This is a genomic window from Streptomyces sp. NPDC006711, assembly GCF_042869775.1.
GTDB lineage: Bacteria > Actinomycetota > Actinomycetes > Streptomycetales > Streptomycetaceae > Streptomyces.
The window spans coordinates 57,672-112,554 of sequence record NZ_JBIAGO010000017.1 but is presented as its reverse complement, the minus strand read 5'-3'; the positions used below and the strand labels follow the sequence as shown (position 1 = coordinate 112,554).

Sequence of the window (54,883 nt, the reverse complement as noted above, 5' to 3'; positions counted from 1 at the left end):
CGGTCGATGTCATCCACGTTTCCCATGGCCGAACCATATCTCGTTCTGGCATAGTCGTCCTCGATCGAATGTGGTTCGGCGTCACAGCACCTAGGGGAAATTGTGTCCGATCAGCTCCGCACTCCGTTGTACGAGATCCTTGACGAGCGGTTCCGCACCGGGCGGTGCGCCGCGGGGGACGACCGGCTGGAGACCCTGCACGACGGCTGCCGCTGGGCCGAGGGGCCGCTCTACCTGCCGGCCTGGCGGCAGTTCATCTGGAGCGACATCCCCAACGACCGGATGCTGCGCTGGGACGAGGCGACCGGCGCGGTCTCGCTGTTCCGCTCCCCGGCCGGGCACCCCAACGGCAACACCCTCGACCGCGAGGGCCGGCTCATCACCTGCGAGCAGGGCAACCGCCGGGTCACCCGCACCGAGCCCGACGGGCGCGTCACCGTGATCGCCGACCACTTCGGGGGCAAGCGGTTCAACTCCCCCAACGACGCGGTCGTCCACTCCGACGGGTCCGTCTGGTTCTCCGACCCCGACTTCGGCATCACCAGCGACTACGAGGGCATCCGCGCCGAGCCCGAGCTCGACGGATGCCACATCTACCGGGCCGACCCCGCGAGCGGCGAGGTACGGCTCGTCGCGGACGGGTTCGAGGCGCCCAACGGGCTGGTGTTCTCGCCCGACGAGTCCCAGTTGTACGTGTCCGACACCCGGGGCGGCGTGATCCGCGTCTTCGACGTGCGGGCGGACGGCACGCTCGGCGACGGCAAGGTCTTCGCCGAGACCGCCGACGACGTCAGCCGGTTCGACAACATCCGCTTCGACGACGGCGGGCGGCTCTGGGCGGCCGCCATGGCGGGCGGCGTGCACTGCTACGACCCCGACGGCACCCTCATCGGACGGCTGCGCGTCCCCGAGCCCGTCTCCAACATCACCTTCGGCGGCCCCAAGAACAACCGCCTGTTCATCACCGCCAACACCTCCCTCTACTCCCTGGTCATGAGCGTGACCGGGCTGCCGCGCGTGCGCGTCTGAACCCTCGCCGCCGGGCCGGCCCGGGTCCGATTAGGCTCGTGCCGTGCCAGCACAGAACGCGCCCGACGAGAGCGCACGCGACGGGGACGGGCCGCGCCCCGCCAAGGGCGAGCAGACCCGCACCCTGATCCTGGAGACCGCGATGCGGCTCTTCCAGGAGCGGGGGTACGACAAGACCACCATGCGGGCCATCGCCCAGGAGGCCGGGGTCTCGGTCGGCAACGCGTACTACTACTTCGCCGGCAAGGAACACCTGATCCAGGGCTTCTACGACCGGATCGCCGCCCAGCACCAGGCCGCCGTGCGCCAGGTCCTCGACACCGAGACCGGCCTGGAGGCACGGCTGGCCGGGGTGCTGCGGGCCTGGCTCGACATCGCGTCGCCGTACCACGAATTCGCGGCGCAGTTCTTCAAGAACGCGGCGGACCCGGACAGTCCGCTCAGCCCGTTCTCCACCGAGTCCGAGCACGCGCGCCAGGCCGCGATCTCCGTGCACCGCGAGGTGCTGGCCGGCACGAAGACCAAGGTGCCGGCCGAACTCGCCGACATCCTGCCCGAGTTGATGTGGCTGTCCCAGATGGGACTCGTCCTGTACTGGGTCTTCGACCGCTCGCCCGGGCGCGAGCGCAGCTACCGCCTCGCGGCACGCGGCGCGGGGCTCACCACCCGGGGCGTCGCGCTGGCCCGGTTCCGAGTGCTGCGCCCCCTCGTGCGCGAGGTGCACGAGCTGTTCACCGACTTCCTCCCCGGCATGTCCCAGGCGGCCGCCGCCCGCAAGACGCGCGAGAACCGCGAGAACCGCGAGGCGGGCCGCTCCCAGCAGCCCCAGGACACCTCGGCCGCTCCGTAGGAGCGCTATAGTTCCGCTATGACGACCACGACGATTCAGGTGCGTCGGGAGACTCGGGACCACCTCGCCGAGCTGGCACGGGAGCGCGGGATGACCCTGGGCCAGCTGGTCGAGGCGTTGGCGGCCGATCAGCCGACGGCCGCCCAGCGCGCGGAGCGCCTGGCCGCGGACCGCGAGGCGGTACGACAGCTGCTGGGCGTGGGACTGAGTGACGACGAGTTCGACCGAGCCCCCGATGTTCTCGGCAACATCTACAAGATCGCTGCGGAGAAGGCGCGTGCGGCCCGGGCCGGCGCCGCGTGATCATCCTCGACACCAGCGCCGTCAAGGCGCTCGCCGACGGCCACAGAGCCCTGAGCCTGCTCGCCGGGAACATGGCCGGCACCCCCGGTGACCGCCTCAACGTTCCGGCCCTGTGTCTCATGCGGGCCGAAGCCGAGGACGCCGGCCTCTCCCGTAAGGTCTTGGCCTTCTCATCCGTGAGCGTGGACACACTCGACACCATCGCCTCTGTCAGCGTCGGCACCATGCTCCGCGACGGATACGGCGGCCCCGACACCTGTCACGCGCTCTACTGCGCGCTCCCGCGTGCCGAGTTCACCGGCATGTCGATCCTGTTGACCGGCGACGAGGACGCCTACCCGCCGGGCGTGGTGACGGTCGACATCGACTCACCCGGCATGCTCGGCTTCCACTGAGCCGGTGGCCGGACGCGAGGTGCCGCGCGCGTCCGGGCCCCATGGGCGCCGCCTCACAGGCCGAGTGCCCGGCTCACCTCGACCGCCACCTTCACGATGTCGCCCCGGGGCTCGGTCGCGAACGGGGGGTGGGTGCGCAGCCACTGGTCCTCCAGGGCGTACCAGTCCACCGGGACCGGGGCGCCGCCGGTGCTCAGGGCGGCGGACAGGGTGGTGAAGTACGTGCGCCAGCGCAGTGTGTAGAGGCCGCCGACCAGACCCGACCACTCCCGGTTGGCGTAGTCCCGCAGATGGCCCTCCTCGGCGGACCGGCGAGGACCCCACACCGTGAGCAGCGACAACGCGTCGTACTCCAGGCGGTCCTTGTCCTGCGCGGTGTCGCCCCACGACCGCGCGTCCGCGATCCAGCGGCCCACGAGGTGGCCCCGGTCGGTCGCCACGACGCGCTCCAGCAGACCGAGGTCGCGCAGCCACTCCCCCGTCAGACGTGCGAACTCCTTCTCGTCCTTGGCCTCGTAGGCGGCGCGGAGGGCGGGCAGCAGCAGCCGGGAGCGGTTGGAGAGGACCTGGCGGGCCACGTCCATCAGGTCGTAGCGGTAGGCGGACGAGGTCCGCAGGGCCGGGGTCACGGCCAGGAGGGCGGGCAGCGCCCGCGCGAACTCTGCTGCGTCGTAACGCAGTTGGGTCGGCGACCAGTAGGAGGCGGTCAGGGCGTGCAGGTCGGGGCGGGCGCCGAACAGGCCGTCCGCGCCCTCGCTCCAGGAGTCGGCGCGGGTGGTGCCGTAGGCGGTGCGGCGCAGCACGTCCCACGCCTGTGCCGCGTGCGCGTCGTCGCCGCCGTACCGGTAGCGCGGCCACTGGCGGAACCAGTCGCCGAGGTCCAGGGGACCCTCGGTCCAGGGCAGGTCGGAGAAGAGGGCGAACGCGGCGGGGTTGTTGTCGGCGCCCTCCGGCATGAGCGCGATGCCGTCAAGCGCGCTGCCCTCCTTGGTGCGCCACTTCTCGTACAGCGTGGCCCAGTCGGGGGTGTTGGCGCCCATCACCGTGTGCCCGCCGAAGTTCCAGATGGAGCCGAAGGCGTACGGCGTGTCCAGCCACGTCTTCTCGCGGTCGGTGACGGAGGGGTAGTGGTCGGAGAGCCCGTCGACGATGAACAGTTTCGACCGGTCGACGGCCTCGATGATGGCGCGCTGCGGGTTGTTCTGCCAGCCCAGGATGCTCCACAGCGCTTCGGGGTGCGCCGCGCGCAGCGCCGCCTCGACGGCCCGGGCGGCCTCCCCGACGGGGACGTCGCCGGGGGTGCCGCCCTCGTGCAGCAGGTCCATCTTGTACATCGGGGCGGCGCCCAGCAGCTCGTCCTGTACGCGGTAGAAGGTCTCGGCGACGCGGTCGAAGGCGTCGGTGCGCGGGTCGAGCCAGTCGGGCCGGGCGAAGCCGCCCCAGGTGCCCTGGGGCACCACGCGCGCGCCGGGTTCGCGGTCGGCGAAGCCGGGCGGGACGGTCCCGAAGTAGCCGGGCAGCACCGGGTTCATGCCGAGCTCGCGCAGCCTGGCCACCACGCGCCGCGCCAACTCGGCGCGCTCCTCCAGGAGTTGGGACGAGACAGGGCCGCCGAAGCCGGACATGTTCTGGAGCAGCCACCAGGGCTGGTGCGCGGGCCCGGGGATCCAGGCGCGCAGCTCCGCGTCGTCGTAGCCGTGCTCCAGGAAGGTGCGGTGGTAGACGGTGTCCGCGCCGAGGTAGACCAGCACGTCGTTGTAGCCGTGCAGGGCCAGGACGTCGAGCTCGCGCTCCCAGTAAGCCCAGTCGTGGAAGGGGCCGGTGTAGCCGTCGTTGGTGTCGTTGAAGGCGAAGCGGTGGGTGACGTCGGCCGTTCTGGCCAGCGGCGCGGGCACCGGCGGCAGAGTGGCGGGCAGCGCGGTCTGTTCGCCCGCCCAGGAGATGTGGGCGCGGGCGACACGGCGCGCGTACCAGTGGAATCCGGTGAGCTGGACGGCCGGGGTGCTGCCCTCCACCAGGATGCGCCCGGCCCCGCCCGAGACGCGGAAGCGGTCGCGGCCGGCGGCGGGGGCCAGGGCGCGGAAGGTGACCTGGTCCGCGTGGCGGGGCAGCAGCCGGGCCAGCGCCCGCGCGGCGGGGCCGGGCGCGGCCTCGGCGGTCGCGGCATCGGCTGGCGCGGCGAGGGCCTGGGCTGCGGGCCCGGTCCCGGCGGCCGCCCCGACGGCGAGGGCCGATCCGGCGAGCGAACTCAGGAGCGTACGGCGGGAAAGGCGCATCCTTCGACGGAAGCAGCGCGTCCGGGCGCGGTCAATGGAGCAGAACCGGTGGCCCCTTGGACAGAAGCCCTTTGGGTCAACCCCGGGGGTTCACCACCGTCCCAGGGGCCGCACCGGTTCCATCGCCAGGGCCGCACCCGGGCCGCCCACCGGGCTGGGGGGCACTCGGGCTCAGATCCAGCCCAGCTCCCACAGCCGCCACACGCCCGTGCCGTCCGACAGGTACTGCGAACCGCTGACGTCCTTGTTGCCGAGGACGTAGTTCTTGCCCTGCCACAGCGGGATCAGCGGCACGTCATCGGCGACCTTCTCCTGAAGTGCCTTGAAATCGTCGGCGGTCCGGCCGCGGTCGGTGTACTCCTGGGTCTGGCGGATGAGTTCGTCGGCCGTCTTGTCGGAGTAGTTGTTGTGGAGGCTGTTGCCGGTGCCGACGAGCGGCTGGCTGAAGTTGTCGGGGTCGGGGAAGTCGGCGAGCCAGCCCGCCGTGTACGCGTCGTACCTGCCCTCGGCGTAATTCTGCTGCATCTTCGGCCAGTCGGCCTCGGCGATCAGATCGACCTTGAACAGGCCGTCCTTCTCCAGTTGCCGCTTGATCTCCTCGGCCTCCGCGCCGTCCGCGCCGAGTTTGCGGTAGGCCAGATCGAAGCGGACCGGCAGCTGCTCGCCCTTGAGCAGGGTCCTGGCCCTGGCCGGGTCGGGCTGCGGGTAGGCGTCGAAGAACGCGGTGCTGTGGCCGGTGAAGCCCTGCGGGATCATCGAGTAGAGCGGTTCGACGGTGCCGCTGTAGACGGACTTGGCCAGCGCCCCCCGGTCGATGAGGGCGGCGGCGGCCTGACGCACCTTGGTCTTGGCGACCGGGCTCGACGACTTCAGATTGAAGTTGATCTCCCGGATGTCGTACCCGGGCGAGGTGGTGATCCGCAGATCGGGCCCCGGCGAGAGCTTGGCGAGGACCGCGGGGGGCATCTCGCGGTGGGTGACGTCGACCTGCTTGGCCTGCCAGGCGTCGTTGAGCTGGTCGGCCTCGGCGAAGTAGCGGACCGTGATGGGCAGGCCCTTCCTGGTCACCGCACCCCTGTACTGGGGGTTGGGTTCAAGGCGCGCGCTGACCGGGTGCCCCGAGGAGTCCTTCGTGTACGCCTTGAGCAGATAGGGACCCGAACCGGTCACCGAGTCGCCCTTGCGCAGCGCGTCCGCCGGGTACTGGCCGCTGTCGACGATGGAGCCGGCGCCCGTGGCGAGCTTGGAGGGGAAGGTCGCGTCCTTCGTCTTCAGGTTGAAGGTCACCGTGTTCCCCTCGGCCTGGACCGAGCCGAGCACGGAGAACAGCGGCCCGGGCCCGAGGTTCGAGCCGATCTTGACGATCCGGTCGAAGGAGAACTTCACGTCCTCGGCAGTGATCTTGTGCCCACTGGAGAAGGTGAGGTCGTCACGGAGCACGCACTGGTACGTCTGGAGCTTCTGCCCGACGAAGGCGCAGCTCTGCGCGGCGTCCGGGACCGGCGTCGAGCTGCCCTCCCGGAAGGTGAGCAGCGACTGGTAGACGTTGTTGTAGATCGCCCAGGAACCGGCGTCGTAGGCGCCCGCCGGGTCGAGGGAGGTGATCACGTCGGTGGTGCCGACGACGATGGGGTCCTTCTTCTCCTGGCCGGAGGGCAGCAGCTGCCAGCCGCCCACGCCCGCGACCACCACGGCCGCGCCCATTGCCACCCATCGCATACGGATCGACCGCATCGCCGTGCTCTCCTCGGAACGCCCCACCCTGGCCGGGCGCGCGGAGTCCTCACACGGCGCCCGTGATGAGCCTCACCCAATCACACGGCCTTCACATTGTGGAAGAGACAACCATTTCCTCACAGGGACTCGTTAGCCGAGCGTGACGGAACTCTCCGTGACCATCCGCTCACGCCGGAGGCGGCGCAGCGAGACGAGGCCGATCGCGCCGACGGCCGTGCCAAGGAGGAACGAGGAGATGGCGAGCAGCAGGTGGACCCAGAAGTAGGCGGTCGGATCACCGGCGGCGTCGAACGCGAGGCCACTGGCGTCCGCCCACAGGTTCTTCACAAACGTGGTCCAGATGACCCAGCTCCACGCGCCGAAGGCGAGCAGGAACCAGGAGAGGGGGCGGCTGAGTTTCATGGCTCCAGTATCGACGCCGGCCGCCCGGCACCTCCGGGTGGGTGGGAGTCGTCGGCGGGTCATCCGTACGATGATCGGATCGGTGGTCGAGGGCCTGTACGTTCTCGGACGTGCCTCCCGTGAACGTGAACCAGAGCGCCCCGCGTCCATACGTCCCGGCCGCGCCTCCCCGCGTGCCGAAGCGGGCCGCCGGGCTCGTCCTGTCCGCCGCCCTGTGCGCCGCCGTGCTGCCGTCGGTTCCCGCCGCCGCGCTGCCCGGGGACGACAAGCCGGCCCCGTCGGCGGGCCCCGGCCGGCGCGAGGACGCGCCCCCGGCCGGCATGTCGAAGGTCGGCGGGGACCTGCTGGGCGAGCCGGGGACCCAGGTGCGGCTCGGCGCGGGCGCGCCGGTGCTGCCCAAGGACGTGACCGGACGGTCCTGGATCGTCGCGGACGCCGAGAGCGGCCAGGTGCTCGCCGCGCACAACGCGCACTGGCGCCTGCCGCCCGCCTCCACCCTGAAGATGCTCTTCGCCGACACCGTGCTGCCCAGGTTCCCCCGGGACCAGGAACACCTGGTCGTGCCGAAGGACCTCGACGGGCTCGGCGCGGGCAGCAGCCTGGTCGGCGTCAAGGCCAACCTGTCGTACTCGGTGCGTGATCTGTGGCTCGGCGTGTTCCTGCGCTCGGGCAACGACGCCGTGCACGTGCTGTCCTCGATGAACGGCGGCGTGGCCAAGACCGTCCAGGACATGCAGGCCGAGGCCGACAAGCTCCAGGCCCTGGACACCCAGGTCGTCTCGCCGGACGGCTACGACATGCCGGGCCAGGTCTCCAGCGCCTACGATCTGACGCTGTTCGCCCGGGCGGGGTTGCAGAACAAGGACTTCCGCGAGTACTGCGCGACCGCGACCGCGAAGTTCCCCGGCCCCGAGAACAAGGACAAGAAGCGCGAGATGGTGGACATCCAGAACACCAACCGGCTGCTCACCGGCGACTTCGGGCTCAACCCGTACAAGGGCATCGCGGGCGTCAAGAACGGCAACACCACCAACGCGGGCGCCACGTTCACCGGCGTGGCCGAGCGGGACGGCAAGGTGCTGCTCGTCACCGTCATGAACCCCGGGGCCCGGGAGAGCCAGGCCGTCTACAAGGAGGCGGCGCGCCTGCTGGACTGGGGATTCGCGGCGCACGGCAGGGTCACTCCGGTCGGTGAGCTGATCGCGCCGAAGAACGCGACGGCCAAGACCGTCAAGGACACCGCGAGCGCCGGCGCGCAGGGCGGCGCCAGGAGCAGGCCCGGGCAGGCGGCCGCCGCCAAGGGCGAGAGCGGCGGCGCGGGCATCGCGCTCGGGATCGCGGGCGGGGCGCTCGTCGTCGTCGCGGGCGCGCTCTTCCTGATCAACCGTCGCCGGCCGCTCCGGCGGCGCTGATTCCGGGGTCCGCCGAGAGCGCCGGGTCGTCCTCCTTGGAAGGGGTGGCCGTCCACGCCGCGCAGAACAGGAGCAACTTCGCCGTGAAGTTGATCCACAGGAGCAGCGCGATGGGCACCCCGAACGCCCCGTACATGCTCTTGGCGGCGACGCCCTTCATATAGCCGCCGAGCAGCATCTTGAGGAGTTCGAAGCCGACCGCGCCGAGCAGCGCGGCCACCATCAGGCGCCGGCGCGGCGGGCTCACTCCGGGCAGCAGGGTCAGGACGTACAGCAGGAGCAGGAAGTCGGCGAGGACGGCGACGGCGATCGCGGCGACGCGCAGGAACACCCCGCCCACGCCGCCCTCGTCGATGCCGAGCCGTGCGGCGGTCCAGCCGACCGCGGTGGAGCCGACGGAGGACGCGGCCCAGGAGGCGAGGCCCGCGCCGCCGAGGCCGAGCAGCACACCGCCGTCCTTGAGCTTGCGCAGGACGGGGTTCTCGCCCTCCTCGTTCTCCGGGACCTCCCACACCACGCGCAGACAGCCGCGCATCTGGGAGACCCAGCCGATGCCGGTGAACAGCAGCAGGGCGCCCGCGACGACGCCGACGGTGCCCGCGTTGTCGATGAGCGCCTTCAGGTCCAGCTGGTCGGAGATGCCCGGGACCTGTTCGGCGATGGTGTTCTGGAGCTTGTCCACCTGGCCGGTGGACAGCAGCGCGGCCGCGACGGCGGCGCCGACGGTGAGCAGCGGGAACAGGGCGAGGAAGCTGATGAACGTGATGGCGGCGGCCAGCCTCGCCCAGGAGACCCGGTCGAGCCGTTCGTAGGAGCGCCAGACGTGCGTCCGCGTGAGACGGGTGATCCAGGGCCCGACGACGGGGAGTTTCTTCAGCCAGTCCATGACGTACGACTACCCTCTCCGGCCCCGCCGTGTCCCCGAGCCCGGGGCGTGTCGTCGGGCGTCCTGGCGCCGCGCCCGGCGTCGGGGGCCGCGCCGAAGACCAGGGTTCTCGTCCCCCAGAAGCGCAGGCAGGTGGCGAGCGCCATGCCGAGGACGGCGCCCGAGAGGGTGTCGGCGCGCGCGGAGGTGAGGCCGAGGCCGTAGTGCGTCACGGCGATGCACAGCAGCTGGACGAGGGCGCCCGCGAGGTTCACGGCGAGGAACACGGCGTAGGCACGCCGCCCGGCGCGGCGGCCCCGGTAGGTGCCGAACGCGTTGCCGAGGTAGGCGAGGGTGCAACCGGCCACGAACGAGAGGGACTTGGCGGTGACCGGGTCCCAGCCGAGCCCGGAGCGCAGCCACACGAAGAGCCCGAGGTCCACGGCGTACGCGCAGATCCCGGCCAGCGCGAACCCGATCACCTCGGACCTGGTGACGCTCACAGGCCCGCCACCGCGAGCGCGTACAGGGCGATCCAGGACAGGCCGATGACCGCGAGCGCGCGGTCGTGCAGGACGACGTCCTCGGGCGCGCCCGCGCTGCCCCGGTCGGCGAAGACGGCGTAGCGCAGGATCGCCCCGGTGAAGGGGACCATCGACAGCTGGCGCCAGGGCAGCAGCGACCCCTTGACCACCCCGCCCGCCTCCAGCGCCCACATGCAGTAGGCGAGGACGGCGACGCCGGCGGCGAGCTGCCACACGAAGCGCAGATAGCCGGTGGTGTAGGCGTCGAGCAGCGCGCGGGTCGCCGCGCCCTTGCCCTCCATCCTCAGGGCTTCGGAGTAGCGCTTGGCGGAGACCATGAACAGCGCGCCGAACCCGGCGGTGATCAGGAACCAGCGCGAGAGCGGGATGCCGAGCGCGACGCCGCCGGTCATCGCCCGCATCAGGAAGCCGCTGGTGACCACGACCAGATCGACGACGAGGACGTGTTTGAGCTTGACGCAGTACGCGAACTGCATGACCAGGTACGCGGACAGGAGCGCGGCCGTCATCGCGTTGCAGGTCAGCGCGGCGCACAGCGGCGCGAGCACGGCGAGGACGGCGCCGGTGGCGTAGGCGGCGCCCACCGGTACCAGGCCCGCCGCGACCGGGCGGTGGCGCTTGTCGGGGTGGGCGCGGTCGGCCTCGGCGTCGCGGGCGTCGTTGATGAGGTAGACGGCGGCGGCCGCAGCGGTGAACAGGCAGAAGACCAGGGCGAGTTGGGCCAGGACGTGCGGGTCGCGCAGCCGTCCGGCGGCGGCGGGCGCGGCCACCACGAGCAGGTTCTTGATCCACTGGCGGGGGCGCGCGGTGCGCACGAGGGCGCCCGGTAGCGCGAGCAGGCGCCGAGGGGCCGTCGCCGCGCCCGCGCCCGCGCCGGATTCGTCGAGGATGACCACGCCTGGCTCGGTCATCGGCGGCTCCCTTCGAGCGGCCCGCGCATCCAGGCCGCGCCGGCCCGCGCGGTGACACCGCCGAGCAGGGCGCCCGCCGCGATGTCGCTCGGATAGTGGACCCCGGCGACCAGACGGGACACGCACACGGCGGCGGCGAGCGGCGGCACGAGACGCGCGCCCACCGGGCGCAGGGCCCCGTAGGCGACGGCGGCGGCCGCCGCCGAGCTGGCGTGCGAGCTGGGAAAGGAGTGCCGCCCCTCGGTACGCACCAGGGGCTCGGCCCCCGCCAGGAGCGGCCGGGGCCTGCGCACCACGCGTTTGACGCCCATGCTGGCGAGGTGGGCCCCCGCGACCAGGGCGGTCGCCCGCAGCCAGGCGGCTCGCCGGTGCCGGTCGGCCACGGCCCCGGCGAGCCCGGCCGCCAGCCAGAGCGCGCCGTGCTCCCCGGCGAAGGACAGCGCGCGGGCGCCGGCGGCCACCCGTGGGTCCCTGGCGCAGTCGCGCAGCGCGGCCAGGAGCCGCCGCTCGGCGTCGGCGTACGACGGCTTGTGCATCTGCCACCCCTCTTCCCTGACGTCGGCCCGCCAACTGGCCCAGGCCACCGGCGACTCTCCTGCGCCCGAGGGGACGAATACGGGACAAATGGGGCTGACACCCGGGCAATCACCCGTTTCGCTGAGTGATTATCGGGGTGAGTGACTTACGCACCCCGAACGCAGGCACGCGCGCGTACGGCAGGCCGGGCGGGCGCCGCCAAGACAACCGCGCGTAACTAAGACAAAGGGGACGAGAGAGGCGATACGGTCACATTCATGTCCCCCGACACGTCACCCGACACGGCGCCCGTGCCCGCGCCCCCCGGCCCGCCGACGTCCGTGAGCGGCTGGGGCCGCACCGCCCCCACCGCCGCCCGCCTGCTGCGCCCGCGCACCTACGAGGAGGCGGCGGACGCCGTGCGGGCGTGCGGGGCGCGCGGCACGATCGCCCGGGGCCTCGGCCGGGCGTACGGGGACGCCGCGCAGAACGCGGGCGGCGCGGTCCTCGACATGACCGGACTCGACCGCATCCGCACCCTGGACGTCGAGGCGGGCGTCGTCGTCTGCGACGCGGGCGTGAGCCTGCACCGCCTGATGGAGGTGCTGCTGCCGCTCGGCTGGTTCGTCCCCGTCACCCCCGGCACCCGCTACGTCACGGTCGGCGGCGCGATCGGCGCCGACATCCACGGCAAGAACCACCATGTCTCCGGCTCCTTCACCCGCCATGTCCGCGCCCTGGAACTGCTCCTGGCGGACGGCACGGTACGCACCGTCACCGCGGACAGCGAGCTCTTCGAGGCGACGGCCGGCGGCATGGGCCTGACGGGCGTGATCCTGCGCGCCACCCTCCAACTGCACCCCGTCCAGACGTCGTTGATGGCCGTGGACACCGAACGCGCGGTCGACCTGGACGACTTGATGACGCGGCTCGAAGCGGGGGACCATCGCTACCGCTACTCGGTGGCGTGGATCGACCTGCTCGCGCGGGGTGCCGCGATGGGGCGCTCGGTACTGACCCGGGGCGAGCACGCGCCGCTCGACATGCTGCCGCCCCGCGCCGCCCGCACCCCGCTCGCCTTCCGGCCCCGCCGGCTGCCGGCCGCGCCGTCCTTCCTGCCCGAAGGGCTGCTCGGCCGCTCCAGTGTGGCGGCGTTCAACGAGTACTGGTACCGCAGGGCGCCCAGGCACCGCACGGGCGAGCTCCAGCCCATTCCGGCGTTCTTCCACCCGCTCGACGGGGTGCCGCACTGGAACCGCGTCTACGGGCGCGGCGGCTTCGTGCAGTACCAGTTCGTCGTCGGGTACGGACAGGAGGACGCCCTGCGGGCCATCGTGCGGCGCATCTCCCGGCACGGCTGCCCCTCCTTCCTCGCCGTCCTGAAACGCTTCGGCGAGGCCGACCCCGGCTGGCTGTCCTTCCCCCTCCCCGGCTGGACGCTGGCCCTGGACATCCCCGCCAACCTGCCGGGCCTCGGCGCCCTCCTGGACGAACTCGACGAGGACGTGGCGGGCGCGGGCGGGCGCGTCTACCTGGCCAAGGACGCGCGGCTGCGCCCGGAGCTGGTGGCACGCATGTATCCGCTGCTGCCCCAATTCCGGGCACTGCGGGCAGAGTTGGACCCGCGCGGCGTCTTCACGTCCGACCTGAGCCGGCGCCTGGGCCTGTGACGCGCACCCCTCTCCCCCGACCCCATCCCCCCAAGGAGCCCTGATGAAGGACGCGTTCGGCACCCCGCAGTCGCTGCTCGTGCTCGGCGGCACATCCGAGATCGCCCTCGCCACCGCCCGCCGGCTGGTGGCCCGGCGCACCCGCACGGTCTGGCTCGCGGGGCGCTCCTCACCCGCGCTGGACTCGGCGGCGGCCGGTCTGCGCCGCCTCGGCGCGGACGTGCGCACGCTCGACTTCGACGCGCTGGACTGCGCCGCGCACGAGGTCGCGCTCGGGAAGGTCTTCGCCGAGGGCGACATCGACATGGTGCTGCTCGCGTTCGGGGTGCTCGGCGACCAGACCCGCGACGAGAGCGAGCCGATGGCGGCGGTGCGGGTCGCGGGCACCAACTACACCGGCGCGGTATCGGCCGGGCTCATCTGCGCCAAGGCCCTCCAGGCCCAGGGCCACGGCTCGCTGGTCGTGCTGTCGTCGGTGGCCGGCGAACGCGCCCGGCGCGGCAACTTCATCTACGGGTCGAGCAAGGCCGGCCTCGACGCGTTCGCGCAGGGCCTCGGCGACGCGCTGCACGGCAGCGGGGTGCACGTCATGGTCGTACGCCCCGGATTCGTCCGTACGAAGATGACGGCGGGCCTGGCCGAGGCGCCGCTCGCCACCACGCCGGAGGCGGTGGCCCTGGCCATCGAGACGGGGCTGCGCAGGCGCTCGGAGCTGGTGTGGGTGCCGGGGGCGCTGCGGGTGGTGATGTCGGCGCTGCGGCACGTGCCGCGCGGGGTGTTCCGGCGGCTGCCGGTGTAGGCCGCGCTAACGCAGCGAGGGGTGGTCCAGGCAGACGCCCTGGGCCGGGACGCCGAGCGCCCCGATGCCGAAGGGGAAGTCGCGCAGCTTGCGCCACACCCCGTCGGCGCCCTGCTCGTAGAGGGCGAACCCGCCGCACGTCCAGGACGCGGAGAACCGGGCGAGGGACGCGTACGCCAGGTCCATCGCCTCCTCCGAGATGCCGTGCGCCACCGTGACGTGGGGGTGGTAGGGGAACTGGAGCTCGCGCACCAGCGGGCCCGCCTCGTCCCGCACCCGCTGCTGGAGCCACGCGCACTCGCCCGCGCCCTCGCTGACCTTGACGAAGACGACCGGCGAGAGCGGGCGGAAGGTGCCCGTGCCGGCGAGGCGCATCGTGAACGCGCGGCCCGCGGCCGCGACCGAGGCCAGATGCGCCTCGATCTCCGGCAGGCACTCCGGCTCGACCTCGTGCGGCGGCAGCAGCGTGATGTGCGTGGGGATGCCGTGCGCGGCGGGGTCACCGAAGCCCGCGCGCCGCTCCTGGAGCAGGCTGCCGTAAGGCTCCGGGACCGCGATCGAAACGCCGAGCGTTACGGTCCCCACGTCGTTCTCCTCCGTGCTGTGGTGGTTGCTGGTGTGCAGTGTGACGGCCCCGGCGCCCCCTGACCAGAGGCCGGGGCCGGGCCCCGGCCACACCGGCGTGGCGGTGGCCGGAGCGTGGCCGGTCAGGGGCGCGCCCGGGGCGGTGTCAGTGCTTGGCGGGCAGCATGCCGACCTTGTCGTACGCCGTCGCCAGCGTCTCGGCGGCGACCGCGCGGGCCTTCTCCGCGCCCTTGGCGAGCAGCGCGTCCAGCGACTCGGGGTCGTCCAGATACTGCTGCGTACGGGTGCGGAAGGGGGTGACGAACTCCACCATCACCTCGGCGAGGTCGGTCTTGAGCGCGCCGTACATCTTGCCCTCGTAGTCCGCTTCGAGCTCGGCGATCGTGCGGCCGGTCAGCGTCGAGTAGATGGTCAGCAGGTTGGAGACACCCGGCTTGTTCTCGGTGTCGTACTTGATCACCGTGTCCGTGTCGGTGACCGCGCTCTTGACCTTCTTGGCCGTCGTCTTCGGCTCGTCGAGCAGGTTGATGAGCCCCTTCGGCGTCGAGGCCGACTTGCTCATCTTGATCGACGGCTCCTGGAGGTCGTAGATCTTCGCCGTCTCCTTGAGGATGTACGGCTCCGGGACGGTGAACGTGTCGCCGAAGCGGCCGTTGAAGCGCTCGGCGAGGTCACGGGTGAGCTCGATGTGCTGGCGCTGGTCCTCGCCGACCGGGACCTGGTGGGCCTGGTACAGGAGGATGTCCGCGACCTGGAGGATCGGGTACGTGAACAGGCCCACGGTCGCGTTGCCCGCGCCCTGCTTGGCCGACTTGTCCTTGAACTGGGTCATCCGGCTGGCCTCGCCGAAACCGGCCAGGCAGTTCATGATCCAGGCGAGCTGGGCGTGCTCGGGCACGTGGCTCTGGATGAACAGCGTGCAGCGCTCCGGGTCGAGACCGGCGGCGAGCAGCTGCGCGGCGGCGAGCCGGGTGTTGGCGCGGAGCTCGGCCGGGTCCTGCGGGACGGTGATCGCGTGGAGGTCCACGACCATGTAGAACGCGTCGTGCGACTCCTGCAACGACACCCACTGGCGGACCGCGCCGAGGTAGTTGCCGAGGTGGAACGAGCCCGCGGTGGGCTGGATTCCGGAGAGCACGCGTGGGCGCTGCGGCGTGGCGGAGCCGTTTCCCTGCGGGTGGCTGGGGGTGACGGGCGGGCGAGTGGAGGCCATGCCCATCATTCTCTCAGGTGCGCGCGCTCCCCCGGAAACCCCACACTTGTGACCGCCCCCACAGGTCCCCTGGTGCTGGCCCCTGTGCGCATACCTAGCCCGTCATGGGGGTCCCCCCTGGCCCTTAAGGCCTTGGGGGAATTTGAGGACGAGCGCCCTTAAGGCGCGAACGGGGTCTGGGGCGGAGCCCCAGGGGCCCCGGCTGCGGACCGTGGGTGGCTGGCCGCGCAGTTCCCCGCGCCCCTGACTACTCGACGCTGGCCCGTATGCACATCCCTAGCCCGTCCGGCGATTGAGGACGAGCGCCCTTCAGGCGCGAACGGGGTCTGGGGCGGAGCCCCAGGGGCCTCGGCTGCCGACCGTGCGTGGCTGAGCGCGCAGTTCCCCGCGCCCCTGGCGGGGCTGGTGCGGGCCCGCATGGGCAACCTCAGCCCATGCCGCTGAGCATTTGGTGCGGGCCCGCATGGGCATACCCAGCCCGTCCGGCGATTGAGGACGAGCGCCCTTCAGGCGCGAACGGGGTCTGGGGCGGAGCCCCAAGGGCCTCGGCTGCCGACCGTGCGTGGCTGAGCGCGCAGTTCCCCGCGCCCCTGACTACTCGGCCCTGGCGCATATGCACACACCTAGCCCGTCCGGCGATTGAGGACGAGCACCCTTCAGGCGTGGACGAGGGCTGGGGCTGGGTGGGGGGTCAGGAGGGTCGTGACCTCGGCCCGGATCGCCGCGAGGGCCGGCTCGTCGGCGGCCCGGGCCGCCGTGACGCCCCGGTCGATCCACTCCGCCACCAGCGGCATGTGCTCGACCCCCAGCCCCCGCGACGTCAGGGCCGGCGTCCCGATCCGGATCCCGGACGGATCGAAAGGCTTCCGGGGGTCGTAGGGGACGGTGTTGTAGTTGACGACGATCCCCGCCCGGTCGAGCCCCTTCGCCGCGATCTTGCCGGAGACGTCACGCGAGGTGAGGTCCATCAGGATCAGATGGTTGTCCGTGCCGCCGGACACCAGATCGAAGCCCCGCGCGAGGAGCGCGTCCGCGAGCGCCTTCGCGTTGGCCACCACCTGATGGGCGTACGCGCAGAAGGCCGGCTGCGCCGCCTCGTGCAGCGCGACGGCGATCGCCGCGGTCGTCTGGTTGTGCGGCCCGCCCTGGAGCCCGGGGAAGACCGCCTTGTCGATGGCCTTCGCGTGCTCCTCGCGGCACATCAGCATCGCCCCGCGCGGACCCCGCAGGGTCTTGTGCGTGGTGGTCGAGACGACATCGGCGTACGGCACCGGGGACGGGTGCGCCCCGCCCGCGATCAGCCCCGCGATGTGCGCGATGTCCGCGACGAGCACCGCGCCCGCCTCCCGCGCGATCTCGGCGAACGCGGCGAAGTCGATCGTGCGGGGCAGCGCCGTACCCCCGCAGAAGATCACCTTGGGCCGCTCCTTGAGCGCGAGGTCGCGCACCTCGTCCAGGTCGACACGGCCCGTGTCGGCCCGCACGCCGTACCGCACGCCGCGGAACCACCGGCCGGTCGCCGAGACGTCCCAGCCGTGCGTGAGGTGGCCGCCCATCGGCAGGGCCATGCCCATCACGGTGTCGCCCGGCTCGGCGAAGGCGAGGTACACCGCGAGGTTGGCCGGCGAGCCGGAGTACGGCTGCACATTGGCGTGCTCGACGCCGAACAGGGCCTTCGCCCGCAGCACCGCGAGCCGCTCGATCTCGTCGATGTTCTGCTGGCCCTCGTAGTAGCGCCGCCCCGGATAGCCCTCGCTGTACTTGTTCTGGAGCACCGTGCCCGACGCCTCAAGAACCGCCGTCGAGACGTAGTTCTCGCTGGGTATCAGGCGCAGGGTGTCCGACTGGAGCTGTTCCTCGGCGGCGACGAGCGAGGCGAGCTCGGGGTCGGCGCTCAGCAGGGCGGGGTGGGAAAGGGGAAGGCTCATGGCGTCCTCCGGGTCCGTTGACAGGTTCCCGGGGTGCCCAGGCGGGCGGCACCTCTGCGGCAGGCCGCGCACGGCTCCCCCGGGGTCGCTTCCCCGCTCGCCAGTCGCCGCGCGTACCGGACACCCTACCGGCGACCCCTGCGGCAAGGTTTCCGCGTCCGGCATCCGAGCGACGATAGAAAAGGGCACCACCAACGCCCCATGCCGCATGACGATCGGAGAACCCGTGTCGACACACGCATCGACCGAAGACGCCATCCGTTCCGCCGAGGCACACAGTGCGCACACCTACCATCCGCTGCCCGTCGTGGTCGCATCCGCCGAGGGCGCCTGGATGACGGACGTCGAGGGCCGGCGCTACCTGGACATGCTGGCCGGCTACTCGGCGCTCAACTTCGGCCACGGCAACCGCCGTCTCATCGACGCCGCCAAGGCCCAGCTGGAGCGCGTCACCCTCACGTCGAGAGCCTTCCACCACGACCGGTTCGCCCAATTCTGCTCGGAGCTTGCCGAGTTGTGCGGCAAGGAGATGGTGCTGCCCATGAACACGGGGGCAGAGGCGGTGGAGACCGCGGTGAAGACCGCCCGCAAGTGGGGGTACAAGGTCAAGGGCGTACCGGACGGCCAGGCGAAGATCGTCGTCGCCCGGAACAACTTCCACGGCCGTACGACCACGATCGTCAGCTTCTCCACCGACCCGGAGGCCCGCGCGGACTACGGCCCCTACACGCCGGGCTTCGAGATCGTCCCGTACGGCGACCTGACCGCCATGCGGGCCGCCGTCACCGACACCACCGTGGCCGTCCTGATCGAACCCATCCAGGGCGAGGCCGGGGTGCTGGTTCCGGCGCCCGGATACCTGGCGGGCGTACGGGAGTTGACGCGCGAGCGGAACGTGCTGTTCATGGCCGACGAGATCCAGTCCGGGCTCGGCCGCACCGGCAGGACGTTCGCGTGCGAGCACGAGGGCGTGGTCCCCGACGTGTACATCCTGGGCAAGGCGCTGGGCGGCGGCGTGGTCCCGGTCTCCGCCGTCGCCGCCTCCCGCGACGTGCTCGGCGTGTTCCGGCCGGGCGAGCACGGCTCGACGTTCGGCGGGAACCCGCTGGCCTGCGCGGTCGCCCTTGAGGTCATCGCGATGCTGCGCACCGGCGAGTACCAGCAGCGCGCCACCGAGCTCGGCGACCATCTGCACCACGAGCTCGGCCTGCTGACCGGCACCGGCGCCGTCGAGGCGGTCCGGGGGCGCGGCCTGTGGGCGGGCGTGGACATTCATCCCTCGTACGGGACGGGGCGCGTCATCTCGGAGAAGCTGATGGACCGCGGGGTCCTGGTCAAGGACACCCACGGTTCGACGATCCGGATCGCCCCGCCGCTGGTCATCAGCAAGGAGGACCTGGACTGGGGGCTCGACCAGCTGCGCGCGGTGCTCGCCGAGCACTGACGGCCACGCGTCAACCCGGCGGCATCGAGGGGCAGTTGGAGTCGGCGCAGAACACGCTGAGCGCCGTCTTCAAGGTGGTCTCCTGTTCCGGCCAGGCGTCGTCGGGGGCCGCGGACAGAATGGCGTAGTGCGTGCCGCCCGGCGTCAGGAAGGCGTAGTCCACCACCTGGCGCCGGTGGCCGAGCTCCTGGTTGTTGTAGGCGTACACCAGGCGCGCCACCGGCCCCGCGATCCCGGGCACGGTGGCGTCGTCGGCCAGGCTGATCTCCTGGTAGTCGGGGTGCTGGCGCGCGAGCTCGCCGGAGGTCTGCTTGAGCGCGTCATAGGGCCGAAGGTCCGCCCCGCCGACCCGGTACACCTGGATCAGGCGCTTGTGGTCGGCGGAGTTGTAGAAGACGCCCTTGGTGCCCTGGTCGTCGCGGGTCCAGTCCTGCGGCACATAGAGCCTGAAGCCCTGGGGGTCCTGGGCGAGCCGGTATCCGGCGGGGGTGGTCGCGCTCGGGGACGGGGAGGGAGAGGGGGAGGCCGAAGCGGACGGGCCGCCCTTCACGCCGCCGTCCCGGCCGGGGATGTCTGAGGTGGAACCGCTCGCGGACGTGGTGGGCGTGACCTTCGGGCCGCCGTGCCCGCCACGGGCAAGGAGGTAGCCGCCGCCCGCGCCGGCCACCGCGACGACGACCATCGCGATGACGACGGCGAGGGGCACCCGCCGCGGGCGCCCCGGCTCCACGCGCCCCGGCCCCGGGGGCGGCAGCGGCTCGGTGAGGGGCCCGGGGGCGTATCCGTCCGGCGCGAACGCGTCGCCCGGCGGCCGGGGCGGAAGGGGCGGGGGCGCGACCGGTGGCGGTGTGGCCGATGGTGGCGTGGACGAGGGTGGCGCGGCCGGTGGCGGCGCCGCTTCGGGCGCGGCCGTCACGGGCTCCCACTTCTGCGTCGCCGCGTTCCAGCGGACCTCTCCTCTGCCGCCGCTCACCTCGCTCTCACCGCCCGATCAGGTCGTGGACGCGCTGGACCAGCGTCTCGCCCGAGGCGAGCAGGCCGGTGAGGGAGGTCGCGCCCGCCAGGATGTCGCCGAGCCGGGCCAGGCGGCCCGGCGTGGCCCGGCCCTCGGTACGGATCTCGCCCTCGGCGTCCGCGAGTTCGGCGTCCAGGACGCGGGTGCGGTCGTTGACCACGAGCTGGGCGAGGCCCGCCCTGAACTGCACGATGGCTTCCATGAGTTGGCGGTGCGCCTCGTCGTCGGCGCCGCCCGCGTGGTAGGCGCTGTGCACCGTGTTGTGGTCGCCGACCGAGACGGAGCCGGTCACCCCGCTGATGTGCACGGACCGCTGGGGGTCGCGGTGTGCGTGGTCGCGCTGCGCGCTGTCGTCACCCGGCATGCTCATCTCAGCCCTCGTTCTTGACGGTGTTGTGGTCGCCGACACTGATCGCTCCCCGGGCGTTCTCGATCATGACTCCGCCCTGGGTGACGTTGATGATCTTCTGCTCGAACTGCCCGGTGTCGTAGCCGGCTTCGTACAGGGCGCTGCGTACGCCGCTGGTCACCCGGTCCTCGATGGACTTCACATAGCGGCGGCAGTCCATCGCCTGGAAGAGCGAGGTGTCGGGCGCGGCGGCCAGCTCGCGCACGGAGCACGCGGGGCCGTCGGGCAGCGCACGTCCGTACCCGCCGGACAACCGGACCCAGCCGGAACGGGCCGCCCGGCCCACGACGAGCAAGGAGGCCATCAGCGAGCCCGGCGTGCGCCACAGCGCCCAGGCCGCCTTCCCCAGCGGGGTGCGGCAGCGGAACGCGTGGGCCACGCGGTCGGCGCGGATGAAGTCCTCGCGCAGCGGGGCCAGGACGTGCGGCGCGATCTCCAGGACCAGCATGCCGCCCTGGGTGTGGACGCGGACGTACACGGTGGTGACGAGGTGTTCCTCCCAGCCGCCGACCCGGATCCGCAGGAAGTGGCGGCGGGCCTCGCCGCCCTCTTCCAGCGCGGCCGCGCGGTGCTGCTCGAACTGACCCTCGCCATAGGGGGCTCGGGCCCGTGAGGGCAGCCCGTCGACCGGCAGGAAGACGTACTCGGCCACTTCGAGCTGGCGCAGCCGGTCGCGTACGGCGAGGGCCTGGGCGGGCGCCGTGGGCGCGGGGACGCGCAGCCGCGTGATGAGGGGTTCGACGATGCGCAGGATCTCGGCGTTGCTGATCGGTTCCGGTGCGCGCTCGTCCAGGGACGTGCGCGGGCGCAGCTGGATGGAGACCGACCACGGGTCGAGCGGGTCGCCCGCGCCCCGGAAGGGGGCATCGGCGCGGTAGACCGCGAGCGGGGCGTGCTGCTCGGCGCGGATCAGGGCGCTGAGCCGCTGGAGCCGCGCGTTGTCGTTGTTCTGGGCGGGGTCACCGGCGAAGTCCTGGAAGCCTTCGGGGGACAGTTCGCCCGCCATGACGCGGGTGAACTGGACGTGGCGCAGGGCGACGCAGAGCGCGAGAACCGCGAAGCAGGCCAGTATCCCCCAGCCGTATCCGGGGCTGAAGCCGCGGTCTGCCACGTCGAAGGCGCCGGGGCCGACCGCTTCGGCGGAGCCGGTGAGGTACGACGGGACGGCGCCGCTCGAATGCCCGAAGGCGCCGCCGTAGGAGCCCGGGGAGCCCTCGTAGCCGGGCACGTAGCCGTCCGATGAGTCGTATCCGCCGAAGAGGGAGATCACGACCGCGACGGCGAAGAAGGCGAGCACGGCGCGGGCCCACCACCGGGCCAGGAAGGCGGGCACGGTGCGGTACCAGGGGGCGACGCGGGCGGTGCCCCGGATCAGCCGGGCCAGGCCCAGGATGAGCGAGGGCACCACGAACAGCACGAGCATGACGAAGTGCGTGAGGACCACGCTGAGCAACCACAGCGCCAGGATGCCGAGCGCCCAGGCGAGTTCGAGGGTCCGGGCGCGCAGCGCGTGCGCGAGGACGCGGGCCGCGTCGAAGCCGAGCGAGGGCGCGACGATCCGCTCCTCGTGGACGTACAGCTCGTCGATGACGGCGTCGCGGTACTCGGCGTCGAGGTAGGTGCCCGCTGCCATCAGCCGGGTGGCCTCGCTGAGCGAGGGGTGCACCGGCGGCAGCCCACCGGCCTCCGGCTCCGCCGGCTGGGCCTGCTGCGGCACGTGGGCCTGCGTCATGTTCTTCTCCCCCGTGAACGAGGGCGTGCGCCGCGTTCCAATCCGCTTGAGCGAAGGGGGTGTTCGCGGGCGCCCGCCGGCTGGACATGGTAGCGGCGCGCCACCCCGCACAGCGCCCCGTCCACACCCTCCCCACAGCTTCTTGCGAGGCATGACACGGGGCAGCGGGCGCACGCGGGGGCGCAGGGTCCGCCCGGCGTCGTCGGACCGCATGCGCCACCGACCGGGCGCGCTACCCGACCGGAAGCGTCACCTGATCAGATGAGGCACGAACCGCGCGTACTCGTCCGTGACCGGGCCCGCGGACTCCCGGATGCCGAGCCCCGCCGCCTCGTCCTCCACGACCCAGGCCCCGAGCACGGTCCGGTTCCCTTCGAAGTCGGGCAGCGGAGCCAACTCCTGGTAGCAGCACGGCTCTTCGGGGCGGGGGGCCGGGCCGGAACCGGGCGGGTGCAGCGTGACGCCCGCGCCCTCGCGGCCGAGCAGGGGTTTCGCCACGTACCCCCGCCCCGTGGCGAGCTCGCGCGGCCCGTCCAGATAGGCGGGGAGCAGATGGGGGTGGCCGGGGTAGAGCTCCCACAGCACCGCCAGGAGCGCCTTGTTGGAGAGCAGCATCTTCCACGCCGGTTCTATCCAGCACGTCGTTCCCGTGCCGCCACCGTTGTCGAGGGTGTCGAGGACCTGCGGTCCGAACGCGTCCGAGGCCAGCCACTCCCACGGGTACAGCTTGAAGCAGGCGCGGATGAAGCGGAGCCGGTCGTCGACGAAGCGGCCGGTGACGCTGTCCCAGCCGATGGTCTCCATCGACAGCGCCTCCGTGTCCAGGCCCGCCTGCTCGGCGGTCTCGCGCAGATAGGCGACGGTCATCAGGTCCTCGCCGAGCTCGTCGCCGTCGGAGTGGGCGAAGTGCACCGGTCCCGGCGGCAGCAGCCGCGCCTGTCGCCGCCAGGCGTCGACGAGGCGTTCGTGCAGCGAGTTCCACTGGTCGGCGCCGGGGAAGCGGTCCTCCATCCAGAACCACTGCGCGCTCGCCGCCTCGACGAGCGAGGTCGGGGTGTCGGCGTTGTACTCCAGCATCTTGGCCGGGCCCGTGCCGTCGTACCGCAGGTCGAACCGGCCGTACAGGGAGGGGAGTTCGGACCGTCTGCGCCAGGATTCGGCGACCAGGTCCGCGAGGCGGCCGTCCATGATGCCGAGGTCGGCGAAGCGCCCCTTCTCGACGATGTGGGCCGCCGCGGCCAGGCACATGCCGTGCAGCTCCTCGACGGTCTCCTCCAGCGCCTCGATCTCGGGCCCGGTGAAGGAGTAGTACGCGCTCTCGTCCCAGTAGGGGTGCAGGGAGTCGTCGGGATGCCGTGTCAGAGGGTAGATGACGCCCTGCTCCTCGACGGTGCGCTGCCAGTCGGGGCGCGGCTGTATGCGATGGCGTTCCATGTCCCTGGTCCCTCGATCCCTCCGTACGGTGTTCCCGCGCTCACCCCGCCCGCGGCGTCACCGCGTCACGGCATCGCGGCGCTCACCCGCCGCTGGACCCGCCGTGGCCGAATCCGCCGCGCGAGACGCCGGACTTGTCGAAGGAACCGCCGGAGAGCTTGCCGTTGCGGCTGGTCCCGCCGTAGTAGTACTGGCCCGAGCCGCCGCTCTTGCACTGGTACTTCGGGAGTTCCTTGTAGGTGACCGGGTCGGCGCACCGCCGGTCCGGCTCGTTGCCGCACGCCGTGAGCGTCGCGGCGAGCACGCCCATGCCGCCGAGCACCACCGTGGTGGACCTGAACCTGCGCATCGCGCGACCTCCCCCGCTGTCGGTTCGTTGCCCTGCTTCGTTGCCCTGCTGTGTTGTCCTGTCCCCGCCAGGTCTCTCTGGTGGGACGCGTTCCGGCCACACCCTAGTTCCCGGCCCGCGCCGCCCCCACCCCCGGGCTTTCGCAGGGCCGCCGGGCCTGCGACTACAGTCCCCCTGTGTTCGGGATGATCTGCGCGCTCGCGTCCGCGCTCTGCTTCGGTACGGCCACCGTCCTCCAGGCCGCCGCGACGCGTGCGGCCGAACCCGGTACGGGGTCGGGGGCGGGCTCGGGCTTGGACGCGGCGCTGCTGCTGCGCGCCGTGCGCCAGTGGCGCTACGTCGTGGGGCTCGCGCTGGACGGTCTCGGGTTCGTCTTCCAGGTCATCGCGCTGCGGTCGGTGCCGATCTACGCGGTGGGCGCGGCGCTCGCCGCCTCGCTCGCGGTGACGGCGGTGGTCGCGGCCAGGATCCTGCGGGTCAGGCTCTCCGGTACGGAGTGGGCGGCGGTCGGCGTCGTCTGCGCGGGGCTCGCCATGCTGGGCCTGTCCTCCGGCGCGGAGGGCGACGAGGCGGGCCCCGTGTCCCTGCGCTGGTGGCTGCTCGGGGTGGCCGCCGCGGTCCTCGTCGCAGGCGCGGCCGGCGGCAGGCTGCCGGGACGCGCCAGGGCGCTGGTGCTCGGGCTCGGCGCGGGCTGCGGGTTCGGCGTGGTGGAGGTGGCCGTGCGCCTCATCGACGACCCCTTCGACCTGACGAACCCGGCGTTGTACGCGCTGCTGGCCGGCGGCGGCGCCGCATTCCTGCTGCTGACCTCGGCCCTGTCGCGCGGCTCGGTCACCACGGCGACGGCGGGCATGGTCATCGGTGAGACCATCGGCCCGGCCCTGGTCGGCGTCGCCTGGCTGGGCGACCACACCCGCGCGGGGCTCGGCTGGCTGGCGGTCGCGGGTTTCGCGGTGGCGGTGGCGGGCGCCCTGGCCCTGGCCCGCTTCGGTGAGGCCCCGGAGACGGCGCCCGCGCCGCCCGAGGCCTAGCTCTTCCCGCCACGGGGCTCACGGAAGCACCCTCATCAGCGCGTCCAGCGCCCCCGCCCACCCCGAATCCGGGGGTGTCCCGTACCCGACCACCAACGCGTCGCGGTCCGGCGGGAGTTGGGGGTGGCGGAAATGGGAAAGGCCCTCCAGGGCCAGGCTCTGCCAGGCGGCGCCCTGGACCACGGAGCGTTCGGTGCCGGGGGGCAGTTCGAGCAGGGCGTGCAGGCCGGCGGCGATGCCGCTGACCCGTACGTCGGGGGCGCGCTCGGCGAGGGCTGCCACCAGTTGGTCGCGGCGGCGCCGGTAGCGCAGCCGCATGGTGCGCACATGGCGGTCGTACGCGCCGGAACTGATGAACCGCGCCAGCGTGAGCTGGTCGAGCGCGCCGCACGCCCAGTCCCCGTTCGTGGCGGACTTGGCGCGCTCGACCTCCTCGACCAGACGCGCGGGCAGCACCATCCAGCCGAGCCGGAGCCCGGGCGCGAGGGCCTTGCTCGCGGTGCCGAGGTAGACGACGTGCTCGGGGTCGAGTCCTTGCAGGGCGCCCACGGGCTGGCGGTCGTAGCGGAACTCGCCGTCGTAGTCGTCCTCCACGATCAGGCCGCCGGTGGCGCGCGCCCAGTCGACGGCCGCCGCACGCCGGTCGGGCGGCAGCGGAAGCCCGATCGGGAACTGGTGCGCCGGCGTCATGAGCACCGCCCCCGCGCCCTTCAGCTCCCCCAACTCCTCGGTGAGCGTGCCCCGTTCGTCCAGCGCGAGCGGCGGCGTGCGCAGGCCGGCGTCGGTCAGCGCCTTCCGGTGGAAGTCGAGCCCGTACGATTCGACCGCCACCTCCCGCACCCGGCGCGCCCGCAGCACCGAAGCCATCAGCATCAGGCCGTGCAGGAACCCCGAGCACACCACGATGCGGTCCGGCGACGCGTACACGCCGCGGGCCCGGGCCAGATAGTCCGCGAGCGCCGTACGCAGCTCGATGCGGCCGCGCGGGTCGCCGATGCCGAAGGCCTCGTGCGGGGCCTCGGTCAGCGCGTGGCGGGCCGCCTTCAGCCACTCGGCGCGCGGAAAGGAGGCGAGGTCGGGCGAGCCCGCCATCAGGTTGTACGCGGGCTTGCGCCGGGCGGTGGGACGCGGCGCGTGGCCTCGGTCCTGGCGCGCCCGCGAGCGCTGGGCGACCCGGGTGCCGGAGCCCTGGCGCGCGGTGAGCCAGCCCTCGGCGACCAGCTCGGCGTAGGCGTCGGCCACCGTGTTGCGGGCGATACCGAGGTCGGCGGCGAGGGTGCGCGAGGAGGGCAGCCGGGCGCCCGGCGCGAGCCGTCCGGTGCGTACGGCCTCGCGCAGCGCGTCCATGAGGCCCGAGCGCAGGCCCGCGCCGCCCACGTCGATGTGCAGATCGACACCGAGGGTTTCCGGAGAAGTGGCCCAGGATTTCACCATGGGAGTGGACCATACCGGGGTGCCATCCGCGCCCTACGGTCGTAACCATGACGACGAACGAGAACACCGCGTACGCGCCCGAGCGTGCCCCGCGTCTGCGCTGGGCCAAGGCGGCGCCCGAGGTCTACCGGGCCATGATGAAGCTGAACGAGGCCGCCGAGCGGGGGCTCGACCCGGTCGTCGCCGAGCTGGTCAGGATCCGGGCCTCGCAGCTGAACCGCTGCGCCTTCTGCCTGGACATGCACACCAAGGACGCGCTGGCGGCGGGCGAGTCGGTGGAGCGGATCACGCAGCTCAGCGCGTGGGAGGAGTCCGCGCACTTCTACACGGCCAAGGAGCTGGCGGCGCTCGCGCTGACCGAGGCGGTCACCGTCCTGACCGAGGGATTCGTGCCGGACGAGGTGTACGAAAGGGCCGCCGAGCACTTCGAGGAGGGCGAGCTGGCGCAGCTCGTCTCCACCATCGTCGTGATCAACGCCTGGAACCGCTTCGGTGTGACCACGCGGGCGACGGCGGGCCATTACAAGCCGGGGATGTACAAGTGAGCGGTGCGGTGCGGGAGTTCCGGGTGCCGGGCGCGGTCTACGATGGTCTCGCGAAGATCAGTGCCGCCGCCAAGCGGGGTCTCGGCGACGCGTCCCTTGCCGAACTGGTGATGATCCGGGCGTCCCAGCTCAACCGCTGCGCCTTCTGCCTGGACATGCATCTGACGGCCGCCCGCAAGGCCGGCGAGGCGGAGGAACGGCTCGCCCTGATCGCCGCCTGGGAGGAGAGCGGCCGGCTGTTCTCCGCGCGCGAGCGGGCCGCGCTCGCGCTGACCGAGGCGGTCACCGTCCTGGCCCGGGGCGCCTCCCGGACGAAGCCCGGGCAAGGAGCCGTCACCGACGCGGTGTACGACGCGGCCGCCGAGCACTTCACCGAGACCCAACTCGCCCACCTCATCGCGGTCATCACCGTCATCAACAGCTGGAACCGGCTGATGGTGACCCGCCGCACGACACCCGGAGACACGCAATGGCACAGCTGAACCCCGCCGCCGCCTTCCGCGCCCTGCACCAGGGCCGCGCCACGGGCGACCCGCTGATCCTGCCGGGCCCGTGGGACGCGGCCAGCGCCCGGGTCTTCGAAGAGGCCGGCTTCCCGGCCCTGGCTACGCCGAGCGCGGGGGTCTCGGCGTCCCTGGGGTACGAGGACGGCTCGACGCCGGCGCGCGAGATGTTCGCCGCCGTGACCCGGATCGTGCGGTCGGTGTCGGTCCCGGTGTCGGCGGACATCGAGGACGGGTACGGGCTCGCGCCCAAGGAGCTGGTGGACCGGCTCCTTGAGACGGGCGCGGTCGGCTGCAACCTGGAGGACTCCGCGGGCGGCGCCCTGAAGGAGCCGGCGCGGCACGCGGACTGGCTGGCCGAGGTGCGGGCCGAGGCGGGCGATCGGATCTTCATCAACGCCCGCGTCGACACCTACATCCGGGGCCTGCCCGACCTGGACGCGACCATCGCGCGGGTCCGGGCGTACGTCGCGGCGGGCGCCGACGGCGTCTACCCGTTCGCCGCGCCGGCCGACCACCTGCCCAAGATCGCCGCGGCCGTGCCCGCGCCGGTCAACATGGCGGCCCTGCCCGACGGCCCGACCCCGCGCCGCCTGTCCGAACTGGGCGCGACCCGCATCACGTTCGGCCCCGGCCTCCAACACCGCGCGACCCAGGCCCTCCGCGACATCGCTCAGCAGGTACGCGCGCTGTAGCCGCGTTGGCGGCTGGAACAGTGCGGGGCGGCCGGGGCGTGCGGGAGGATGCCGAGAATGACGCGCATCCGCCACGCCGGGCCCCTGCTCTGCCTCCTGGCCGCCCTGACCGGCTGCTCCAGCGAACCTCCCGCCGCGCCCGGCGCCGCGTACGGCACCGCAGGACCGACCGCCACCACTTCCGCCGCTCCGGCTCAGGCGGCCCGCCTGGCGGAGCGGTACCGGACGTCAGGGGGGCTCGATGAGGTGTACGGCATCCAGCAGGCCACCGGGTCGCACGGCGCCCCCGTGGTCACCGTGTGGACGAAGAACCCGGACGGCGGGGACTTCGAGCGGCTGCGGCAGTCCGTCATGGGGTTCATCGGGCGGGAGGGTCAAGTCTCCCTGAAAAAGGGCTACTTCCTGGACGTGTTCGGGCCCGACGGCTCGCTGCGGAACAGGTACGACACGACCCGCTGACCGGGCGTCCCTGTCCGCTACTCGTCGTCCGGCTCGTCCTGGACGCGCAGGAGCGCCACCCATCTCGGCATCAGCCAGTGCGTGACCAGCGCGCCCACCAGTACCGGCAGCGTCACGGGTGCCAGGTCGCCGCCCGCGTTGCCGTACACGACGGCGGCCGCGGCGGTGGCCACCAGCAGGACGGTGGTGACGCGGTGGGCGCGGGCCATGACCTCGCTGCGTTCGGCGCGCTGGCGCTCGTCCAGGGCCCGGCGGCGCAGTTCGAGCAGGCCCCGGGTGGCGGTGTTGATGGCCCCCATGGCCACGCACCACGGCAGCAGCACGACGATCGTCACCCACAGCGCGGTCACGGAAGGGACCAGGACCGCGGCGAGCCCCGCCGTCACGTACGCGGCGGTCATCGCCAGGTGGGCCCCGAACAGCACCCTCCTGCGGGCCGCCGTCGCGTACAGACCCTCGTACTCGCGGCGGTTCATGGTCTTGTGCATCCACCGGTCATAACGCGTCAGCCGCGCGTCGCTCACTGGTTCCTCCCATAGGCCTCGTCGGTGAGCGGGCGGAACGGTTTCAGGGAGAACAGCGCCTCCACCGGGAGCCCGAAGTGCTCCGCGATCTTCAACGCCAGGTCGAGGCTCGGGTTGTACTGCCCCCGCTCGATGTAGCCGATGGTCTGGTAGTGGACCCCGACCGCCTCGGCCAGGCTCTGACGCGACACCTTGCGCTCGGCACGCACCATCGCCAGCCTGTTGTGCACCTGCTCGCTCATGTATAAGAAGTACTACATTGGTGAGTGGAACCACAACAAGCAACGCGACAGCGGGGAGTTCGTCATGTCCGACATGCGGGGCCTGTTCGGCCGCAAACAGCTCACGGTCCTGTGGCTGCGCGACGCGGACGACATCGCGTCCGAGCTGCGCGACGCGCTCGCGGACGCCGGGGAGGCCGAACGGCCGGGTCTTCAGGCGGCACTGGCGATCGCCGAGACGGCGGCGGCCGAGCCGGACCGGGAGCGCCGGGGCCGCTGGGTGCGCGAGCAGCGGGCGTCGGTCGGCTACACGGGCCCCGACGACGAGTCGGTCCACGCGGTCAAGGCACTGCGCGACGCCCGGCCCGAGCTCAGCCTGCTCGCCGCCGTCCAGCTGACCCGGGACGCGGCGCGCGGCTAGAGAACGGGCGAAGCCCCGGCAGTGGCTGCCGGGGCTTCGTCAGGCGTACGCCAACGGGCGTACCACCAGGCTCAGATGAGGCCGAGCTCGCGGACCGCGTCGCGCTCCTCGGTGAGCTCCTTGACGGAGGCGTCGATGCGCTTGCGGGAGAACTCGTTGATGTCCAGGCCCTGGACGATCGAGTACTTGCCGTCCTTGACGGTGACCGGGAAGGAGGAGATCAGGCCCTCCGGGACGCCGTAGGAGCCGTCCGAGGGGATGCCCATGGAGGTCCAGTCGCCATCGGCGGTGCCGTTGACCCAGGTGTGCACGTGGTCGATGGCGGCGTTGGCGGCCGAGGCGGCCGAGGACGCGCCACGGGCCTCGATGATCGCGGCGCCGCGCTTGGCGACGGTCGGGATGAACTCGTCGGCCAGCCACTGCTCGTCGTTGACGACCTCGGCGGCGTTCTTGCCGGCGATCTCCGCGTGGAAGATGTCCGGGTACTGGGTGGCCGAGTGGTTGCCCCAGATGGTCAGGCGCTTGATGTCGGAGACCGTCGTGCCGGTCTTCTTCGCCAGCTGCGAGATCGCCCGGTTGTGGTCGAGACGGGTCATCGCGGTGAAGCGCTCGGCCGGTACGTCCGGGGCGGAGGCCTGCGCGATGAGCGCGTTGGTGTTGGCCGGGTTGCCGACGACGAGGACCTTGATGTCGTCGGCGGCGTTGTCGTTGATGGCCTTGCCCTGCGGCTTGAAGATGCCGCCGTTGGCGGAGAGCAGGTCGCCGCGCTCCATGCCCTTGGTGCGCGGGCGGGCGCCGACGAGCAGGGCCACGTTGGCGCCGTCGAAGGCGACGTTGGCGTCGTCGGTGATCTCGATGCCGCGCAGCAGCGGGAAGGCGCAGTCGTCGAGCTCCATGGCGGTGCCCTCGGCGGCCTTCAGGGCCGGGGTGATCTCCAGGAGGCGCAGGTTGACCGGCACGTCCGGGCCGAGCAGGTGACCGGAGGCGATGCGGAAGAGCAGCGCGTAGCCGATCTGGCCGGCCGCGCCGGTGACGGTGACATTCACGGGAGTGCGGGTCATGGCGATCTCCGTAAGAAACAGCAGGTGGTGGGGGGTTGCCCCTGGCTTCCGGGCACCCCGTAAACGCCGGCAACCTGACGTGCGACCGTCTGAATCTTGACGTGAAGAGATGTCCAGCGGTCAGGCTATCCGACCCTGGGAGTTCTACACCCCCGCCGCCCTGTGGGACGGCTCACGCTGATCGATCATCGGCCGGTTGTGTCCGTTCCGGTGGCGCAGCCGCTCTTGTTGTCCGTCAGCGTGGCGCAGGCCCGCGCGGCGGCGGGACCCTGGACGGCGAGCATCCTCGTGTACGTGTCGCGGCCAGCCCCCTTCACCACCGCGTCCCGGGCCAGGGCGCCCGCGCTGATCCGCACCCGGTCGCCCGGGACGACCTGCCTCAGCCGCGCCCAGGCCGCCTCGCACGTCCGGCTGTAGCGCACCTCGACGACCGCGACGCCGACCCTGGCGCTGCCCACCGTACGGACCGACGTGTCGGCGCAGCGCGTCGTTTCGGGATCCTGGCCGGTGCACGAGGCGGCCAGGCACGACACGCCGGGAGGGAGCACGGCCGCCGGGGCGGCGGTGTGGCTGGGCGGCGCGGCGGTGCGGCTGGACGACGGCGCGGCGGCCGGGGGCCTGGCGGCGGCCGGCTTGTCGCCTGCGGGCCCGCCGAGGCCGGTGAGGAGCACGGCCGCCGTGATGACGAGCAGCGCGCCCACCACCCCGGCCAGGAACATGACGATCCGGCTCCGGCCGCCCGGCCCGGCGGGCGGGGCCTGACAAGCGGCGCGGGGCGCGGCGGGCCGTCGCGGCTCGGCCGTCACGGTTCTCGCCCGGTCGGCCCGCACGGCGTCCATGACGCGGTCGTGACGCTGCTCGGAGCGCGCCCAGGCCCGCTCGGCCGGCTCCCACAGGGTGGTCAGGTGGACCGGGTTCGCGCCGGTCACCTCGGCGAGCGCGACGACGGCCGCCCTGGGGGCGAAGAGCCGGCCGCCCAGATACCGCTCCCAGGACGTCCTGCTGTACCCGGTGCGCTCGGCGACCGCCGCGACGCTGAGTCCGCTGCGGTCCACGAGCCGGCGCAGCTGATCCGCGAACTCCCGTACCTGCGGATCGAGTTGGTCCGGCAGCGCCTTCCAGCGAGGCATCGCTTCCCCCAAGTTCTCGCTTGCCAGGGCGCGGGCGGCACGCGCGGGTCCAGGATGGCAGCTCCACAGGTGGCGCGCACCGGCTCGCGCGAGGACGGCCCTCGGGACGGCCGGCGCTCAGGGGCAGGCGCCGCCCGGGGTGACAAGGCCGGTCTCGTACGCCACCACCACCGCTTGGGCCCGGCTGGCCAGATCCAGTTTGCTCATGGCGCGGTTCAGATGGGTCTTGACCGTGGCCTCGCTGATGTAGAGGCGGCCGGCGATCTCCTGGTTCGCCAGGCCGCACGCGGTCAGGCGCAGCACCTGGGTCTCGCGGGCGGTGAGGACGTCGAGCTGGGGCGCCGGGCCGGTTTCGGGCCGCCGCGCGAACGCCTCGACCAGGCGGCGGGTGACACTCGGCGCGAAGAGCCCGTCGCCCCCGCCCACGGCGGCCACCGCGGCCAGCAGCCGCTCCGGCCCCGAGTCCTTGAGCAGGAACCCGCAGGCCCCGGCGCGCAGCGCGCCATAGACGTACTCGTCGAGGTCGAACGTGGTGAGGACGAGGATGCGCGGCGCCGGATCGGCGGCCTCGGCCAGGATGCGTTCGGTGGCCTCGATGCCGCTCATGCCGGGCATCCGGATGTCCATGAGGATCACGTCCGGGCGGGTCGCGGCGGCCTGGCGCACCGCTTCGGCGCCGTCGCCCGCCTCCCCGGCCACCTCCACGCCGGGGGCGGCCCTCAGCAGCCCGGTCAGGCCCGCCCGGATGAGGAACTGGTCGTCGACGACGAGCACCCTGATCATCCCGATGTGCCTTCCTCCCCCGGCGGCGCCCCTGCGGAGGTCGGCAGGGTCAGGGTCACCGCGAACCCGCCCTCGCTCCACGGGCCGGCGCTGACCGACCCGCCGTAGAGCTTGGCCCGCTCCCGCATGCCGAGCAAGCCGTGGCCGCCGCCGGTGGGCACTCCGTCCTGATGCGGCACCCCGCGTCCGCCGCCCTTGCCCCCATTGACGACGGACACCACCAACTGGTTCCGGCCGTACTGGAGTTGGACTTCGGTCTCGGCCCCTGGCGCGTGCTTGAGTACGTTCGTGAGCGCTTCCTGCACCACCCGGTAGGCGCACAGTTCGACGCCGGGCGGCAGCGGGCGCGGGGTGCCGAGGGTGCGCAGGGTCACCGGAACACCGGCGGCCCCGATCCGCTCCGCCAGCTCCGCGATCCGGCCGAGGCCCGGCATGGGGGCCCCGGGCGCCTCGTCGTCGGCGTCACGCAGCACTTCGAGCATCCGGCGCAGCTCCTCAAGGGCTTCGGCGCTGGTGCCGGAGATGGTGGAAAGGGCGGCGCGCGCGGTGGGCGGATCGGAGGCGAAGACGAACCCGGCGAGCCCGGCCTGCACGGAGATGACGGACATGTGGTGGGCCACCACGTCGTGCAACTCCCGCGCGATACGCCCGCGTTCGGCCGCCACCTCGCGGCGCGCGCGGTCGGCCTGCTCCTGCCGCAGGCGCCGGGCGAGTTCGGCGGTGCGGCGGGCCAGCGCTCCGAAGTGGAGCAGTAGCAGGGCGAAGACGAGGGCCTGGGCGACGACGGAGACCATGGCGCTGCGGGGGCTCGCCACTCCGGCGTACATCCAGGCCCCCACCATGAGGGCCGCGCAGGCCGCCGCCGTGGGCAGGGCGCGCAGGGAGGCCACCGTGTACAGCGAGAGCATCGGGCCGAAGCTCGTGACCACGGGCCAGTATCCGCAGGCCACGTACCCGACGAACACCAGGTGCGACCAGAGCAGCACCGCGACCGGCGCCCTGACGCGGAAGGCGAGCGGCAGTCCGGCCAGCGCGGCCAGGGCGTACCCCCGGGCGTCCAGCGCGTTCCAGCCCTGCCGCGCCGACTCCTGCCCGAGCGCCACCGAGGCACACGTCAGCGCCACGGCCAGGAGCGCGTCGGCGAACTGGGGGCGGATCCGCATCGTCGCAGCGTAACGACGAGGCGGGGCGCGTACGTCAACTCCGCGCCGTACAGCGTGAGTTGTAGCGGGGGCCCGGCGGGGAGACGGGAGCGGCCCGCGCCCACTGGGGGTGGGCGCGGGCCGCTCCGTCTCTCCGGCGGGCTGCCGGTACCGCTAGCGCACGGTGAAGTGGACCGCGTCCTCAAGGAAGGGGACGTTCAGCCACGGGCGGGGCTGGGCCATCAGGGCGAGCAGCACGATGGCCACGCCGAGCACTCCGTACGTGGAGATGTCGGTGAAGCGGGACCTGACGGCGAGCATGCCCACCGACGGCAGCGTCCAGCGCAGCGCGGCGCCCACCATCAGGGCCGCGCCGACGATGACGAGCCCGATCCGGAACGCCGCCCCGAACGGGTCGATCGCGACCATGAGCAGCCCGAGGCCGACGGCGAGCAGCACGCACAGCAGCGGCCACTGCCGGGCGGGCGCCGGCGCGTCGCCCGCCGCGGCCCGGCCGCCGCCCTCGGGGCGCGCGGTGTCCCGGGTCAGCGAAGGGGGCCGCCGCGAACCGGCCTTGGCGGACGCGGAGTTCTCCGTGTCCCCGGACGGCTCGTGACTCCTACCAGCACCCATGGGTCAGGCCCTTTCGTGTCAGCCCGCGGCGGCGAGCTCGGCCGCCTCGACGACGTTGACGAGCAGTTGGGCGCGGGTCATCGGGCCCACACCGCCCGGGTTGGGCGAGAGCCAGCCCGCGACCTCGGCGACGCCGGGGTGCACATCGCCGACGATCTTGCCGCTCTCGTCGCGGCTGACGCCGACGTCGAGCACGGCCGCACCCGGCTTCACGTCCTCGGGCTTGATCAGATGCGGGACGCCTGCGGCCGCGACGATGATGTCGGCCTGGCGCAGGTGCTTGGACAGGTCGCGGGTGCCGGTGTGGCACTGGGTGACCGTCGCGTTCTCCGAGCGCCGGGTGAGCAGCAGCGGCATGGAGCGCCCGATGGTGACGCCGCGTCCCACGACGACGACCTCGGCCCCGTTGATCTCCACGCCGTGCTTGCGGAGCAACTGGATGATGCCGTACGGGGTACAGGGCAGCGGGCCCGGCTCGTTGAGGACGAGGCGGCCCAGGCTCATCGGGTGCAGCCCGTCGGCGTCCTTGGCCGGGTCCATCAGCTCAAGGACGCGGTTCTCGTCGATGCCCTTGGGCAGCGGCAGCTGGACGATGTAGCCGGTGCACTCGGGGTTGTCGTTGAGCTCCCGCACCACCGCCTCGATCTCCTCCTGCGTCGCGGTCGCGGGCAGTTCGCGCTGGATGGACGCGATGCCGACCTGGGCGCAGTCGCGGTGCTTGCCCGCGACGTACTTCTGGCTGCCGGGGTCGTCCCCGACGAGCACGGTCCCCAGGCCGGGGGTGACGCCTCGCTCCTTCAGGGCCGCCACGCGGACGGCCAGTTCGGACTTGATCGCTGCGGCGGTGGCCTTGCCATCGAGAATCTGGGCGGTCATGTTTCCCATTCTTTCAGGGCGACACGTGATCGCCCAAGTTGCACTTGCACAACACATCCAGCATTCGGCTGGACAAACTTATGTCTTATTTAGAACGATGATCCCCGCAGTGCCGCGGGCAGTGCCGGGGGGCGATCCGCTCAGAACAGCTCTGCTCTCCGCTCGGGCCGCGTCGTCCCCGCACAACCAACGGAGGAAAGCCCGTCATGAGCTTCGGCGACCCGAACAACCCCTATGGGCAGCAGCCCCAGCAGGGCGCCAACCCCTATGGCCAGCAGCCGGGCCAGCCGGGCTACGGCTACCCGCAGGGCCAGCAGGCCCCCCAGGGGGTGCCGCCGCAGCAGGGCTACGGATACCCGCAACAGCCGTACGGCGGCGCCCCCATGGGCCCGCAGACGATGCCCGGAACCGTCTCCGCCGCCCGCGCGATGCTGTGGGTCATCGTCGGCCTCCAGGCCATCGGCGCTGTCATCATGGTGATCGGGGCGATCGGCATGAGCGCCGCGAAGAACCAGGCCGCGGCGAGGGACGATGTCCAGTTCCAGCAGCTCGCCGACTACCCGACCGGCGTGCTCTACGTCATGGCGGTCTTCGCGGTCGCCTGGCTGATCTTCGCCATCGTGCTCGCCGCGAAGTTCGGCACGGGTGGGAACGGACTGCGTGTCACCACGATGGTTTTCGCCATCGTGACGGCGGTGCTCGGCATCTATCCGTTCGTCGTCATCGGGCTCATCCACACGGTGCTGGCCATCCTGATCGCCGTGTTCGTCGGCAAGCAGAGCGGCGCCCAGTGGTTCAAGCGTCCGCAGTACTGAGCCGGTGAGCTCCGGGCCGCCAGGCTCCCCACGCTGAACAGGAGGGCCGCACCCCGCACGGGGTGCGGCCTTCGGCGTACCTGCCGGAGCCACCGGAGCTACCGGATTCAGTGGAAGAAGTGCCGCGTGCCGGTGAAGTACATCGTCACGCCCGCCTTCTTCGCCGCCTCGACCACCAGCTCGTCACGGACCGAACCGCCGGGCTGGACCACGGCCTTGACCCCGGCGGCCGCCAGGATCTCGAAGCCGTCGGGGAAGGGGAAGAACGCGTCGGACGCGGCGTAGGAGCCCCGCGCCCGCTCCTCGCCCGCCCGCTCCACCGCGAGCTTCGCGGAGTCGACCCGGTTGACCTGGCCCATGCCGACGCCGACGGACGCGCCGTCCTTGGCGAGCAGGATCGCGTTGGACTTGACGGCCCGGCAGGCGATCCAGGCGAAGGCGAGCTCCTTCAGCCCGGCCTCGCTCAGCGCCTCGCCGGCGGCCAGCGTCCAGTTGGCGGGGTCGTCGCCCTCGGCCTGGAAGACGTCGGTCTGCTGGAGCACCGCGCCGCCCGAGACCGCCTTGAGGTCGCCGGGCTGGTGCGGGGCGCCGTCCACCTTGAGCACCCGGATGTTCTTCTTGCGGGCCAACACTTCGAGCGCGCCGTCCTCGTAGCCCGGGGCCGCGATGACCTCGGTGAAGATCTCCGCCACCTGCTCGGCCATCGCCACCGTGACCGGCCGGTTGACGGCGATGACGCCGCCGTACGCGGACAGCGGGTCGCACGCGTGGGCCTTGCGGTGGGCGGCGGCGAGGTCGGCGTCCACCGCGATGCCGCACGGGTTGGCGTGCTTGATGATGGCGACGCAGGGCTCGTCGTGGTCGTAGGCGGCGCGGCGCGCGGCCTCGGTGTCCACGTAGTTGTTGAAGGACATCTCCTTGCCGTGCAGCTGCTCGGCGTTGGCGATGCCGCCCGGCTGGCCGTCGGTGTAGAGCGCGGCGGCCTGGTGCGGGTTCTCGCCGTAGCGCAGCGTGGACTTGCGCTCCCAGGTGCCGCCCAGGAACTCGGGCAGCGCGGCCGCGTTCCCGTCGGTCTCCTCGGGCGCGTACACGTTGGTCATCCAGGAGGCGACGGCCACGTCGTAGGAGGCCGTGTGCTGGAAGGCCTCGGCGGCCAGGCGCTTGCGGGCGGTCAGGTCGAAGCCGCCGTTCTTGACGGCGTCGAGCACGGCCGCGTACCGCGCCGGGCTGGTGACCACGGCGACCGAGGGGTGGTTCTTGGCGGCGGCGCGGACCATCGAGGGGCCGCCGATGTCGATCTGCTCCACGCACTCGTCGGGGCTCGCGCCCGAGGCGACGGTCTCCTTGAACGGGTAGAGGTTGACGACGACCAGCTCGAAGGGGCGCACACCGAGCTCGTCGAGCTGCGCGCGGTGGGCGTCGAGGCGCAGGTCGGCGAGGATGCCCGCGTGCACCTTGGGGTGCAGGGTCTTGACCCGCCCGTCCAGGCACTCGGGGAATCCGGTGAGCTCTTCGACCTTGGTGACGGGCACCCCGGCGGCGGCGATCTTCGCGGCGGTCGACCCGGTGGACACCAGCTCGACACCGGCGGCGTGGAGCCCTTGCGCCAGCTCCTCCAGGCCCGTCTTGTCGTAGACGCTGACCAGCGCCCGCCGGATGGGCTTGACGGTGTCCGTGTTAGCGGAGTTGACCGAGTTCACCGATCTGAACCTTTCGTCCCTCAATGCGGTAGCCGTTACGGGCCAGACGCCCCACGACATCGACGAGCAGCGCTCGCTCGACTTCCTTGATCCGCTCGTGCAGAGCGGCTTCATCGTCCTCGTCCCGGATCTCGACCACGCCCTGGGCGATGATCGGGCCGGTGTCGACGCCGTCGTCGACGAAGTGGACGGTGCACCCGGTGACCCTGGCGCCGTACGCGAGCGCGTCGCGTACGCCGTGGGCCCCGGGAAAACTGGGCAGCAGCGCGGGGTGGGTGTTGATCACCCGGCCGCCGAAGCGGGCGAGGAATTCCTTGCCCACGATCTTCATGAACCCGGCCGAGACCACCAGGTCCGGTGCGTACGCCTCGGTGGCGGCGGTCAGCGCCGCGTCCCACTGCGCGCGCGAGCCGTGGTCCTTGACCCGGCAGACGAACGTCTCGATCCCGGCCCGTTCGGCGCGCTCGAGGCCTGCGATGGCGTCCCGGTCGGCGCCCACGGCCACGATCTCGGCCCCGTACCCCTGCGGATCGGCGGCGATGGCGTCGAGCAGGGCCTGAAGATTCGTACCGGATCCCGAGACCAGCACCACGATCCGGGCGGGACGGGTGCGGGCGGGCGGGACACCGGGGGGAGAGGCGGACGCGGAGGGGGGCGGGGAGGCCACGGCGGGGCTCTTTCTCGCGGTCGTACGTCGTTGTGTGGTCGTACGAACGAATCGTGCCCCTCGATACGGGGAACTCTACGAAAGCGCCGACCGTCAGCAACGATACCGGCACACCGGACGGCCCCCACGGGACGGGGGCCGGACCGCCAGGTAGCGTCTGGGAGGACGCCGCGAGACGAGACACGTCTCACGTGAGGGAGACGGGACCGACACCGGAATCGATGACCGGGCTCCGCCACGGGGCCGACTTGCTTGACGTCCTTGACTTACTTGTTTCACTTACAGGCTTACTTGTTTCACTTACTTGCGAGATGCGACCCCTGGCCCGAACCGGCCGACCGGGTCCGAGGGGAAGACGTTCACCAGATGCCGGACCGACGCCACCAGCTGTTCGCAGCCCGCCAGTCCTCTTCTGCCGGTTCCTCAGGCTCCCCCGGCTCTTCCGGCCCCGGTTCTTCCGGTTCTTCCGGTTCTTCCGGCTCCTCCAAGGCGACGGACCCGCAGGACTCGGGGGCCGAGGGCACGGGGAACGGCACCGGCGCGGGCCCCGCCAACGGAACCGACGACAACCCCTTCGCGCCGCCGCCCGAGGGCCGGCCCGACCAGCCGTGGCGCCCGCGCCGGCCGGCGGGCCAGGACGGCGGCCCGCACGGCCAGGGCGGTGCAGGACACGGTTCGCCCTGGGGCAGCCAGTGGAGCAACCAGCAGCCCGGCCGCGCGCCCGGCGGGTTCGGGCAGCGCCCCCAGCGGCCCGAGGGCGGCCAGAACCAGAACCCGCAGCCCTCATCCGGCCTGCGCTGGGACCCCACGGACCCGGCCCAGCGCCGCGCCCGCTACGCGCTGCTCTCCGGAATGTGGGCCTTCTTCTTCGCCCTGTTCGACATGCCGGAGATCGCGCTGCTGCTCGGGGCGCTCGGCCTGTACTGGGCGATCAGCTCCCTGCGGGCCAAGCCGAAGCCGCAGGAGGCGTCCGCCGCGAACGCCGTCGGCGGTGCGCCCCGCGCCGCCGCTCCTCCCATGCCGTACGCCGCCCCGCAGGGCACCCAGGCCGGGCCGCCGCCCGCGCCCCGGCCCGCGCAGGGCAGGCCGCAGGTGACGGCGGCGGTGACGGGCCTGGTCACGGCGGTCCTCGCGCTGATGGTGGTGGCCTCCAGTTTCACGATGCAGATCGTGTACCGCGACTACTACAGCTGCGTGGACGACGCCCTGACCAAGACGGGTCAGCTGTCGTGCAACGACCACCTGCCGAAGAAGCTGGTCCCGCTGTTCGGCGTGAAGGAGTAGCGCGGGCTCGTCGCTCGTCGCTCGTCACTCGCCGCCGTCCCGGGGGCGGGTCCCGGCCGGGTCCTTGGGGTCCTGCGAGTCCTCCGGGTCCACCCGGTCCGCCTGGTCCGCCCGGTCGTCCGGAGTTTTCGCGGGAGGCGTTTCCTTCGGCTGGGCTGCTCCGGGCTCGGAGGGCCGTACGGGTTCCGGCGCGGGCTCACCGGGTTCGGGCGCCGGGGCTTGTTCGACGGCGGGCGCCGCTTCCGGTGCGGGCGCGGACGCGGGCGGGGGCGCGGACGCGGGCGGCGGGGCGTCCGTCGGCGGAATGTCCGCCATCAGACCGCCCGACGCCTCCTTGAGCGCCGCCCAGCGGGCCTCGCGCGCGCCGTCCTCGTGCCAGAGGTCACCGCCGCCCACCGGCAGGAAGTCGTACGGTTCGTAGTCGTCGCCTCTTTCGTCCACGGGGGCCGGGGCCGACCCCGGCAGGCTCTTGGGGCCCGCCCCGCGCCGAGGCCGCCACGCCAGCATGCCCATGAGCCGGGATCGCGCGGACACCCGGGGCGCCTTGGGCGCCGCCGCCGCGCCCCGGGCGAGCAACGCCCGCAGGGCCACCGCCCCCGGCACCCCCACCACCAGCGTCCACAGCAGCGCCGCTCCCCCGGTGCGCCACCAGACCGGGCCGAGCGCCGCCAGGGCCTCGCTGCCCAGCGGGCCGCCCGCGAGGGCCGCGAGCGCGGCCAGCGCGCAGCCGCACAGGACCGCGCCGAGCAGCGCGGCCCGCGCGGTCTCGCGCCGCCCCCACCCCTCGGCCACGGCGGCTCGCGCGGTGAACCTGGCCAGGACCGCCCCGGCCACGAGCGGCACCCCGGCCGATACCCAGTTCCACCACGCCCCGTGCACGCCTCCGGGCACCGCCGCGAGCAGCGGGAAGTGCGGCAGGGCGGGGGCGCCCGTCACCCCGAGCGGGCTCGCCACCGCGCCCGCGCCGACGGCGAACCCGGGTCCGAGCCCGTACGCGGCGCCCCACACGGCGGCGTTCGGCACCAGCGCGAGAGCGAGCAGCAGGATCGCGAACCGGCCCGACCAGTCCTCCGCCAGCCGCAGAAAAGCGTCTTCGGCCCCGCCGATGTGCCAGGTGAGCGCGGCGGCCGCGAGCAGCGCGCCGCCCCCGAGCAGCGTCGCGACGGCGGCCCCCGCGGCCCGCGCCGCCACGCTCGTACGAACACCCAAAAGGGCGGCGCGCACGCGGGCCGGGACGCGGGCGGGCAGCGGCCCGAGCGGGCGGCCGTGGGCGGTCCAGATCCCGGCGGCGGTCGCGAGCGCCACCGTGAGCGGCAGGTGCAGCGCGGCGCTGAGCGGTGCGGCGGGGAGCGGGCCCGCCGACGCGTACAGCGCGGTGGCGCTCGCGATCGCGAGGTAGCCGCAGGTCACGCCGCCGAACACGGCCCATCCCGAGGGCAGCGGCGCCTCCTCGGTCTCGTAGACGTCCTCCTGACCCGGCATCAGCGCGTCGCGTGCGGCGCGGTGGGCGAGCCAGACGGGCAGCGCCGTCACCAGGAGCGGGACGAGGCCGACCGGGGCCGGTGAGCCGGTCAGCGTCTCGGGTCTGACCAGCCGCGTTCCATGGGCGAGCAGCCAGAGCGAGGCGGCCGTGCGCAGGGCGCCGCCGGGCCCGCTGTCGGGGTAGGGGGAGCTGATCCACAGCACCATGACGAGCACGGCGAGGGCGCCGAGGCCGAGCCCCGCCGCGATCGCGCCGCGCAGCAGACAGGTGACGAGCACGGAGGAGCGCGCCTGGGCGGAAGGCAACGGCAGGCTGCGGTCGGTCACTTGGGTCACGCGGGCCATGCTGCCAACGACACGCGCTTTCTACGCGTAATAGGCGAATGCCCGATGTGTCGCCCAATATACGGTTATGTACTTTTCATCCGGGGTCCGTCGAGCAGCCCTCTCCCCGGGTGCACGAGCCGACACGGCCTTCGCGGGGAGTCCTGGGAGCCCTTGATGACACAGAGCACCGCCGGTACCGGTGAATCCGATGCCACGTCCCCCCTGCCCACCCCCAAGGAACGGCGCCGTCTGCGTGAGGCGAAGGCGCTGAGCGAGGCGCAGGTCGCGTCGGCCGTCGGCGTCACACGGGCGACCGTCCGCTCCTGGGAGACCGGCCGCACCGCGCCACGCGGACGTAGGCGCGCGATCTACGCCCGGCTGCTGGCCACGTTCGAAGCGGAGACGGCGCCTTCGCCCGCGTCGAAGGACGCGGCCGTCTCCAGAAACGATTCGCCCCCTCACGAGCGCCCCGGCACCCACCGCGCCCGACCCGCCGATCCGGGCGCCGGCCACCCCGGCCACCCGGGCCAGCCAGAACACACGGGCCAGCCAGACCACCAAGGCCACCCGGGCCAGCCAGACCAGTCGGACCAGTCGGACCAACCAGGTCACCCGGGTGGCACGGGCGCCGATCGTGATGAAGCCGACGGAGCCGGCGGCCGGCGGGGCGGCGCATCGGCCGGGCCCGACGAGGGCGACACCGTCCAGGACGGCGGCCCGGGGGGCGCGCAGGGCTCCGGGGAGCGCCATGCCGTCGCGGGGCGGGGCCAGGGGGCGAGCGCCGGCAAACCGCCGGCCAAGCCGCACGCGGTGAACACCCGGCCCAAGCCCGCCGCCGACGGGTCCGCCGGCAAGTCGTCCAGACCCGGGGGCAGGACCGCCAAGCCCTCCCCCGCGCCCCAGCCGGCCCCCGCCGGCGCCGTGTCCGTGCCGGAACCCGCCAAGGAGGCGTCGCAGTCCGCCGCGCTGACCGGCGCGGGAGCGCTGTCCACGGGTGGCGTCCGCACCCTTCCCGAGCGGCCGCCGGACGCGGAACACGATCCCGGCCCCGCCGTGCCGGACGAAGCCGAGCCCGGCGCCACGCCCGAGGCGCGCCCCGCACCCGCCGTCCCGCGTCCCGAGCCGTCGCCCATCACGGGACTCACCCCCGCCGAAGCGTTCGACGCGCTGTACGCGGCCACCGCGCCCGCGCTCGCCCAGCAGACCTATCTGCTCACCGGCCGGATCCGGCTCGCGCGCGAGTCCGTGCAGCGCGCCTTCCATCTGGCCTGGGAGAACTGGCCCGAGGTCGCCACCGACCGGGACCCGGCGGGGTGGGTGCGGACGGCGGCGTACGAGTACGCGATGTCCCCCTGGCACCGCTTCCGGCGCACCCACAAACACCCCGACCGGCCCCCCGTGGAGCCCGAACGCCGCGCCCTGCTCGACGCGCTGCTCGCGCTGCCGCCCGCCTACCGGCGCACGGTGCTGCTCTACGACGGGCTCGGACTCGACCTGCCGGAGACGGCGGCCGAGATCCAGGCCAGCACGCCGGCCACCGCGAACCGGGTGCTGAACGCGCGCGCCGCCATCGTCGAGCGGGTGCCGGCCGTGCACCACGCCAAGACTCCGGGGGCCTTGTCGGCGGTGCTGCGCGACCGCATCACCGATCTCGCGCTCGCCGGGCCCCCCGCCCTGACCGTGCTGCCGGCCGCCCGGGGCGTACGCGTCGGGGGCGAGCGGCGCCGCCGGTTCTGGACCCGGGCCGCGATCGCGTTCACCGCGATGATCGTGGGCGCGACGGCGTTCACCGTGGTGACCGTGCCGCACTACCACGTGCGGCCGGTCCCCTTCGGCCAGCGGGTCGGCGGCGTGCCCGTCTACGCCGGTCCCCCGCGACTGAGCAGCGAGGACGTCGAGCTGCGGGACAAGCTGCGCGCGGAACCCGCCCGTGGCCCCTACCGCCTGGTCCTCGACATCCGCTGACGCGGCGCCGGTACGCATGAGGGCCCGCACCCCTGGAAACCACCAGTGGGGTGCGGGCCCTTCACGCGTACGTCCGGAGCCGGGCTCCGTCAGGCGCGGTTCAGCTGCCGAGGATGGCGCGCGCGAGCTTGGCGGTCTCGGTCGGCGTCTTGCCGACCTTGACGCCGGCGGCCTCCAGGGCCTCCTTCTTCGCCTGGGCGGTGCCGGAGGAGCCGGAGACGATGGCGCCGGCGTGGCCCATGGTCTTGCCCTCGGGCGCGGTGAAGCCCGCGACGTAGCCGACGACCGGCTTGGTGACGTTGGCCTTGATGTAGTCGGCCGCACGCTCCTCGGCGTCGCCGCCGATCTCGCCGATCATCACGATCAGGTCGGTCTCGGGGTCGGCCTCGAACGCGGCGAGCGCGTCGATGTGCGTGGTGCCGATGACCGGGTCGCCACCGATGCCGACGGCGGACGAGAAGCCGATGTCGCGCAGCTCGTACATCATCTGGTACGTCAGCGTGCCGGACTTCGACACCAAGCCGATACGGCCCGGCTTGGTGATGTCGCCCGGGATGATGCCGGCGTTGGACTGGCCCGGCGTGATCAGACCGGGGCAGTTCGGGCCGATGATGCGGGTCTTGTTGCCCTTGGAGTTCGCGTACGCCCAGAAGGCGGCCGAGTCGTGCACGGCGATGCCCTCGGTGATGACGACGGCGAGGGGGATCTCCGCGTCGATCGCCTCGACGACGGCGGCCTTGGCGTGGGCCGGCGGCACGAAGAGGACGGAGACGTCGGCGCCCGTCTTCTCCATCGCTTCCTTGACGGAGCCGAAGACGGGTACTTCAGTGCCGTCGAAGTCGACGGACTGGCCGGCCTTGCGCGGGTTCACGCCGCCGACGATGTTGGTGCCGTCGGCCAGCATGAGCTTGGTGTGCTTCATGCCCGTGGCGCCGGTCATGCCCTGGACGATGACCTTGCTGTCCTTGGTGAGGAAGATAGCCATGGTGGTGTCTTAACCTCTTCCCTTACTTCGCAGCCGCGAGCTCGGCGGCCTTGTCGGCCGCGCCGTCCATGGTGTCCACGCGCTGCACCAGCGGGTGGTTGGCGTCGCTGAGGATCTTGCGACCCAGCTCCGCGTTGTTGCCGTCGAGACGGACGACGAGCGGCTTGGTGACCTCTTCGCCCTTGTCGGCGAGCAGGGCCAGCGCCTGGATGATGCCGTTGGCGACCTCGTCACAGGCGGTGATGCCGCCGAAGACGTTGACGAACACGGACTTGACGTCCGCGTCGCCGAGGATGATCTCCAGGCCGTTCGCCATCACCTGGGCGGACGCGCCGCCGCCGATGTCGAGGAAGTTGGCCGGCTTCACGCCGCCGTGGGCCTCACCGGCGTACGCGACGACGTCCAGGGTGCTCATGACGAGACCCGCGCCGTTGCCGATGATGCCGACCTCGCCGTCGAGCTTCACGTAGTTGAGGTTCTTGGCCTTGGCGGCCGCCTCAAGAGGGTTGGCCGCGGCCTTGTCCTCAAGCGCCTCGTGGTCGGGCTGACGGAACTCGGCGTTCTCGTCGAGCGACACCTTGCCGTCGAGGGCGAGGATGCGGCCGTCCTTGGTCTTCACCAGCGGGTTGACCTCGACGAGGAGCGCGTCCTCGGCGACGAAGGTCTTCCACAGGGTCACCATGGCCTCGGCGACGCCCTCGGCCACGTCGGCCGGGAACTTCGCCAGGGCCACGATCTCGCGGGCCTTCTCGATGTCGACGCCCTCGACGGCGTTGACCGGGACCTTCGCCAGGGCCTCGGGGGTCTTCTCCGCGACCTCCTCGATGTCCATGCCGCCCTGCACCGACGCCATGGCGAGGAAGGTGCGGTTGGTGCGGTCGAGGAGGTACGAGACGTAGTACTCCGCCTCGATCTCGGGCGACAGCTCGGCGATCATCACCTTGTGGACCGTGTGGCCCTTGATGTCCATGCCGAGGATGTCCGTGGCGCGGGCGACGGCCTCGTCCGCGTCGGCGGCCAGCTTCACGCCGCCGGCCTTGCCGCGGCCACCGACCTTCACCTGCGCCTTGACGACCGACTTGCCGCCGAGACGCTCAGTGGCCTCGCGCGCCGCCTCAGGCGTGTCGATCACTTCACCGGCCAGCACCGGTACACCGTGCTTGGCGAAGAGGTCCCTCGCCTGGTACTCGAACAGGTCCACGCGCGTCCGTCCCTTTTCAGTGGTATCGCGGTTGCGTTGTCTGCTGGGCGTGCCGCGAAGGGCAACGTGACGGCGCTGTCACTGAGGGAGGCGTACACGGTGTCCGAGTACGCGGCATGTCCGTCTCGCAGGTTATCTCCGTGGGCCGCGCCTCCCTAAATCAAGGATCACACCTGAGCGGTGATACCTGTCACAGATCCCCTGCTCAGGGCGCGCCCAGGTATGACTTCCCTCACCCCTCGGGTATCGGCAGCGGCCTCTGCTCGATCGCCGCGGCCATCACCTCGGGGAACAGGTCGGGGGTGCAGGCGAAGGCGGGGGCGCCCAGGGCCGCGAGGGCCGCGGCGTGATCGCGGTCGTAGGCCGGGGCGCCCTCGTCGGAGAGCGCCAGCAGGGCCACGAACTGCACCCCGGACGCCCGCATCGCCGCGACCCGCTTCAGCATCTCGTCCCGTATGCCGCCCTCGTAAAGATCACTGATGAGAACGACCACGGTGTCGGCAGGACGGGTGATCTTCGACTGGCAGTACGCGAGCGCCCGGTTGATGTCGGTGCCGCCGCCCAGCTGGGCGGCGAACAGGACGTCGACGGGGTCGTCGAGCTGGTCGGTGAGGTCGACGACGGCGGTGTCGAAGACCACGAGACGCGTGGCGATGGAGCGCATCGAGGCCAGCACGGCGCCGAAGACGGCGGCGTGGACGACGGACGCGGCCATCGAACCGGACTGGTCGACACAGAGCACGACCTCCTTCCTCACCCCCCGCGCCGCGCGCCCGTACCCGATCAGGCGCTCGGGCACGACGGTGCCGTGCTCGGGCAGGTAGTTCTTGAGGTTGGCCCGGATCGTGCGGTCCCAGTCGATGTCGCGATGGCGGGGCCGGCTGACGCGGGCACTCCGGTCGAGGGCGCCGGTGAGGGTGGCCCTGGTCCGGGTGGCCAGCCGCTTCTCCAGGTCCTCGACGACCTTGCGCACCACGGCGCGGGCGGTCTCCCGGGTGGTTTCGGGCATCGCCTTGTTGAGCGCGAGCAGGGTCCCGACGAGATGCACGTCGGCCTCCACGGCCTCCAGCATCTCCGGCTCCAGGAGCAGGGCGGACAGGCCGAGCCGTTCCATCGCGTCGCGCTGCATGACCTGTACGACGGAGGACGGGAAGTACGTACGGATGTCGCCGAGCCAGCGCGCGACCGACGGCGCGGACGCCCCGAGTCCCGCGCCCCGGTCCTTGGCCCCGCTCCTGGCCGTGTGACCCGCGCCGCCGTAGAGGGCGGCCAGCGCGCCGTCCATCGCGGCGTCCCGTCCGCTCAGGGCGCGGCCGGTCCCCTCGGCGCCCGGCTCCCCACCGAGCACCAGCCGCCAGCGCCGCAGCCGCTCGTCATCGTTTGGTCGCGTCGTGGTCGTCAACATCCCACCTCCGTAAGGCAGTTGGCGCGATGGTTGGCGCCGTGAACGCGGTCGCGGTCATCGCCGTGGTTGAGCAGCAGAGCCATCAGCGGCAGGACGGCGTCGGCGCGCGCGGCGTCGAGGGCGGCGCCGAATCCGGGGGCGGCCGCGTCGCCGGGGCCTGGGCGCTCGGCTGGTCCGCGCCGCACCAGCTCCCCCAGCGTGCGCCGCACCCCCGCGTGGTACGCGGCGAAGGTGCGGCGCAGCAGCGGCAGTACGTCGGTGAACGCGTCCGGTGGTACGCCCGTCAGCCAGCCGTCGACCAGGGCGAGCAGCCGGTCGTCGTGCACCAGTAGCATGCCGCCGCCCGATGCCCCGCCGACGAATCCCTCGATCCAGGCGGCCGCGTCGGCGGGCGCCGTCCCCAAGGACAGGGCGAGGCCCATGTACCGCGCCGCGTCCTCGCTCTCGACGCTCCCCTCGTCGAGCAGCAGCCGGGCCGCCCGGCCCCGGATGGCCCCGGGGACGGTGTCCCGCGAGGCGAGCCGGACCAGCACGGCGCTCCAGCGCTCGCGCAACCCGTCCGCGCCGGCCCCGGACGGGCCGGTGGTCGGAAGGAGGCCTGTCGCGGTGTGCACGGCGTCCAGGTGCGTACGCATCTCGGCGGCGCCGTCCGCGTCGAGGCCGGAGCAGGCGGGCGCGAAGCCCACACAAATACGCTCGGCCAGGCCTGCGGCGACCTCGGCGAGACCCGCCGTGCCGGTGCCCCTGACGTCGCCGTAGCGCAGGGCGCGGGCGAGGGCGGGCAGGGCCTGGGCGAGATGGGCGACGTCGGTGTCGAGCGCGGCCCGGTCGGCGAGCGCCCGCATCACCACCGGCAGCGCGCCCGGCAGTTCGGCGAGCAGGCAGTGCTCGGCGAGGGCGGTGACGGCGCCGAGCGAGGTCGCGGCGGCCGCCGCGGCCCGCGCCTTGGCGGTCGCGGCGGCCACCACGGTGGTGCCCCACACCCCGGCCTCGGCGACCCGCACCGAGAGCTCGGGCTCCCAGCTCAGCCGCCAGCTCTCCCGGAAGGTACCGGTGGAGCGCGCCCGGACGCGCTCGCCCCAGCCGATGCCGAGCAGCCCCAGCCGGTGGAGCAGCCTGCTGCGCCCGGCGTCGGTCTCCTTGCGCAGGTCGAGCTCCAACTCCCGCTCGGCGGCCTCCGGTTTGAGCCGCAGGCCGCGCTGGATCCGCACCAGGTCGCGCTGGAGCGGGACGGCGGGCGCCGCGTCGGGCACCTCGCCCAGCACGTCTCCGACGACCAGCCGGTCGTGGATGAGGCCGAGCGGCACGTCGGACCCCTCGCACATCACGGCCCGTACCGCGTCCATGGTCTCGGCGAGGCCCGGCAGCGGCCGATCGCGCATCGCGGCGAGCGTCCCCGCGAGCCGGACGGCCTCGATGACATGGGCCGAGGAGATCTGGCGGTCCTCCTCGCGGAGCAGGCCCGCCACCTTGGTCATCCAGCGCTCCACCGGCCGGTCGGTGGCCTCGAACAGATGCCGGTACCAGCCGGGTGCCTCGATCCCCGCGCCGTAGCCGCTGCGCCGGGCGAGCCTGCGGTGCGTCCAGGGCACCCAGGTCAGCTCCGCCCTGACCTTGGGCAACCCCTTGAGCAGGGCTCGATCGGCGGCGACGGTGAACCGTCCGGCGAGCGCCGGCACGTGCCAGGCCCCGCAGACGACGGCGACCTTTTCCGCCCCGAACTCCTTTGTGGCGGCGCGCAGTTGCTGCCGCATGTAAGCCTCGCGGATCAGGTCGTGCGGATGACCGCTGGCGCCGTACGTCTCGCGCAGCGCGGCCATGGCCTCGCCGAGCGCGGCGAACGGCGCCAAGGGGTCGGCCGCCGCGCCCCGGTGCTCGACGACGTCCTCCCACCAGCGCTCCGGGGCGTCGTATCCGGCGGCCTCGGCGAGCGCGCCGACCGGGTCGACGGGGGTCGCGGGGGCGCCGGGGTCGGGGTCGGGGTCGGGGTCGGGGTCGGCCGGATCCGTACCGTCCGCCAGGGCGAGCGAGTGGGCGGCGGGCAGGTCGATGAGGCGGACCTCGGCGCCGTGCGCCAGTGCCCACCGGATCGCCACCCACTCCGGTGAGAACTCCGCCATCGGCCAGAACGCGGCGCGCCCCGGGTCGTCGGCGACGTGCGCGAGCAGCGCGACCGGCGGGCGCATGTCCTCCTCGGCGGCCAGGGCCAGCAGCGCGTCGCCCTCAGGGGGTCCCTCGACCAGGACGACGCGGGGCCGCGCGGCCCCGAGCGCGGCCCGCACCGCACGCGCGGACCCGGGCCCGTGGTGGCGCACCCCGAGCAGCAGCGGCCCGTCCGCGCTGGGCGGGACGGCGCCGGGGGGAACGTCGCCGGGCAGGACGGCGTGGGGCGGGGCGGCGCGCGGTCCGGGCGTGGTCATGCGGACACCTCACGGCAGGCGCGGTAGAAGTCCTGCCAGCCGGCCCGCTCCCGGACCACCGTCTCCAGGTACTCCTGCCAGATGACACGGTCCGCCGCCGGATCGCGCACCACGGCGCCGAGGAGTCCGGCGGCCACGTCGGCCGACCTGAGCACTCCGTCGCCGAAGTGGGCGGCGAGGGCGAGACCGCCCGTCACCACGGAGATCGCCTCGGCCGTGGAGAGTGTCCCCGACGGGGATTTGAGCTTGGTACGGCCGTCGCTGGTCACACCTTCGCGCAGTTCGCGGAAGACGGTCACGACGCGGTGGATCTCCGCCATGCCGTCGGGCACGGCCGGCAGGTCGAGCGAGCGGCCCAGCTGGTCGACCCGGCGCGAGACGATGTCGACCTCGGCTTCGGCGGTGGCGGGCAGCGGCAGGACCACCGTGTTGAAGCGGCGGCGCAGGGCGCTGGACAGTTCGTTCACGCCGCGATCGCGGTCGTTGGCGGTGGCGATCAGATTGAAGCCGCGCACGGCCTGCGTCTGTGTCCCCAACTCCGGGATCGGCAGCGTCTTTTCGGACAGAATCGTGATCAGGGTGTCCTGGACGTCGGCGGGCATGCGGGTCAGCTCCTCGACCCGGGCGGTCATGCCCAGCGCCATGGCCCGCAGGACGGGGCTCGGCACCAGCGCCTCGCGGCTCGGGCCGTGGGCGAGCAGCCGCGCGTAGTTCCAGCCGTAGCGGATCGCCTCCTCCGGGGTGCCCGCCGTGCCCTGCACCAGCAGGGTGGAATCTCCGCTCACGGCCGCCGCCAGATGCTCCGACACCCATGTCTTGGCGGTGCCGGGCACACCCAGCAGGAGCAGGGCGCGGTCGGTGGCGAGGGTGGTGACGGCGACCTCCACGATGCGGCGCGGGCCCACGTACTTCGGGGTGATCACGGTGCCGTCGGGCAGGACGCCGCCGAGCAGATACGTGGCGACGGCCCACGGCGAGAGCCGCCAACGGGCCGGACGCGGACGGTCGTCGGCCGCCGCGAGCGCCGCCAGCTCGTCCGCGAAGGCGTGCTCGGCATGGGGCCGCAGGGGCTCGGTTGCGGATGCGACGTCGGACCCGATTTCGGACACGGTCATGGCTCCCCCTCCAGATCGTTCGAGCCGTTCGGCCGGCTGTGGTCCCACCGTGCACCACGCCACTGACAATCGGCCGTGGGCGGTGGATCGTCGCAGGTCGGAGCCGATTGTCAGTGGCCGCCCGTACCTTCGGGGACATGACTCAGCAGGGGGTCCGCTGGACGGCGGAGCAGGTGCTGGCCCTGGCGCCTGACGACGCGTCACGCAAGGCGGGAAGCAGGCTCGGCGTGGCCGGGCCGTGGTCGGAGAGCGGGTGTGACGGTACGGGCGCCGTGTGGGGCCTGTGCGCGGGCAGCGGCGAGCAGCCGTACCGGACGGTGGTCGACACAACGGGCCCCGCTTTCCTGTGCGGTTGCCCGAGCCGGAAGTTCCCGTGCAAGCACGCGGTGGGGCTGCTTCTGCTCTGGACGGGCGGCGGGGCGGTGCCGGAGGGGACGGCGCCGGACTGGGCGGAGCGGTGGCTGGACGGCCGCCGGGGCGGCGAGCGCGGCGGGAGAGACGGTACGGGACCGGCGGGCGGCACCGGGGCCGTCGCCGACCCCGAGGCGGCCAGGCGGCGGGCCGAGAAACGGGCTGCCCGGATTACCTCGGGGGCCCTGGAGCTGGAGCAGCGGCTCGCGGATCTCCTGCGGGGCGGCCTCGCGGCGGCCGAGCGGCCCGGGTACGGCCTGTGGGAGGAGACGGCGGCCCGCATGGTGGACGCCCAGGCGCCCGGACTGGCCGCGCGGGTACGGGAGTTGGGCGCGATACCGGGCTCGGGGCCGGGCTGGCCGACGCGGCTTTTGGAGGAGTGCGCGCTGCTGCGCCTCCTGGACCGGGCGTGGCTCGGGCGGGACGCCGTGCCGGCCCCGTTGGCCGCCACGGTGCGTTCACGCGTCGGCGTGCCCGCAGCCCCGCAGGGCCCGGCGATCCGCGACAGCTGGCAGGTCATCGCCCAGTACGACACGGCCGACGCGAAGCTCACCACGCGCCGGATCTGGCTGTACGGAAGGGAATCGGGCCGCTCGGCGCTGGTTTTGGACTTCGGCGCGGCGGGCCGCGCCCCGTCGGTCGCGCTGCCGGTGGGCCTGGCGATCGACGCCGATCTGACGCCGTATCCCGGCGCGGGGCAGGTGCGGGCCGCCCTGGGCGAGCGGTACGGGGCTCCGGTCCCGGCCGGCGGTCCGCCGCCGGGCACCACGACGGCGCGGGCGCTGGAGCGGTACGGCCGGGCGCTCCTGGACGATCCGTGGCTCGACGCGTGCCCCACGACGCTCACCGAGGTCGTCCCGATACCCCCTCAGGACGGCCCCGACAGGTGGCAACTGGCCGACGCCGTAGGTGAGTTGGCGCTGCCAGTGGCCTCGGGTGGCGTCGGCCGCGCGGGGCTGTGGAAGCTCCTCGCCGTGTCCGGGGGCTCCCCGGTGACGGTGTTCGGCGAATGCGGCCACCGGGGTTTCACCCCGCTGGCGGTGTGGCCCGAAGGGGGCGCGGAAGCGGTGGCGTTGACGTGAGGGAGGGCGGCGGGAGCGGGTGCGCCGGGGGCGGGGCGCGGGTCCACGCACGGACGGCCCGGGCCGAAGCGAAGGGGGAGCAATGAGCGCGAGTACGAGCACGAGCACGAACACAAGTACGCACACGAGCATGGTCGGCACCGGCATGGAAGGGGATGGGGACGGCGATGGGGAGCCGAAGGGGGCGACGACAGCGGTGTCCCCGCCCTGGGACGAGTTGGTGAGCGCGGCGCTCCTCGGTACGGACCGGCGGCCGGCGGCCGGCCCGCCCGAGGAACTGCTGGACAACGCCGCGATACAGACGGTGCGCCGCAGGGCGGGGCTGGTCCCCGCGATGGCGGCTGGGCGTCCGCCGGCCGCGCCGCCCGATCCGCGCCGTGCGGTGCCACAGGCGGCGCGGCGTCGGCTGGCCCAGCTCCTCGCGGACCGTTCGGCGCCCGCCCACGCCGGTGGCCGGCGCGGCACGGCACCCGATCTCGGCGAGTTGCTGCCGCAGTGGCTGGCCCTCGCCAACGAACGGGGGATGCGCGCGCCCGCCGCGCTGCTGCCCGCGCTGCTCGACGCGGCCCGGGCCCGTACCGATCTGCGCCCGGGCGCCCTGACCTTCGCGGGCCCGCGCGGGCTGTGGCTGGCCCGGCACAACCCGGAGTGGCGGTTCGCGCTGCGGGGCGCCTCGGGCAGCGCGGCGCTGACCGACCCCGGGGACACCGTCGGCGTACAACGCCTGTGGCAGGAGGGCCTGTTCGCGGAACGGGTGGCGGTGCTCGGGGCGGTGCGGGCCCACGATCCGGACGCGGCACGCGCGTTGCTGGCCGGGACGTGGTCCACGGAGCGGGCCGAGGACCGGCTGATGTTCCTCGACTCGTTGCGCGACGGCCTCTCCGCTGCGGACGAGCCGTTCCTCGAAGGGGCGCTTGCCGACCGGAGCCGCAATGTGCGGGCGACGGCGGCGGAGTTGCTTTCGGCGCTGCCCGGTTCGGCGCTCGCGGGCCGGATGGCACGGCGAGCCGCGTCCTGCGTGTCCCTCGACCGGACGGGTGACGGGGCGGCGATCGCGGTGGAGGCGCCGCATGAGTGCGACGCGGAGATGCAGCGGGACGGCATCGCGCCGAGGCCGCCCGGGGGGCGGGGTGAACGGTCGTGGTGGCTGGGGCAGTTGGTGGAGTCCGCGCCGCTGGACAGCTGGCCGGCGCGGCTCGGCGGGCGGACGGCCCGGGCCGTCGTCGCGCTGCCCGTGACGGACGGCTGGGGCGTCGAGTTGCACGCGGCGTGGTGCCGGGCGGCGGTGCGGCAGGGCAACGCGGAGTGGGCACGGGCGCTGCTCGGCGCGCCTTCGCAGCCGCCCGGCGAGGGGGCGGGCACGGGGTCTCTGGCCGAGCGGGCCAAACTCCTGTCCATCCTGCCGCAGGAGGAACGGGCGGAGTGGGTGGCCCGGTTCATATCGGCGCACGGGCTGTCGGAGGCGTTCCAGCTACTCGGGGCCTGTGTGGTCCCGTGGGCCGGGGCGCTCGGGCGGGCCGTGGTGGACGCGTTGGAGATCGCGCGGGACGCGGGCAGCTATCCGTGGAGCTTCAGCGGGGTCATGGGCCTGGCGGAGCGCTGCCTCGATCCTTCGGAGTCGCCCCGCCTGGAGGCGCTGACGGCTGCGCCGCCGGAACGGGAGGGGGCGTCGCCGGGGGCGGGGTCGTACTGGGCGGAGGCGTTTCGGCGGCTGGTCGCGACGTTGTCGCTGCGCTTGGCGATGCGGGAGGAACTGGATGCGCGTCCCCCACGCTGAGCCCCGGCCCCACGCGCAGTTCCCCGCGCCCCTGACAGGGTCGGTGCTGGCCCGCGTTGGCAGCCTCCCAAACGGGCTCGGGTGCAGAGCCCAGGAACCCCGGCTGCGGACCGTGGGTGGCTGGTCGCGCAGTTCCCCGCGCCCCTGACCACTCGACGCTGGCCCGCATGGGCATACCCAGCCCGTCCGGCGTTTGAGGACGAGCGCCTTCAGCGCGAACGGGGTCTGGGGCGGAGCCCCGGGGAGCTTGGCTGCGGGCCGTGGTCGCTTCTCGCGCAGTTCCCCGCGCCCCCGGCGGGGTCCGTGCTGGCCCACTTGCGCATACCTAGCCCGTCCGGCGATTGAGGACGAGCGCCTTCAGCGCGAACGGGGTCTGGGGCGGAGCCCCGGGATCCTGAGGCTCGGCCCGCTCACAATCCCCCGGAGGGTTTCGGGAAGGGGCGGGGTGGGGCCATCACCGGGGTCTGGGGCGGAGCCCCAGGGACCTCGGCTGCGGGCCATGCGTGGCTGAGCGCGCAGTTCCCCGCGCCCCTGGCGGGGGCGGTGCTGGCCCGCGTTGGCCGACTCGGCCCGGGTCGGGTTTACGCGGCTCGGACGTTTTCGCGTACCCATCCGACGATCGCCCCGGTCGTCGCCCCCGGCGTGAAGATCTCCGCCACTCCGAGGTCCTTCAGGGGGGCGATGTCCGCCTCCGGGATGATGCCGCCGCCGAAGACCTTGATGTCCTCCGCCTCCCGCTCCTTCAACAGCTCGAGCACCTTCGCGAACAGCGTGTTGTGCGCCCCGGAGAGGATGGAGAGCCCGATCGCGTCGGCATCCTCCTGGATCGCGGTGTCGACGATCTGCTCGGGCGTCTGGTGCAGCCCGGTGTAGATGACCTCCATGCCGGCGTCCCGCAGCGCCCGCGCGATCACCTTGGCTCCGCGATCGTGACCGTCGAGCCCCGGCTTGGCCACCACCACGCGGATCG

Annotated in this window: 53 protein-coding genes (2 of these 53 only partly in view); 19 read left to right on the top strand and 34 right to left on the bottom strand. The window is 73.0% G+C overall.

The window, feature by feature from the left end:
- Positions 1-17, bottom strand: the 5' end (the start) of a protein-coding gene (locus ACFYM2_RS27815; protein WP_359003673.1) for an Lrp/AsnC family transcriptional regulator. It extends 436 nt beyond the left edge of the window; 17 of the gene's 453 nt are visible here — the first part of the coding sequence; the start codon lies at positions 15-17; its stop codon lies off the left edge, out of view.
- Between the two features lie 85 nt (positions 18-102).
- Between ACFYM2_RS27815 and ACFYM2_RS27810 the strand changes: the two genes are divergently transcribed.
- From ACFYM2_RS27810 to ACFYM2_RS27795, 4 genes are all read left to right on the top strand, one after another.
- Entirely contained in the window at positions 103-1,029 is a 927-nt protein-coding gene (locus ACFYM2_RS27810) for an SMP-30/gluconolactonase/LRE family protein (protein WP_359003612.1), read from the top strand.
- Between the two features lie 142 nt (positions 1,030-1,171).
- Positions 1,172-1,879, top strand: coding sequence for a TetR family transcriptional regulator (locus ACFYM2_RS27805; RefSeq protein WP_388840091.1), 708 nt, complete (start codon positions 1,172-1,174; stop codon positions 1,877-1,879).
- Between the two features lie 18 nt (positions 1,880-1,897).
- A complete protein-coding gene (locus tag ACFYM2_RS27800; RefSeq protein ID WP_359003615.1) occupies positions 1,898-2,182 on the top strand; it encodes a hypothetical protein in 285 nt (94 codons plus the stop codon).
- Entirely contained in the window at positions 2,179-2,577 is a 399-nt protein-coding gene (locus tag ACFYM2_RS27795; protein WP_388840000.1) for a hypothetical protein, read from the top strand. The genes ACFYM2_RS27800 and ACFYM2_RS27795 overlap by 4 nt, the downstream gene beginning before the upstream one ends.
- 53 nt (positions 2,578-2,630) lie before the next feature.
- On the opposite strand, the gene ACFYM2_RS27790 is transcribed toward ACFYM2_RS27795, so the two are convergent.
- From ACFYM2_RS27790 to ACFYM2_RS27780, 3 genes are all read right to left on the bottom strand, one after another.
- Positions 2,631-4,853, bottom strand: coding sequence for an alpha-N-acetylglucosaminidase (locus ACFYM2_RS27790; RefSeq protein WP_388839997.1), 2,223 nt, complete (start codon positions 4,851-4,853; stop codon positions 2,631-2,633).
- Between the two features lie 171 nt (positions 4,854-5,024).
- Positions 5,025-6,587 (bottom strand): ABC transporter substrate-binding protein, encoded by a 1,563-nt coding sequence (locus ACFYM2_RS27785; protein WP_388839994.1) that lies wholly within the window; start codon positions 6,585-6,587, stop codon positions 5,025-5,027.
- 132 nt (positions 6,588-6,719) lie between these two features.
- A complete protein-coding gene (locus tag ACFYM2_RS27780; RefSeq protein WP_359003627.1) occupies positions 6,720-6,992 on the bottom strand; it encodes an SCO4848 family membrane protein in 273 nt (90 codons plus the stop codon).
- Positions 6,993-7,111: 119 nt separating this feature from the next.
- Here ACFYM2_RS27780 and ACFYM2_RS27775 point away from each other — a divergent pair, with 119 nt between their 5' ends.
- Positions 7,112-8,404: a D-alanyl-D-alanine carboxypeptidase family protein gene (locus ACFYM2_RS27775; protein ID WP_388840088.1), complete on the top strand. Its 1,293-nt coding sequence runs from the start codon at positions 7,112-7,114 to the stop codon at positions 8,402-8,404.
- Here ACFYM2_RS27775 and ACFYM2_RS27770 read toward each other — a convergent pair.
- From ACFYM2_RS27770 to ACFYM2_RS27755, 4 genes are read right to left on the bottom strand one after another with little or no spacing between them, the layout of a single operon-like run.
- Positions 8,373-9,290: a YihY/virulence factor BrkB family protein gene (locus ACFYM2_RS27770; RefSeq protein ID WP_388460070.1), complete on the bottom strand. Its 918-nt coding sequence runs from the start codon at positions 9,288-9,290 to the stop codon at positions 8,373-8,375. The two genes, ACFYM2_RS27775 and ACFYM2_RS27770, sit on opposite strands and share 32 nt — an antisense overlap.
- On the bottom strand, positions 9,278-9,772 hold the full coding sequence (locus ACFYM2_RS27765; RefSeq protein WP_359003632.1) for a GtrA family protein: 495 nt from the start codon (positions 9,770-9,772) through the stop codon (positions 9,278-9,280). The genes ACFYM2_RS27770 and ACFYM2_RS27765 overlap by 13 nt, the downstream gene beginning before the upstream one ends.
- Positions 9,769-10,725, bottom strand: a complete 957-nt coding sequence (locus ACFYM2_RS27760) for a decaprenyl-phosphate phosphoribosyltransferase (protein WP_388839990.1) — start codon at positions 10,723-10,725, stop codon at positions 9,769-9,771. The genes ACFYM2_RS27765 and ACFYM2_RS27760 overlap by 4 nt, the downstream gene beginning before the upstream one ends.
- A complete protein-coding gene (locus ACFYM2_RS27755; RefSeq protein WP_388840085.1) occupies positions 10,722-11,261 on the bottom strand; it encodes a phosphatase PAP2 family protein in 540 nt (179 codons plus the stop codon). Before ACFYM2_RS27755 ends, ACFYM2_RS27760 begins: the two co-directional genes overlap by 4 nt.
- Before the next feature lie 258 nt (positions 11,262-11,519).
- Between ACFYM2_RS27755 and ACFYM2_RS27750 the strand changes: the two genes are divergently transcribed.
- Positions 11,520-12,911: an FAD-binding protein gene (locus ACFYM2_RS27750; protein WP_388839987.1), complete on the top strand. Its 1,392-nt coding sequence runs from the start codon at positions 11,520-11,522 to the stop codon at positions 12,909-12,911.
- A 43-nt stretch (positions 12,912-12,954) separates the two neighbouring features.
- Positions 12,955-13,710 (top strand): decaprenylphospho-beta-D-erythro-pentofuranosid-2-ulose 2-reductase, encoded by a 756-nt coding sequence (locus tag ACFYM2_RS27745; RefSeq protein ID WP_388460066.1) that lies wholly within the window; start codon positions 12,955-12,957, stop codon positions 13,708-13,710.
- A 6-nt stretch (positions 13,711-13,716) separates the two neighbouring features.
- Here the strand turns inward: ACFYM2_RS27745 and ACFYM2_RS27740 are convergent, their stop codons facing one another.
- The 3 genes from ACFYM2_RS27740 to glyA all read right to left on the bottom strand — a co-directional run bounded on the left by ACFYM2_RS27740 (position 13,717) and on the right by glyA (position 17,436).
- Positions 13,717-14,295, bottom strand: coding sequence for a 2'-5' RNA ligase family protein (locus ACFYM2_RS27740; protein ID WP_359003644.1), 579 nt, complete (start codon positions 14,293-14,295; stop codon positions 13,717-13,719).
- A gap of 145 nt (positions 14,296-14,440) precedes the next feature.
- Positions 14,441-15,508, bottom strand: coding sequence for a tryptophan--tRNA ligase (gene trpS / locus ACFYM2_RS27735; protein WP_388839984.1), 1,068 nt, complete (start codon positions 15,506-15,508; stop codon positions 14,441-14,443).
- 656 nt (positions 15,509-16,164) lie between these two features.
- A complete protein-coding gene (gene glyA / locus ACFYM2_RS27730; RefSeq protein WP_388839981.1) occupies positions 16,165-17,436 on the bottom strand; it encodes a serine hydroxymethyltransferase in 1,272 nt (423 codons plus the stop codon).
- 208 nt (positions 17,437-17,644) lie between these two features.
- On the opposite strand from glyA, the gene rocD reads away from it, so the two are divergent.
- A complete protein-coding gene (rocD, locus tag ACFYM2_RS27725) occupies positions 17,645-18,880 on the top strand; it encodes an ornithine--oxo-acid transaminase (RefSeq protein ID WP_388839978.1) in 1,236 nt (411 codons plus the stop codon).
- A 10-nt stretch (positions 18,881-18,890) separates the two neighbouring features.
- On the opposite strand, the gene ACFYM2_RS27720 is transcribed toward rocD, so the two are convergent.
- From ACFYM2_RS27720 to ACFYM2_RS27700, 5 genes are all read right to left on the bottom strand, one after another.
- Positions 18,891-19,853 (bottom strand): hypothetical protein, encoded by a 963-nt coding sequence (locus ACFYM2_RS27720; protein WP_359002221.1) that lies wholly within the window; start codon positions 19,851-19,853, stop codon positions 18,891-18,893.
- Positions 19,854-19,860: 7 nt separating this feature from the next.
- Positions 19,861-20,265: a hypothetical protein gene (locus ACFYM2_RS27715; protein WP_359002223.1), complete on the bottom strand. Its 405-nt coding sequence runs from the start codon at positions 20,263-20,265 to the stop codon at positions 19,861-19,863.
- 1 nt (position 20,266) lies between these two features.
- A complete protein-coding gene (locus ACFYM2_RS27710) occupies positions 20,267-22,036 on the bottom strand; it encodes a hypothetical protein (RefSeq protein WP_388839975.1) in 1,770 nt (589 codons plus the stop codon).
- Between the two features lie 249 nt (positions 22,037-22,285).
- Entirely contained in the window at positions 22,286-23,470 is a 1,185-nt protein-coding gene (locus ACFYM2_RS27705; protein ID WP_359002227.1) for a glutathionylspermidine synthase family protein, read from the bottom strand.
- Between the two features lie 82 nt (positions 23,471-23,552).
- A complete protein-coding gene (locus ACFYM2_RS27700) occupies positions 23,553-23,819 on the bottom strand; it encodes a hypothetical protein (protein WP_359002229.1) in 267 nt (88 codons plus the stop codon).
- Between the two features lie 185 nt (positions 23,820-24,004).
- Here ACFYM2_RS27700 and ACFYM2_RS27695 point away from each other — a divergent pair, with 185 nt between their 5' ends.
- On the top strand, positions 24,005-24,850 hold the full coding sequence (locus ACFYM2_RS27695; RefSeq protein ID WP_388840082.1) for a hypothetical protein: 846 nt from the start codon (positions 24,005-24,007) through the stop codon (positions 24,848-24,850).
- 18 nt (positions 24,851-24,868) lie between these two features.
- Here the strand turns inward: ACFYM2_RS27695 and ACFYM2_RS27690 are convergent, their stop codons facing one another.
- Positions 24,869-26,284 (bottom strand): PLP-dependent aminotransferase family protein, encoded by a 1,416-nt coding sequence (locus ACFYM2_RS27690; RefSeq protein ID WP_388839971.1) that lies wholly within the window; start codon positions 26,282-26,284, stop codon positions 24,869-24,871.
- 47 nt (positions 26,285-26,331) lie between these two features.
- Between ACFYM2_RS27690 and ACFYM2_RS27685 the strand changes: the two genes are divergently transcribed.
- The 4 genes from ACFYM2_RS27685 to ACFYM2_RS27670 are packed head-to-tail and all read left to right on the top strand — an operon-like array spanning position 26,332 to position 28,486.
- Positions 26,332-26,829 carry a carboxymuconolactone decarboxylase family protein gene (locus ACFYM2_RS27685; protein WP_388460058.1) on the top strand — a complete coding sequence of 166 codons (498 nt, stop codon included), beginning with the start codon at positions 26,332-26,334 and terminating at the stop codon, positions 26,827-26,829.
- Positions 26,826-27,311 carry a carboxymuconolactone decarboxylase family protein gene (locus ACFYM2_RS27680; protein ID WP_359002233.1) on the top strand — a complete coding sequence of 162 codons (486 nt, stop codon included), beginning with the start codon at positions 26,826-26,828 and terminating at the stop codon, positions 27,309-27,311. The genes ACFYM2_RS27685 and ACFYM2_RS27680 overlap by 4 nt, the downstream gene beginning before the upstream one ends.
- A complete protein-coding gene (locus ACFYM2_RS27675) occupies positions 27,308-28,027 on the top strand; it encodes an isocitrate lyase/phosphoenolpyruvate mutase family protein (protein ID WP_359002343.1) in 720 nt (239 codons plus the stop codon). The genes ACFYM2_RS27680 and ACFYM2_RS27675 overlap by 4 nt, the downstream gene beginning before the upstream one ends.
- A 57-nt stretch (positions 28,028-28,084) precedes the next feature.
- Entirely contained in the window at positions 28,085-28,486 is a 402-nt protein-coding gene (locus ACFYM2_RS27670; protein ID WP_388839968.1) for a hypothetical protein, read from the top strand.
- 17 nt (positions 28,487-28,503) lie between these two features.
- On the opposite strand, the gene ACFYM2_RS27665 is transcribed toward ACFYM2_RS27670, so the two are convergent.
- Positions 28,504-28,974 carry a hypothetical protein gene (locus tag ACFYM2_RS27665; RefSeq protein ID WP_388839965.1) on the bottom strand — a complete coding sequence of 157 codons (471 nt, stop codon included), beginning with the start codon at positions 28,972-28,974 and terminating at the stop codon, positions 28,504-28,506.
- Positions 28,975-29,006: 32 nt separating this feature from the next.
- The gene (locus ACFYM2_RS27660) at positions 29,007-29,252 is read right to left on the bottom strand and encodes a helix-turn-helix transcriptional regulator (protein WP_359002239.1); all 246 of its coding nucleotides are present in this window, start codon (positions 29,250-29,252) and stop codon (positions 29,007-29,009) included.
- Here ACFYM2_RS27660 and ACFYM2_RS27655 point away from each other — a divergent pair.
- Positions 29,251-29,652, top strand: a complete 402-nt coding sequence (locus tag ACFYM2_RS27655) for a hypothetical protein (protein ID WP_388839962.1) — start codon at positions 29,251-29,253, stop codon at positions 29,650-29,652. The two genes, ACFYM2_RS27660 and ACFYM2_RS27655, sit on opposite strands and share 2 nt — an antisense overlap.
- 71 nt (positions 29,653-29,723) lie before the next feature.
- Here ACFYM2_RS27655 and ACFYM2_RS27650 read toward each other — a convergent pair whose 3' ends face one another.
- The 6 genes from ACFYM2_RS27650 to ACFYM2_RS27625 all read right to left on the bottom strand — a co-directional run bounded on the left by ACFYM2_RS27650 (position 29,724) and on the right by ACFYM2_RS27625 (position 35,277).
- Positions 29,724-30,713: a malate dehydrogenase gene (locus tag ACFYM2_RS27650; protein ID WP_350232238.1), complete on the bottom strand. Its 990-nt coding sequence runs from the start codon at positions 30,711-30,713 to the stop codon at positions 29,724-29,726.
- 185 nt (positions 30,714-30,898) lie between these two features.
- The gene (locus ACFYM2_RS27645; RefSeq protein ID WP_388839959.1) at positions 30,899-31,843 is read right to left on the bottom strand and encodes a DUF2690 domain-containing protein; all 945 of its coding nucleotides are present in this window, start codon (positions 31,841-31,843) and stop codon (positions 30,899-30,901) included.
- A 117-nt stretch (positions 31,844-31,960) separates the two neighbouring features.
- Positions 31,961-32,626, bottom strand: a complete 666-nt coding sequence (locus tag ACFYM2_RS27640) for a response regulator transcription factor (RefSeq protein ID WP_359002245.1) — start codon at positions 32,624-32,626, stop codon at positions 31,961-31,963.
- Positions 32,623-33,789, bottom strand: coding sequence for a sensor histidine kinase (locus tag ACFYM2_RS27635; RefSeq protein WP_388839955.1), 1,167 nt, complete (start codon positions 33,787-33,789; stop codon positions 32,623-32,625). Before ACFYM2_RS27635 ends, ACFYM2_RS27640 begins: the two co-directional genes overlap by 4 nt.
- Before the next feature lie 153 nt (positions 33,790-33,942).
- Complete coding sequence (locus ACFYM2_RS27630) at positions 33,943-34,401, bottom strand: DUF3017 domain-containing protein (protein WP_388460054.1); 459 nt, start codon at positions 34,399-34,401, stop codon at positions 33,943-33,945.
- Positions 34,402-34,419: 18 nt separating this feature from the next.
- Positions 34,420-35,277: a bifunctional methylenetetrahydrofolate dehydrogenase/methenyltetrahydrofolate cyclohydrolase gene (locus tag ACFYM2_RS27625; protein WP_359002249.1), complete on the bottom strand. Its 858-nt coding sequence runs from the start codon at positions 35,275-35,277 to the stop codon at positions 34,420-34,422.
- A gap of 206 nt (positions 35,278-35,483) precedes the next feature.
- On the opposite strand from ACFYM2_RS27625, the gene ACFYM2_RS27620 reads away from it, so the two are divergent.
- On the top strand, positions 35,484-36,092 hold the full coding sequence (locus tag ACFYM2_RS27620) for a hypothetical protein (protein ID WP_388460053.1): 609 nt from the start codon (positions 35,484-35,486) through the stop codon (positions 36,090-36,092).
- Between the two features lie 107 nt (positions 36,093-36,199).
- On the opposite strand, the gene purH is transcribed toward ACFYM2_RS27620, so the two are convergent.
- Both purH and purN read right to left on the bottom strand, forming a co-directional pair.
- On the bottom strand, positions 36,200-37,852 hold the full coding sequence (gene purH, locus ACFYM2_RS27615; RefSeq protein ID WP_388839952.1) for a bifunctional phosphoribosylaminoimidazolecarboxamide formyltransferase/IMP cyclohydrolase: 1,653 nt from the start codon (positions 37,850-37,852) through the stop codon (positions 36,200-36,202).
- Positions 37,770-38,387: a phosphoribosylglycinamide formyltransferase gene (purN, locus tag ACFYM2_RS27610; RefSeq protein WP_359002345.1), complete on the bottom strand. Its 618-nt coding sequence runs from the start codon at positions 38,385-38,387 to the stop codon at positions 37,770-37,772. The genes purH and purN overlap by 83 nt, the downstream gene beginning before the upstream one ends.
- Positions 38,388-38,825: 438 nt before the next feature.
- Here purN and ACFYM2_RS27605 point away from each other — a divergent pair, with 438 nt between their 5' ends.
- Positions 38,826-39,743, top strand: coding sequence for a hypothetical protein (locus tag ACFYM2_RS27605; protein WP_388839949.1), 918 nt, complete (start codon positions 38,826-38,828; stop codon positions 39,741-39,743).
- A 24-nt stretch (positions 39,744-39,767) separates the two neighbouring features.
- Here the strand turns inward: ACFYM2_RS27605 and ACFYM2_RS27600 are convergent, their stop codons facing one another.
- Positions 39,768-41,570, bottom strand: coding sequence for a DUF6350 family protein (locus tag ACFYM2_RS27600; RefSeq protein ID WP_388839946.1), 1,803 nt, complete (start codon positions 41,568-41,570; stop codon positions 39,768-39,770).
- Positions 41,571-41,726: 156 nt separating this feature from the next.
- Between ACFYM2_RS27600 and ACFYM2_RS27595 the strand changes: the two genes are divergently transcribed.
- Positions 41,727-43,517 (top strand): helix-turn-helix domain-containing protein, encoded by a 1,791-nt coding sequence (locus ACFYM2_RS27595; protein WP_388839943.1) that lies wholly within the window; start codon positions 41,727-41,729, stop codon positions 43,515-43,517.
- A gap of 100 nt (positions 43,518-43,617) precedes the next feature.
- On the opposite strand, the gene sucD is transcribed toward ACFYM2_RS27595, so the two are convergent.
- The 5 genes from sucD to ACFYM2_RS27570 all read right to left on the bottom strand — a co-directional run bounded on the left by sucD (position 43,618) and on the right by ACFYM2_RS27570 (position 50,643).
- On the bottom strand, positions 43,618-44,502 hold the full coding sequence (gene sucD, locus ACFYM2_RS27590) for a succinate--CoA ligase subunit alpha (protein WP_359002261.1): 885 nt from the start codon (positions 44,500-44,502) through the stop codon (positions 43,618-43,620).
- A gap of 22 nt (positions 44,503-44,524) precedes the next feature.
- Positions 44,525-45,703: an ADP-forming succinate--CoA ligase subunit beta gene (gene sucC / locus ACFYM2_RS27585; RefSeq protein WP_359002263.1), complete on the bottom strand. Its 1,179-nt coding sequence runs from the start codon at positions 45,701-45,703 to the stop codon at positions 44,525-44,527.
- Positions 45,704-45,935: 232 nt separating this feature from the next.
- Complete coding sequence (locus ACFYM2_RS27580; RefSeq protein ID WP_359002265.1) at positions 45,936-47,108, bottom strand: VWA domain-containing protein; 1,173 nt, start codon at positions 47,106-47,108, stop codon at positions 45,936-45,938.
- Positions 47,102-49,528, bottom strand: coding sequence for a DUF5682 family protein (locus tag ACFYM2_RS27575; protein WP_388839940.1), 2,427 nt, complete (start codon positions 49,526-49,528; stop codon positions 47,102-47,104). Before ACFYM2_RS27575 ends, ACFYM2_RS27580 begins: the two co-directional genes overlap by 7 nt.
- Complete coding sequence (locus tag ACFYM2_RS27570) at positions 49,525-50,643, bottom strand: AAA family ATPase (protein ID WP_388839937.1); 1,119 nt, start codon at positions 50,641-50,643, stop codon at positions 49,525-49,527. The genes ACFYM2_RS27575 and ACFYM2_RS27570 overlap by 4 nt, the downstream gene beginning before the upstream one ends.
- A 137-nt stretch (positions 50,644-50,780) precedes the next feature.
- Between ACFYM2_RS27570 and ACFYM2_RS27565 the strand changes: the two genes are divergently transcribed.
- Together ACFYM2_RS27565 and ACFYM2_RS27560 are read left to right on the top strand one after the other, a co-directional pair.
- Entirely contained in the window at positions 50,781-52,136 is a 1,356-nt protein-coding gene (locus ACFYM2_RS27565; RefSeq protein WP_388839934.1) for an SWIM zinc finger family protein, read from the top strand.
- Between the two features lie 145 nt (positions 52,137-52,281).
- Complete coding sequence (locus tag ACFYM2_RS27560; protein WP_388840078.1) at positions 52,282-53,913, top strand: DUF5691 domain-containing protein; 1,632 nt, start codon at positions 52,282-52,284, stop codon at positions 53,911-53,913.
- Between the two features lie 581 nt (positions 53,914-54,494).
- Here the strand turns inward: ACFYM2_RS27560 and ACFYM2_RS27555 are convergent.
- A protein-coding gene (locus ACFYM2_RS27555) for a cobalamin B12-binding domain-containing protein (protein WP_350232222.1) crosses the window boundary here: on the bottom strand, positions 54,495-54,883 show its 3' portion. 16 nt of this gene lie beyond the right edge of the window; the window shows 389 of its 405 coding nt (coding positions 17-405); its start codon lies beyond the right edge, outside the window; its stop codon occupies positions 54,495-54,497.

What these genes read in the sequence shown, in the direction of transcription:
- ACFYM2_RS27805 (WP_388840091.1), top strand. Translation starts at nt 1,172, where the DNA reads ATGCGGCTCTTCCAGGAGCGGGGGTACGACAAGACCACCATGCGGGCC.
- ACFYM2_RS27800 (WP_359003615.1), top strand. Translation starts at nt 1,898, where the DNA reads ATGACGACCACGACGATTCAGGTGCGTCGGGAGACTCGGGACCACCTC.
- ACFYM2_RS27790 (WP_388839997.1), bottom strand. Translation starts at nt 4,853, where the DNA reads ATGCGCCTTTCCCGCCGTACGCTCCTGAGTTCGCTCGCCGGATCGGCC.
- ACFYM2_RS27785 (WP_388839994.1), bottom strand. Translation starts at nt 6,587, where the DNA reads ATGCGGTCGATCCGTATGCGATGGGTGGCAATGGGCGCGGCCGTGGTG.
- ACFYM2_RS27780 (WP_359003627.1), bottom strand. Translation starts at nt 6,992, where the DNA reads ATGAAACTCAGCCGCCCCCTCTCCTGGTTCCTGCTCGCCTTCGGCGCG.
- ACFYM2_RS27770 (WP_388460070.1), bottom strand. Translation starts at nt 9,290, where the DNA reads ATGGACTGGCTGAAGAAACTCCCCGTCGTCGGGCCCTGGATCACCCGT.
- ACFYM2_RS27760 (WP_388839990.1), bottom strand. Translation starts at nt 10,725, where the DNA reads ATGACCGAGCCAGGCGTGGTCATCCTCGACGAATCCGGCGCGGGCGCG.
- ACFYM2_RS27755 (WP_388840085.1), bottom strand. Translation starts at nt 11,261, where the DNA reads ATGCACAAGCCGTCGTACGCCGACGCCGAGCGGCGGCTCCTGGCCGCG.
- ACFYM2_RS27750 (WP_388839987.1), top strand. Translation starts at nt 11,520, where the DNA reads ATGTCCCCCGACACGTCACCCGACACGGCGCCCGTGCCCGCGCCCCCC.
- ACFYM2_RS27745 (WP_388460066.1), top strand. Translation starts at nt 12,955, where the DNA reads ATGAAGGACGCGTTCGGCACCCCGCAGTCGCTGCTCGTGCTCGGCGGC.
- trpS (WP_388839984.1), bottom strand. Translation starts at nt 15,508, where the DNA reads ATGGCCTCCACTCGCCCGCCCGTCACCCCCAGCCACCCGCAGGGAAAC.
- glyA (WP_388839981.1), bottom strand. Translation starts at nt 17,436, where the DNA reads ATGAGCCTTCCCCTTTCCCACCCCGCCCTGCTGAGCGCCGACCCCGAG.
- rocD (WP_388839978.1), top strand. Translation starts at nt 17,645, where the DNA reads ATGACGATCGGAGAACCCGTGTCGACACACGCATCGACCGAAGACGCC.
- ACFYM2_RS27715 (WP_359002223.1), bottom strand. Translation starts at nt 20,265, where the DNA reads ATGAGCATGCCGGGTGACGACAGCGCGCAGCGCGACCACGCACACCGC.
- ACFYM2_RS27710 (WP_388839975.1), bottom strand. Translation starts at nt 22,036, where the DNA reads ATGACGCAGGCCCACGTGCCGCAGCAGGCCCAGCCGGCGGAGCCGGAG.
- ACFYM2_RS27705 (WP_359002227.1), bottom strand. Translation starts at nt 23,470, where the DNA reads ATGGAACGCCATCGCATACAGCCGCGCCCCGACTGGCAGCGCACCGTC.
- ACFYM2_RS27700 (WP_359002229.1), bottom strand. Translation starts at nt 23,819, where the DNA reads ATGCGCAGGTTCAGGTCCACCACGGTGGTGCTCGGCGGCATGGGCGTG.
- ACFYM2_RS27695 (WP_388840082.1), top strand. Translation starts at nt 24,005, where the DNA reads ATGATCTGCGCGCTCGCGTCCGCGCTCTGCTTCGGTACGGCCACCGTC.
- ACFYM2_RS27690 (WP_388839971.1), bottom strand. Translation starts at nt 26,284, where the DNA reads ATGGTGAAATCCTGGGCCACTTCTCCGGAAACCCTCGGTGTCGATCTG.
- ACFYM2_RS27685 (WP_388460058.1), top strand. Translation starts at nt 26,332, where the DNA reads ATGACGACGAACGAGAACACCGCGTACGCGCCCGAGCGTGCCCCGCGT.
- ACFYM2_RS27670 (WP_388839968.1), top strand. Translation starts at nt 28,085, where the DNA reads ATGACGCGCATCCGCCACGCCGGGCCCCTGCTCTGCCTCCTGGCCGCC.
- ACFYM2_RS27665 (WP_388839965.1), bottom strand. Translation starts at nt 28,974, where the DNA reads ATGCACAAGACCATGAACCGCCGCGAGTACGAGGGTCTGTACGCGACG.
- ACFYM2_RS27655 (WP_388839962.1), top strand. Translation starts at nt 29,251, where the DNA reads ATGTATAAGAAGTACTACATTGGTGAGTGGAACCACAACAAGCAACGC.
- ACFYM2_RS27660 (WP_359002239.1), bottom strand. Translation starts at nt 29,252, where the DNA reads ATGAGCGAGCAGGTGCACAACAGGCTGGCGATGGTGCGTGCCGAGCGC.
- ACFYM2_RS27650 (WP_350232238.1), bottom strand. Translation starts at nt 30,713, where the DNA reads ATGACCCGCACTCCCGTGAATGTCACCGTCACCGGCGCGGCCGGCCAG.
- ACFYM2_RS27645 (WP_388839959.1), bottom strand. Translation starts at nt 31,843, where the DNA reads ATGCCTCGCTGGAAGGCGCTGCCGGACCAACTCGATCCGCAGGTACGG.
- ACFYM2_RS27640 (WP_359002245.1), bottom strand. Translation starts at nt 32,626, where the DNA reads ATGATCAGGGTGCTCGTCGTCGACGACCAGTTCCTCATCCGGGCGGGC.
- ACFYM2_RS27635 (WP_388839955.1), bottom strand. Translation starts at nt 33,789, where the DNA reads ATGCGGATCCGCCCCCAGTTCGCCGACGCGCTCCTGGCCGTGGCGCTG.
- ACFYM2_RS27630 (WP_388460054.1), bottom strand. Translation starts at nt 34,401, where the DNA reads ATGGGTGCTGGTAGGAGTCACGAGCCGTCCGGGGACACGGAGAACTCC.
- ACFYM2_RS27625 (WP_359002249.1), bottom strand. Translation starts at nt 35,277, where the DNA reads ATGACCGCCCAGATTCTCGATGGCAAGGCCACCGCCGCAGCGATCAAG.
- ACFYM2_RS27620 (WP_388460053.1), top strand. Translation starts at nt 35,484, where the DNA reads ATGAGCTTCGGCGACCCGAACAACCCCTATGGGCAGCAGCCCCAGCAG.
- purH (WP_388839952.1), bottom strand. Translation starts at nt 37,852, where the DNA reads ATGTCGTGGGGCGTCTGGCCCGTAACGGCTACCGCATTGAGGGACGAA.
- ACFYM2_RS27605 (WP_388839949.1), top strand. Translation starts at nt 38,826, where the DNA reads ATGCCGGACCGACGCCACCAGCTGTTCGCAGCCCGCCAGTCCTCTTCT.
- ACFYM2_RS27600 (WP_388839946.1), bottom strand. Translation starts at nt 41,570, where the DNA reads ATGGCCCGCGTGACCCAAGTGACCGACCGCAGCCTGCCGTTGCCTTCC.
- ACFYM2_RS27595 (WP_388839943.1), top strand. Translation starts at nt 41,727, where the DNA reads ATGACACAGAGCACCGCCGGTACCGGTGAATCCGATGCCACGTCCCCC.
- sucD (WP_359002261.1), bottom strand. Translation starts at nt 44,502, where the DNA reads ATGGCTATCTTCCTCACCAAGGACAGCAAGGTCATCGTCCAGGGCATG.
- ACFYM2_RS27580 (WP_359002265.1), bottom strand. Translation starts at nt 47,108, where the DNA reads ATGTTGACGACCACGACGCGACCAAACGATGACGAGCGGCTGCGGCGC.
- ACFYM2_RS27575 (WP_388839940.1), bottom strand. Translation starts at nt 49,528, where the DNA reads ATGACCACGCCCGGACCGCGCGCCGCCCCGCCCCACGCCGTCCTGCCC.
- ACFYM2_RS27570 (WP_388839937.1), bottom strand. Translation starts at nt 50,643, where the DNA reads ATGACCGTGTCCGAAATCGGGTCCGACGTCGCATCCGCAACCGAGCCC.
- ACFYM2_RS27565 (WP_388839934.1), top strand. Translation starts at nt 50,781, where the DNA reads ATGACTCAGCAGGGGGTCCGCTGGACGGCGGAGCAGGTGCTGGCCCTG.
- ACFYM2_RS27560 (WP_388840078.1), top strand. Translation starts at nt 52,282, where the DNA reads ATGGAAGGGGATGGGGACGGCGATGGGGAGCCGAAGGGGGCGACGACA.